The organism is Fimbriimonadaceae bacterium (genome assembly GCA_019454125.1).
Taxonomy (GTDB): Bacteria; Armatimonadota; Fimbriimonadia; order Fimbriimonadales; family Fimbriimonadaceae; genus JALHNM01.
Genome location: CP075365.1, coordinates 1599882 through 1657552 on the forward strand (window position 1 = coordinate 1599882; position 57671 = coordinate 1657552).

At 62.4% G+C, this 57671-nt stretch carries 52 protein-coding genes, 2 tRNA genes and 1 pseudogene (1 of these 55 only partly in view); 32 read left to right on the forward strand and 23 right to left on the reverse strand.

The window, feature by feature from the left end; genetic code table 11:
• Positions 1-13: 13 nt before the first annotated feature.
• Positions 14-1102, reverse strand: a complete 1089-nt coding sequence (hppD, locus tag KF733_07935; protein ID QYK54935.1) for a 4-hydroxyphenylpyruvate dioxygenase — start codon at positions 1100-1102, stop codon at positions 14-16.
• Positions 1103-1269: 167 nt separating this feature from the next.
• Here hppD and KF733_07940 point away from each other — a divergent pair, with 167 nt between their 5' ends.
• From KF733_07940 to KF733_07955, 4 genes are all read left to right on the forward strand, one after another.
• Positions 1270-1788: an FABP family protein gene (locus KF733_07940; protein QYK54936.1), complete on the forward strand. Its 519-nt coding sequence runs from the start codon at positions 1270-1272 to the stop codon at positions 1786-1788.
• Positions 1789-1902: 114 nt separating this feature from the next.
• On the forward strand, positions 1903-2877 hold the full coding sequence (locus KF733_07945) for a calcium/sodium antiporter (protein QYK54937.1): 975 nt from the start codon (positions 1903-1905) through the stop codon (positions 2875-2877).
• 53 nt (positions 2878-2930) lie between these two features.
• Positions 2931-4568 (forward strand): MmgE/PrpD family protein, encoded by a 1638-nt coding sequence (locus tag KF733_07950; protein ID QYK54938.1) that lies wholly within the window; start codon positions 2931-2933, stop codon positions 4566-4568.
• A gap of 210 nt (positions 4569-4778) precedes the next feature.
• Entirely contained in the window at positions 4779-6062 is a 1284-nt protein-coding gene (locus tag KF733_07955) for a hypothetical protein (protein QYK54939.1), read from the forward strand.
• A 7-nt stretch (positions 6063-6069) separates the two neighbouring features.
• Here the strand turns inward: KF733_07955 and KF733_07960 are convergent, their stop codons facing one another.
• The 6 genes from KF733_07960 to KF733_07985 are packed head-to-tail and all read right to left on the reverse strand — an operon-like array spanning position 6070 to position 13881.
• On the reverse strand, positions 6070-7440 hold the full coding sequence (locus KF733_07960; GenBank protein QYK54940.1) for a family 1 glycosylhydrolase: 1371 nt from the start codon (positions 7438-7440) through the stop codon (positions 6070-6072).
• Positions 7437-8261: a carbohydrate ABC transporter permease gene (locus KF733_07965; GenBank protein QYK54941.1), complete on the reverse strand. Its 825-nt coding sequence runs from the start codon at positions 8259-8261 to the stop codon at positions 7437-7439. The genes KF733_07960 and KF733_07965 overlap by 4 nt, the downstream gene beginning before the upstream one ends.
• On the reverse strand, positions 8258-10702 hold the full coding sequence (locus tag KF733_07970; GenBank protein ID QYK54942.1) for an extracellular solute-binding protein: 2445 nt from the start codon (positions 10700-10702) through the stop codon (positions 8258-8260). The genes KF733_07965 and KF733_07970 overlap by 4 nt, the downstream gene beginning before the upstream one ends.
• Entirely contained in the window at positions 10677-11972 is a 1296-nt protein-coding gene (locus KF733_07975) for a hypothetical protein (protein ID QYK54943.1), read from the reverse strand. The genes KF733_07970 and KF733_07975 overlap by 26 nt, the downstream gene beginning before the upstream one ends.
• A gap of 52 nt (positions 11973-12024) precedes the next feature.
• Complete coding sequence (locus KF733_07980) at positions 12025-12822, reverse strand: prepilin-type N-terminal cleavage/methylation domain-containing protein (protein ID QYK54944.1); 798 nt, start codon at positions 12820-12822, stop codon at positions 12025-12027.
• Positions 12823-12834: 12 nt separating this feature from the next.
• Positions 12835-13881: a LacI family DNA-binding transcriptional regulator gene (locus tag KF733_07985; protein ID QYK54945.1), complete on the reverse strand. Its 1047-nt coding sequence runs from the start codon at positions 13879-13881 to the stop codon at positions 12835-12837.
• 123 nt (positions 13882-14004) lie between these two features.
• Here KF733_07985 and KF733_07990 point away from each other — a divergent pair, with 123 nt between their 5' ends.
• Entirely contained in the window at positions 14005-14292 is a 288-nt protein-coding gene (locus KF733_07990) for a hypothetical protein (protein ID QYK54946.1), read from the forward strand.
• Here KF733_07990 and KF733_07995 read toward each other — a convergent pair.
• Positions 14289-16703 (reverse strand): hypothetical protein, encoded by a 2415-nt coding sequence (locus tag KF733_07995; GenBank protein ID QYK54947.1) that lies wholly within the window; start codon positions 16701-16703, stop codon positions 14289-14291. The genes KF733_07990 and KF733_07995 overlap by 4 nt on opposite strands.
• Positions 16704-16930: 227 nt before the next feature.
• Here KF733_07995 and KF733_08000 point away from each other — a divergent pair.
• Positions 16931-17005: transfer RNA gene (locus KF733_08000), tRNA-Thr, on the forward strand.
• Positions 17006-17089: 84 nt separating this feature from the next.
• A complete protein-coding gene (locus tag KF733_08005) occupies positions 17090-18997 on the forward strand; it encodes a response regulator (protein QYK54948.1) in 1908 nt (635 codons plus the stop codon).
• Positions 18998-19044: 47 nt separating this feature from the next.
• Here the strand turns inward: KF733_08005 and KF733_08010 are convergent, their stop codons facing one another.
• From KF733_08010 to KF733_08055, 10 genes are all read right to left on the reverse strand, one after another.
• Entirely contained in the window at positions 19045-19473 is a 429-nt protein-coding gene (locus KF733_08010) for a hypothetical protein (protein QYK54949.1), read from the reverse strand.
• 62 nt (positions 19474-19535) lie between these two features.
• Complete coding sequence (locus tag KF733_08015) at positions 19536-19703, reverse strand: DUF1328 domain-containing protein (protein ID QYK54950.1); 168 nt, start codon at positions 19701-19703, stop codon at positions 19536-19538.
• Between the two features lie 3 nt (positions 19704-19706).
• On the reverse strand, positions 19707-20228 hold the full coding sequence (locus KF733_08020; GenBank protein ID QYK54951.1) for a ferritin-like domain-containing protein: 522 nt from the start codon (positions 20226-20228) through the stop codon (positions 19707-19709).
• Between the two features lie 45 nt (positions 20229-20273).
• Positions 20274-20507: a hypothetical protein gene (locus tag KF733_08025; GenBank protein ID QYK54952.1), complete on the reverse strand. Its 234-nt coding sequence runs from the start codon at positions 20505-20507 to the stop codon at positions 20274-20276.
• Positions 20508-20530: 23 nt separating this feature from the next.
• Positions 20531-21115 carry an RNA polymerase sigma factor gene (locus tag KF733_08030; GenBank protein ID QYK54953.1) on the reverse strand — a complete coding sequence of 195 codons (585 nt, stop codon included), beginning with the start codon at positions 21113-21115 and terminating at the stop codon, positions 20531-20533.
• A 112-nt stretch (positions 21116-21227) separates the two neighbouring features.
• Positions 21228-21965 carry a winged helix-turn-helix domain-containing protein gene (locus tag KF733_08035; protein ID QYK54954.1) on the reverse strand — a complete coding sequence of 246 codons (738 nt, stop codon included), beginning with the start codon at positions 21963-21965 and terminating at the stop codon, positions 21228-21230.
• A gap of 111 nt (positions 21966-22076) precedes the next feature.
• On the reverse strand, positions 22077-22280 hold the full coding sequence (locus KF733_08040) for a CsbD family protein (protein QYK54955.1): 204 nt from the start codon (positions 22278-22280) through the stop codon (positions 22077-22079).
• 85 nt (positions 22281-22365) lie between these two features.
• Positions 22366-25092, reverse strand: coding sequence for a PAS domain S-box protein (locus tag KF733_08045; protein QYK54956.1), 2727 nt, complete (start codon positions 25090-25092; stop codon positions 22366-22368).
• 70 nt (positions 25093-25162) lie between these two features.
• Positions 25163-25663, reverse strand: a complete 501-nt coding sequence (locus KF733_08050; protein ID QYK54957.1) for a methylated-DNA--[protein]-cysteine S-methyltransferase — start codon at positions 25661-25663, stop codon at positions 25163-25165.
• Complete coding sequence (locus KF733_08055) at positions 25660-27114, reverse strand: helix-turn-helix domain-containing protein (protein QYK54958.1); 1455 nt, start codon at positions 27112-27114, stop codon at positions 25660-25662. The genes KF733_08050 and KF733_08055 overlap by 4 nt, the downstream gene beginning before the upstream one ends.
• A 114-nt stretch (positions 27115-27228) precedes the next feature.
• Here KF733_08055 and KF733_08060 point away from each other — a divergent pair, with 114 nt between their 5' ends.
• The 3 genes from KF733_08060 to KF733_08070 all read left to right on the forward strand — a co-directional run bounded on the left by KF733_08060 (position 27229) and on the right by KF733_08070 (position 31762).
• Positions 27229-28248, forward strand: a complete 1020-nt coding sequence (locus KF733_08060; protein QYK54959.1) for a hypothetical protein — start codon at positions 27229-27231, stop codon at positions 28246-28248.
• Positions 28249-28606: 358 nt separating this feature from the next.
• Positions 28607-31564 carry a hypothetical protein gene (locus KF733_08065; protein QYK54960.1) on the forward strand — a complete coding sequence of 986 codons (2958 nt, stop codon included), beginning with the start codon at positions 28607-28609 and terminating at the stop codon, positions 31562-31564.
• 121 nt (positions 31565-31685) lie between these two features.
• Positions 31686-31762 (forward strand) — tRNA-Glu (locus KF733_08070).
• A 102-nt stretch (positions 31763-31864) separates the two neighbouring features.
• Here the strand turns inward: KF733_08070 and KF733_08075 are convergent.
• Positions 31865-32806, reverse strand: coding sequence for an AraC family transcriptional regulator (locus tag KF733_08075; protein ID QYK54961.1), 942 nt, complete (start codon positions 32804-32806; stop codon positions 31865-31867).
• 134 nt (positions 32807-32940) lie between these two features.
• Between KF733_08075 and KF733_08080 the strand changes: the two genes are divergently transcribed.
• From KF733_08080 to KF733_08145, 14 genes and pseudogenes are all read left to right on the forward strand, one after another.
• Positions 32941-33360, forward strand: coding sequence for a DoxX family protein (locus KF733_08080; protein ID QYK54962.1), 420 nt, complete (start codon positions 32941-32943; stop codon positions 33358-33360).
• A 66-nt stretch (positions 33361-33426) separates the two neighbouring features.
• The gene (locus KF733_08085; GenBank protein ID QYK54963.1) at positions 33427-34227 is read left to right on the forward strand and encodes a DUF1269 domain-containing protein; all 801 of its coding nucleotides are present in this window, start codon (positions 33427-33429) and stop codon (positions 34225-34227) included.
• A gap of 69 nt (positions 34228-34296) precedes the next feature.
• Entirely contained in the window at positions 34297-34860 is a 564-nt protein-coding gene (locus KF733_08090; GenBank protein QYK54964.1) for an HdeD family acid-resistance protein, read from the forward strand.
• An 813-nt stretch (positions 34861-35673) separates the two neighbouring features.
• Complete coding sequence (locus KF733_08095; protein ID QYK54965.1) at positions 35674-36333, forward strand: PEP-CTERM sorting domain-containing protein; 660 nt, start codon at positions 35674-35676, stop codon at positions 36331-36333.
• A 109-nt stretch (positions 36334-36442) separates the two neighbouring features.
• The gene (locus KF733_08100; protein ID QYK54966.1) at positions 36443-36796 is read left to right on the forward strand and encodes a helix-turn-helix transcriptional regulator; all 354 of its coding nucleotides are present in this window, start codon (positions 36443-36445) and stop codon (positions 36794-36796) included.
• The gene (locus KF733_08105) at positions 36786-37277 is read left to right on the forward strand and encodes an SRPBCC domain-containing protein (GenBank protein ID QYK54967.1); all 492 of its coding nucleotides are present in this window, start codon (positions 36786-36788) and stop codon (positions 37275-37277) included. The genes KF733_08100 and KF733_08105 overlap by 11 nt, the downstream gene beginning before the upstream one ends.
• Entirely contained in the window at positions 37274-37771 is a 498-nt protein-coding gene (locus KF733_08110) for a DUF1801 domain-containing protein (protein ID QYK54968.1), read from the forward strand. The genes KF733_08105 and KF733_08110 overlap by 4 nt, the downstream gene beginning before the upstream one ends.
• A 32-nt stretch (positions 37772-37803) precedes the next feature.
• Positions 37804-38619: an alpha/beta fold hydrolase gene (locus tag KF733_08115; GenBank protein ID QYK54969.1), complete on the forward strand. Its 816-nt coding sequence runs from the start codon at positions 37804-37806 to the stop codon at positions 38617-38619.
• Between the two features lie 106 nt (positions 38620-38725).
• Positions 38726-39127 (forward strand): helix-turn-helix transcriptional regulator, encoded by a 402-nt coding sequence (locus KF733_08120; protein ID QYK54970.1) that lies wholly within the window; start codon positions 38726-38728, stop codon positions 39125-39127.
• A pseudogene (arsD, locus tag KF733_08125) lies at positions 39124-39510 on the forward strand (arsenite efflux transporter metallochaperone ArsD). The gene KF733_08120 and the pseudogene arsD overlap by 4 nt, the downstream one beginning before the upstream one ends.
• Positions 39511-39594: 84 nt before the next feature.
• The gene (locus tag KF733_08130; GenBank protein QYK57161.1) at positions 39595-40032 is read left to right on the forward strand and encodes a hypothetical protein; all 438 of its coding nucleotides are present in this window, start codon (positions 39595-39597) and stop codon (positions 40030-40032) included.
• Between the two features lie 240 nt (positions 40033-40272).
• Complete coding sequence (locus KF733_08135; protein ID QYK54971.1) at positions 40273-41172, forward strand: hypothetical protein; 900 nt, start codon at positions 40273-40275, stop codon at positions 41170-41172.
• Positions 41173-41206: 34 nt separating this feature from the next.
• The gene (locus KF733_08140) at positions 41207-41908 is read left to right on the forward strand and encodes a prepilin-type N-terminal cleavage/methylation domain-containing protein (protein QYK54972.1); all 702 of its coding nucleotides are present in this window, start codon (positions 41207-41209) and stop codon (positions 41906-41908) included.
• Positions 41909-41979: 71 nt separating this feature from the next.
• Entirely contained in the window at positions 41980-42696 is a 717-nt protein-coding gene (locus KF733_08145; GenBank protein ID QYK54973.1) for a DUF3298 and DUF4163 domain-containing protein, read from the forward strand.
• Here the strand turns inward: KF733_08145 and KF733_08150 are convergent.
• Positions 42693-44366 (reverse strand): B12-binding domain-containing protein, encoded by a 1674-nt coding sequence (locus tag KF733_08150; GenBank protein ID QYK54974.1) that lies wholly within the window; start codon positions 44364-44366, stop codon positions 42693-42695. The genes KF733_08145 and KF733_08150 overlap by 4 nt on opposite strands.
• A 45-nt stretch (positions 44367-44411) precedes the next feature.
• Positions 44412-45269, reverse strand: a complete 858-nt coding sequence (metF, locus tag KF733_08155; GenBank protein ID QYK54975.1) for a methylenetetrahydrofolate reductase [NAD(P)H] — start codon at positions 45267-45269, stop codon at positions 44412-44414.
• A 113-nt stretch (positions 45270-45382) separates the two neighbouring features.
• Here metF and KF733_08160 point away from each other — a divergent pair, with 113 nt between their 5' ends.
• The gene (locus tag KF733_08160; protein QYK54976.1) at positions 45383-47314 is read left to right on the forward strand and encodes a homocysteine S-methyltransferase family protein; all 1932 of its coding nucleotides are present in this window, start codon (positions 45383-45385) and stop codon (positions 47312-47314) included.
• A 15-nt stretch (positions 47315-47329) separates the two neighbouring features.
• Here KF733_08160 and clpB read toward each other — a convergent pair whose 3' ends face one another.
• The gene (clpB, locus tag KF733_08165) at positions 47330-49945 is read right to left on the reverse strand and encodes an ATP-dependent chaperone ClpB (GenBank protein QYK54977.1); all 2616 of its coding nucleotides are present in this window, start codon (positions 49943-49945) and stop codon (positions 47330-47332) included.
• Positions 49946-50148: 203 nt separating this feature from the next.
• On the opposite strand from clpB, the gene KF733_08170 reads away from it, so the two are divergent.
• The gene (locus tag KF733_08170; protein QYK54978.1) at positions 50149-50781 is read left to right on the forward strand and encodes a PEP-CTERM sorting domain-containing protein; all 633 of its coding nucleotides are present in this window, start codon (positions 50149-50151) and stop codon (positions 50779-50781) included.
• Between the two features lie 53 nt (positions 50782-50834).
• Here the strand turns inward: KF733_08170 and mnmE are convergent, their stop codons facing one another.
• Positions 50835-52112, reverse strand: coding sequence for a tRNA uridine-5-carboxymethylaminomethyl(34) synthesis GTPase MnmE (gene mnmE / locus KF733_08175; GenBank protein ID QYK54979.1), 1278 nt, complete (start codon positions 52110-52112; stop codon positions 50835-50837).
• Positions 52113-52208: 96 nt separating this feature from the next.
• Between mnmE and fsa the strand changes: the two genes are divergently transcribed.
• The 6 genes from fsa to KF733_08205 form a co-directional block, all read left to right on the forward strand.
• On the forward strand, positions 52209-52886 hold the full coding sequence (gene fsa / locus KF733_08180; GenBank protein QYK54980.1) for a fructose-6-phosphate aldolase: 678 nt from the start codon (positions 52209-52211) through the stop codon (positions 52884-52886).
• The gene (locus tag KF733_08185; GenBank protein QYK54981.1) at positions 52883-53497 is read left to right on the forward strand and encodes a hypothetical protein; all 615 of its coding nucleotides are present in this window, start codon (positions 52883-52885) and stop codon (positions 53495-53497) included. Before fsa ends, KF733_08185 begins: the two co-directional genes overlap by 4 nt.
• Before the next feature lie 200 nt (positions 53498-53697).
• Entirely contained in the window at positions 53698-55827 is a 2130-nt protein-coding gene (gene fusA, locus KF733_08190; GenBank protein QYK54982.1) for an elongation factor G, read from the forward strand.
• 158 nt (positions 55828-55985) lie between these two features.
• Positions 55986-56684 carry a hypothetical protein gene (locus KF733_08195; protein QYK54983.1) on the forward strand — a complete coding sequence of 233 codons (699 nt, stop codon included), beginning with the start codon at positions 55986-55988 and terminating at the stop codon, positions 56682-56684.
• A 58-nt stretch (positions 56685-56742) separates the two neighbouring features.
• Positions 56743-57030 (forward strand): VCBS repeat-containing protein, encoded by a 288-nt coding sequence (locus KF733_08200; GenBank protein ID QYK54984.1) that lies wholly within the window; start codon positions 56743-56745, stop codon positions 57028-57030.
• A 24-nt stretch (positions 57031-57054) separates the two neighbouring features.
• Positions 57055-57671, forward strand: partial view of a VCBS repeat-containing protein gene (locus KF733_08205; GenBank protein ID QYK54985.1) — the 5' portion only. 13 nt of this gene lie beyond the right edge of the window; only the first 617 of its 630 coding nucleotides appear in the window; it begins with the start codon at positions 57055-57057; its stop codon lies beyond the right edge, outside the window.

A 57671-nucleotide genomic window follows, 5' to 3' on the forward strand; every position in this document is an offset into this window, starting at 1 on the left:
GGGGGCTTGGGACTCAGAGCGTGCCGCGGAGGGCTTGCTCGCGTTCGATCGACTCGAACAGCGCTTTGAAATTGCCCTTGCCGAAGCTCTTCGCACCCTTGCGGTGGATGATCTCGTAAAAGAGGGTCGGGCGATCCGTGATCGGTTTTGTGAAGATCTGGAGGAGATAGCCTTCGTCGTCACGGTCGACCAGGATGCCGAGGTCGGCGAGGACATCGATATCCTCATCGATCTGCCCTACGCGGTCCGTCAGCATGTCGTAATAAGTGCGCGGCACGGCAAGGAAGTCCACGCCGCGAGCCTTGAGCCGGCTGACGGTGTAGACGATGTCGTCCGTCCGCATGGCGACGTGCTGGACGCCGGGGCCGCCGAAGAATTCCAGGTACTCGTCGATCTGGCTCTTCTTCTTGCCTTCCGCCGGCTCATTGATCGGGAACTTCACGCGGCCGTTGCCGCTCGCCATGACCTTCGACATCAGCGCGGTGTAGTCCGTCGAGATGTCTTTATCGTCGAAGCTGATGAGGTTTGCGAAGCCGAGCACGTTCTCGTACCACCTCACCCATTCGTTCATCTTGCCGAGCTCGACGTTGCCCACGCAGTGGTCGACCTCGATGATGCCGATGCCGTCACCGGGCTGGTTCTCGGCCCGGAAGCCGGGCAAGAACGGGCCGCTGTACTTGTCGCGGTTAAGCAGCGAGTGCACTGTGTTGCCATAGATCTTTATGGCCGCATGGCGGACTTGGCCATGGTCGTCCTGGAGGGTGCGCGGCTCGACTGCGCCCTCTGCGCCTCTTTCCAGCGCAGTCTTGTAAGCCCAGTCCACGTCGTCCACTTCGAACGCGATATCCTGGACAAAGTCGCCGTGGTTGGCGATCAGCGGGGCCATCGGGTGTCCGGGGCGGATCGGAGCGGTGAAGCAGAGCGTCAGCTCGTTCTGGTTGAGGACGTAGCTCGCCTCGTCGCGCAACCCGGTCTCGAGACCGGCATAACCGGTGATCGAAAAGCCGAACGTGTGCTGGTAGAAGAAGGACGCCTGGCGGGCGTTGTTGACGTAGTGACGGATGTGGTCGATCCTGCGGATCGGAAAGGAATCGGCGCTCATCGTTGGTTCCTCTAGGTTCTTACGTCGCTCGCCCCAATTTCCGCCGAGCGGAATACGGTCGATCGGGCAACGAAGAGCGAACGCAAGTATGGCACGACAAACCGAGCCGAAAAAAGCCGGTGAGACCGTTGATGTCTGTTGACATCTGTCTGGTAAAGTCGCCTGGAATGAAATCAACCCTTCGACTCCTGACGGTCGCTGCACTGGCGACCGCCTCGTTCGTCGCCCGAGCCCAAGACTTCGAGCCGCCAGCCGAGCTGAAGAAGCTCGACTGGATGATCGGCAGCTGGTCCGGCAGCGGCAAGATGGCCATGCAGGGCATGGAGATGGACTTCACTGCCAAGGTCGCCTGTAGCTGGGAGGGCCAATTCATGAAGCTGGTCTCGGAGACGGATTTCGGCATGCTGAAGATGACGGAGACGATGTTCCTTGGCTGGAGCCCAACGGACTCGCAGTACATCGCCTATTCCTTCACGAACATCTCCCCGGAGGCGCGGATCGAGACCGGCTCACTGGAGGGCGACACCATGACAATGGTGAGCCAGCCCTGGAACGTGATGGGCGATTCCTCGGTCGCTCGGACGAAGGTGGGCAAGAAGTCTGCCACCAAGCTGCTGTTTAAGCTGGAGTTTAAGGAGGGGGACGACTGGGTGCCTGCCTCTGAATATGAAATGACCAAGGGTTGATGCCCTGTAGCCGAGCGGGCTGCCTCTGGCGAGAAGGCCCGCTCGCAAGCCTTGCGCCTTCGTCCCAGCTGGTCTCTTAAGCTTTAGGGTTGTGGGTGCCAAGATCGTGGGACCGTGAGCCCGCCGATCGCCGTCGTCCTTGTCCTCGCCGGCTTGGGGCTGCTCGGCGTGGGCGGGGAACTGCTGGTCCGGGGCGCGACGACTCTGGCGAAGCTGGCCGGGCTGACGCCGGCCGTCATCGGCCTGACCGTGGTCGCGATGGGGACTTCGCTACCGGAGCTTGTGGTCTCGCTCACGGCGTCCTTCCAAAACTCGCCGGACATCGCGGTCGGGAACGTAGTCGGGTCGAACATTTTCAACGTCCTGCTCATCCTCGGGCCGACAGCTCTCCTTTGCACGCTTCCGGTCCGCGGGCAGGTCGTCCAGATCGAATGGCCCTTCATGTTCTTCGCGACCATCCTGGCGATGATTGCCATGCACGACGGTGTCGTGGACCGGTTCGAAGGGACGGCATTGGTCGTCCTGCTGGTCGGTTTCACCTGGGTCATGTTGCAGCGCGCACGAAACGAGGTGAAGCGTGACGAGGAGCAGACACTGGCCGAAGAGCAGGCGGCGCACGAGGCCCCGGCAAAAGGGCCTCCCTGGCTCGCGGCCGGGCTCCTTCTGGGCGGATTCCTCCTACTGGTCGGCGGGGGGCGGGCGTTGGTGGTGGGCTCGGTCGAACTCGCCCGGCTCTTCGGGATGTCGGAACGGGTGATCGGCTTGACGGTGGTGGCTTTTGGGACAAGCGCCCCAGAGCTCGCCGCATCGCTGATCGCAGCCCGCAAAGGCCACGCCGACGTCGCCGTCGGCAACCTCATCGGCTCGAACATCTTCAACCTGCTCGGCATTCTCGGCCTCTCCGCCGCGATCCTGCCGCTAAAGGTCGCGCGGGAGATCGTGGACTCCGACATGTGGTGGATGGCGGGGTCGTCGCTCTTGCTTTTGCCGCTGATGGTGCGCGGACGCGTCATCAACCGCCTTGAAGGCGGATTGCTCTTCGTTTGCGGCGTGGTCTATATCACGTTGCTGGTCCTGAAACCGACCTGATTCGGACAGCCGGGGACGCGACGTGTGCGGTCCGGTGAGTATCCTTGCTCCCGATGCCGACCGCCGCATCCACCTCCGTTTCCCTCGGTCGCGATACCAACCAAGCCCTGGGGATCGGGCGGTTCGCGATCGATTTCGTCAATGGGCGCCTTGGCGAAGGGCCGAGCCAGGCTGTCCTTGCGCGGACGAAGCTGTTCCATACGGACGCCGTCCTCTGCGGGCTTTCCGCGCTCGCCTTAGGCACCAACGCGCCGACCGTTCTGCGCGAAGAGGCCCTGCAATACCGTTGCGACGACCCTTCGCTGGCCGCTTTCGTCTTCGGCAGCAACCAGGGCGTCTTCGCCGAAAAGGCCATCTTGGCCAACTGCTCTGCGGTTCGCGAGTGGGACAGTAACGGCACCAACTTTGGCTACCGCCCGGAGCTGGGGAACACCGCCGGTGAGTTCGGCCATAACGACTTTTATCCCGTGGTGGTCGCGGCCTGCCAACAGCGGGAGTTGGACGGGGCCACCGCCTTGCGCGCAATGGTCGCGCTGGACGAGATCCGCGGCCGGCTTGCTGAAGTCTTTAGTCTGAAGACGCACAAGATCGACCACGTCGTGCACGGCGCCATCGCTTCGGCAGCGGTCTACGGCGCCCTGCTCGGGGCGACGGCGGAGCAGATCGAAAGCGCTATCGGTATGTTTGTCGCGCATTTCATTCCATGGCGGGCCATCCGCGCGGGCAAGCAGCTGAGCGACAGCAAAGGAGCGAGCGCGGCGATCAGCACCGAGGCCGCCGTCACCTGTCTGAAACGGTCGATGGCGGGCTTCCGCGGCCCGCGCGACATCTTTCGGAACCCGGAGGCGGTCTGGCGGTTCTTCGAACCCACCACGGAGGGCGCCGAGCGCTGGAAAGAAACGGGCGACAGCCCCTTCGACCTCGAACTCAGCCATAGCGGGGACGACTTCGCCGTTATGGGAATGCACTTCAAGCTCGGGCTCTACGAGCACCAAAGCGCGGGCGCACTGCAGGCGGTGATCGACATGGTCGCCGCAAACCCGGCGATAGTCGCGGACCAGTGCGCGGGCATCGAAAAGATCACCATCCTTGCCTATGAGCCCGCGTTCGGGATCATAGGCAACCCCGCCAAGAAGGATCCGCGAACGCGCCAGAGCGCGGACCATTCGATGGCCTACATCGTCGCCACGCTCCTCAGGAAGGCTTCTGAAGCCTCGCCCGCGGCCTTGGGTGCCAAGGGTTCGGCGGGTAATGCCCACCTTTGGAAGAGCCTTATGCTGCTCCCTCAGGATTACGAGCTCTCCGAAAAGGCCATCTTCAACCCGGTGACGCGGGCCCTGATGCAGAAGATCGAGTTCCGCCACGGCGGCGCGGACTACGATGCGAAGTACCCGGACGGCATCCCCACCTCGCTTTCGGTCACGATGGCCGGCGGCGCGCAGCACGAGAGTGGACTGGTCATGTATCCGGGCGGCCACGCCAGAAACGAGACGGTCTCGCTTACGGACGTCCTTGGACGAAAGTTTGGGGCCTTGGCCGAACTGGCCTTCGCCGACCAAAGCGAGGGAAGGGCGATGGTCGAGCGGCTGGAAGCTATCGACCAAGCTGCGGCCCACGACTTGGCCGCCCTCTTCGACGTCGAAATCGCGAACCGCGACTATGCTGATGATCCGGCTGCCTTAACAAATTAGGAACAGTGGCTGAACAAAACTGTTTCAATTTAGCCGCGGGCGCGGTTATAATAGGGCAGTATGCCGCTGAAACCTTTCAGCAGGGGCTCTGGCAGGGCTCGGGACGGTCTGCAAACCGTTCATCAAGCAACGCGGTGTACAGCAACTTCTCCTGAAAAGCCTGCACTCTCGACGCCCCGGTCACGAGCCGGGGCCGTCTCTCTTCACCCTATGACCGCCCGGCTCGTTCCAATCTTGGCCTTGGCGGCCGTGGCCGCAAACGCGGCTGCGTTCCAGGATCCGCTCTTGGACTCTCTGTCCATGCGGGCCTTCCAGTTCTTTTGGAACGAGTCGAATTCCTCTACTGGCTTCACGAAGGACCGCGCCGCTAACCAGGCGCCCTATGACAACTACACAGTTTCCAGCGTAGCTTCGACCGGTTTTGCGCTCGCGGCCTATGGTGTCGGCGCCCAGCGCGGCTGGGTCGATCGCGAAGCTGCCGTCCAGCGGGCCACGAGCGTGGTCTATACCTTGCGCACTCGGAGCGCGCGGAAGAACGGTTGGTTCTACCACTTCGTCGATTGGAGGAACGGTTCGCGAGTCTGGCAAAGCGAGGTCTCCTCGATCGATACCTGCTGGCTCCTTATGGGAGCTTTACTCGCAGAACGTGCACTGGACGACGCCGCACTTACCGCACAACTCAATGCCCTCTTTTCAGAGATCGATTGGCACTGGATGTTAACGAATGGCGGACTCTTACCGCAATCGCTGACCTTTAGCCACGGGTGGAAGCCGGAGGGTGGCTTCTTGCCCTATCGCTGGGACAGCTACTCAGAAATGATGGCGCTCTACGTACTCGGCGCCGGTGCCTGGCCAGGCATGCCGGTGCGGTCGTGGACTGCTTGGTCCAGGCCGGTCGTAAACTACAATGGATATCGTTTTCTGGTGGGAGGCCCACTGTTCCTTCACCAGATGTCCCACGCCTTTATTGACTTTTCAAACAGCAGAGACACGCTGAATTGGGACTATTTCGACGAAGCAAGACAGGCAACTCTTGCCAACCGACTTTACTGCTTAAGTAACCCGGGGCGTTTTACCGGATACGGCCCCTCGTTCTGGGGGCTTTCTGCGGGTGACACGCCCGACGGCTATCGCGCGAACGGCGCCCCTGGATGGATATCGGACAACGGCACTGTGAACCCCGCGGCAACCGTCGCCAGCGTTATGTTCACTCCTCTGGAATCGACGGAAGTTGCAAACTACGTCCGAGTCGCGTTTCCATCTGCGTATGGCCGATATGGGTTTGCCAATGGCATAAACCCAACACGGAACTGGATCGGTCCAGACGTCATCGGCATCGACCTCGGCATGATGATGCTGGCGATCGAGAACGCAAGGGACGGCCTCCCGCAGCGACTGACGATGTCTCATCCGATCATCCAGGAAGGAATGCGCCGGACTGGATTCCGGCGCATTCCAATCCGGAGTGGGATCTCGAACACCACAAGGGAATAGTCCGCCGTTAAGCGAACAATGATCCGCCATTGGAGCGAATCACTTCTCGGTACCAATAGCCGCTGTCTTTAACAGTTCTCTTGTGGGTCTCGTAATCAATGTGGATGAGGCCAAAACGGTGCTTATAGCCTTGTGTCCACTCGAAGTTATCCATGAGCGACCAGTGCATGTACCCATCAACTCTGTACCCGTCGCCAATCGCACGGTTCAGTTGCTGAAGATATCGCGTAAGGAAGTCGATCCTCTGTGGATCATGGCACTTGCCGTCCACCGAGATCCAATCCATGTTGCTGAGCCCGTTCTCCGTAATGATAATCGGCAGGTTATACCGTTCCGCATGCAACCTCACGGTCCAGTAAAGACCCTCTGGCCGGATCGCCCAGTCGAATAAGGTTCGCGGCATACCAACTGCGTCCGAAACAATGACAGGCTTGCCGTCTTCATCCGCGGTCACGACTTCTGCACTGTAAAAGTTGAGGCCGAGGAAGTCGACCTTTGGCGACATGGTCTTGAGCTCGTCTTGGGTGACGCTGATGACACGGCCGCTATAAGCCTTCTCACCGTCCTCTGGCCACTGTCCGAGCAAGACGGGGTCGCAGAAAAAGCGCTGCTGCCACGGTCCACGCATGTTGCACCAAGAACCAAACGTCGCCTCGTGCGCCGCTGCGACATCGGCCTCAGAATCTTCCGACTTTGGAATCGAAATGACGCAATGCGGGGCGAAGGAGACTTTCACGGGCCTAGGTGCCGCGCTCCTAATCGCATCCACCGCCAATCCGTGCCCCAGGCAAACGTTCTTCAGGACCTGAAAGAAGTCGCTCTTTCCGAGTTTCCAGCCCGGTGCATGATGACCGTCCAGGTATCCAAGGATGATGAAGATCCCTGGCTCGTTAAGCGTTATCCAGTGCTCGACCCGGTCACCGTATCGCTTCGCCGCTTGGTACGCGTAGTCAGCGAACCACTTGGGGCTGTCCGGGTGCAGCCATCCCCCGAGCTCTTGCAACGCTTGCGGATAGTCCCAATGGAAAAGTGTAACGAGCGGCGCGATCCCGGAATCTTGAAGCTTGCCGAAAAGCTTGTCGTATAAGCGCGCACCACGCTCTGAGACCTCACCGACTCCCTGAGGCATGAAGCGCGCCCAACTCATGCTCAGGCGGTATGCCATAAGGTTCAAGTCTCGCATGATATCGACGTCGCTCGCCCAATGAGTGTAGTGGTCCGGACCGGACTTGCCCGTATGACCCTGGAAGATCGTCCCAGGTTGTTCGGTGAAGACATCCCAGTTACTTAGTCCTTTGTCGTCCGCGTCCCAGCCACCTTCGATCTGATAGGCCGCAGTCGCAGCTCCCCACATGAATCCGTTCGGAAAGTTGTTCATTTGATACCTGTCATTGTAATGCCTTTAACGAAGAAACGTTGTCCGACAAAGAAGAGGACGATAAGCGGAATCGTGACGAGGACGCTTCCGGCCATAAGGAGGTGCCATTGAACGTTCACTAAAGAGTTGTACGTTTGGAGGCCCAGCTCCAGCGTTTGCTTGTCGACGTCGTTAAGGTAAAGCAAGGGACCAAGGAAGTCCCGCCAAGAACCGATGAACGTCAGGATCGCGACCGTTGCAAGTGCTGGCTTTGCAAGGGGCAATAGGATACGCGAGAATATGGTGAAGTGACTTGCGCCGTCGAGGATCGCGGCTTCGTCAAGTTCCTTTGGTATGCCAAGAAAGAACTGGCGAAGAAGGAAGATGTTAAACGCGCCTCCACCAAGGAAGGCGGGTACGACCAAAGGGAGAAACGTATCGATCCAATGGAGATACTTGTAGAGCACATAAGTTGGGATCATCGTCACGACGCCCGGGAGCATCATTGTCGCCAACATGAGGGCAAAGAGCCGGTTTCTAGCGGGGAAGGTGAGGCGCGCAAAAGGATAAGCAACGGCGGCGGCAGAAAGCGTCACTCCAAGCGTCGTGAGCGTCGAAATAATGGCGCTATTGATAAAGAACCGGAAGAAACTCACATTCGGGTTGGTTAAGACTTCGCGGAAGTTGTCGAACGTCGGGGCCACCGGAAATGCCCATGCCGAAGTCGTTGCGATTTCGCTAGGTGTCTTCAGGGCAATGCATAGGGCCGTCCAGAAGGGTGCAGCAAAGACGATCGAGCCCAGCAGGAGAACGACGACGGCGGGGAGCTTCCTGATGCTCACTTATCGCCTCCTTCGTAATAGACGTATTTGTTGAGCTGGAACTGAAGGATCGTGAACGCCACGATGATTGCAAATAAGATCCAGGCAAGGGCGGACGCGTAACCCATCCGCAAGGATCCGAAAGCTTGCCTAAAGAGGTGTAGGATATAGAAGAGAGTCGCGTCGTTCGGGCCGCCAGTTGTCATCACAAAGGCTTGAGTGAAAACCTGAAAGCTTGCGATGACGCCGGTTATCAGAGTAAAGAAGAGGGCGGGTGATAGGAGGGGTACGGTTATAGACTTCAGCTGCTGCCAAGGGCTTGCCCCGTCCAAACGAGAAGCTTCATAGTAGTAACCGGGAATACCTTGAAGGCCGGCAAGGAGAATGATCATGCCGGCACCGGCACCCCAGACGGACATTATAATGAGAGCCGGTAGCGCGAGTTTCTCGTCCCCGAGCCAGTTGGCCGGTGCGGTTGAACCTGTAACGTTCGACAGGATATTCGCCACTCCGAAGCCAGAAAACTCACCTCTCGGGCCGTAAATAATTGTGTTAAGCAGGCCACCTTCTGGCTGGAAGACTTTGCGGAAAATGAGGGCTGTCGCGACTGGGCTCGCCAAGGCGGGAAGATAGAAAATGGTGCGGAACGCCGGCATCGCCCTGATGCCTGTGTTGAGCAGCAGGGCCATTGCTAACGAAACGATCAAGCCGAGAGGGACGGCTACGGCGGTATAGATCCCAGTAACGCGTAATGCGGTCCAAAACCGTTGATCCTGAAAGAACGCTTCTTGATAGTTTCCTAATCCCGTCCAACGAGCAGGCGTAATGATATCCCAGTCAGCAGTACTCATTAGGAGCGACAAGAGCATCGGTCCAAGCGTGAGCGCGACAAGGCCGATAATCCACGGGGTGAGAAAGAGATAGGCGACTCGGGTCTCCCGCTTCGACCGCGCCGTCTTCGAAACTTCGATAGGATCGCACGAGAGCCAGAAGACGATGGCGCAGACGATTATGAGACCGGAGACGATCGCTATCGGCCAATTGAAAGGTTCTCGGCTCCTTTCGGCGAGGACCGATACCAGCCTCTTGGTGGCTTGGGCCTGGCCGTCGGCAAGTCCGTCTTCGGTCTTCATCTGGCCACTCAGAATCGGATCGAACTTTGTCTCGACAAAACTGTTAACTTCGCTCCAATAGTCCGCCGAGGGCTTAAAGACAACGTTCTTGACGGCTGCGTCGGTCACTATCCGGTTATGCGGACGAAGGTTGGGGTCTTTGGATCCAGCCGGTGGCAGCCAGTATTCGCTAAGGGCCAGCTCTTGGATGGCGGGCTGGGCTATGCCGGCCTGGGCCATAAGTTTCATGGCAGGAGGGCCGGAGAGCCACTGGACAAGTTTCCAAGCCGCTTCGCGGTGCTTGGTGGAGGAGACGATCGCATATCCTGAACCGCCAGTTGGCGCAGAACGATTGACCGTTCCTGTTTTCGGATCGATGTAGCCCGGTGCAAGCGTTATGTCCCAGTCGAAGTCAGTAGGCGTACCTGGCACTATGGCTTTGCGCAGAGAAGGAACTTCCCAAATGCCGCTCTGGAACATCGCGACTTTCTGGGCAATAAAAAGTTGGGTGGAACTGGATTGTAGAACCGTGCTAATGTCTAATGGACGGGGGATCCAACCCTCTTTATTCGTTGACCGCTGGTAGAAGTTGAAGGACGCCACGACGCGCGGGTCGTCGTAGAGGAGGCGTGTCGGCTGTTCCGCATCGTCGGCATATTGCGCCCCTTGGGAATACACCATTGTATCGATGAAGGCCGCGGGCCACCCGGGGGTAAACGCCCATTGGACGACCTTGCCGTTGGCGTCCCTCTTCGTCAGTTGCCGTAGGCACCAAGTGAAGCATTTTTCGCGAAGCTCTTCTCTTGGTTCAAAGTCCCACGTCCAACTCCCGTCCGGATCGGGAAGGCCGGCTTGGCGAAAGAGCCGCTTGTTGTAATAGATAAGTCCGATAGGAGCGACGTCGCGGGGCAGGACGTAGAGCTTGTGCTGATAGCGGTGTGCTTCGACAATAGGCGTGTAATAGGCTTGCAGTTGAAAACCAGGAGTGTTCGCGATGAGATCGTCAAGCGGCAGTAGGGCGCCGCGGCGGGCAAAACTCTGGAAGATGGGGGGTTCCATCATCGCCACATCCGGCGCGGCGTCGGCCGCGTATTGGGCCAAGAGTTTGTGGGCGTACTCGCCGTAAACGACGTTCTCCAGCTTAACTTTTATGGCCGGATTGGCTTTCTCAAAATCGGCGATTGTTTGCCGCATCACGCGCAACGCTTGGTCCCCGTCCCAACAGGAGATGCGGATCGTCGTCTTCGCCGAGGCGAACGAAAAGGCCAGCCCGAAAACCAGGCACAGAAAAGTTTTGGCTTTGAAGCCAGAAAAGGCGGGGTAGTTAGCGCTTGACCAACGGCCTTTCAAGGCGGTTTCCTTCTTCCGTGATTTTTAGTCCAATCCTTTCGTAGCCCAAAGTCGAAACGGGGTGTGACATGACGAGGCGGTTCGGAAGCCCATCGCGCAGGTTCTCGATGGACAAGAGCATCTGGCCCAGGTCGATGCCGATCACATCCGGGGATTTCCAAGTCTCGGTCGGGTTAAAGGAGATGGTAAAGCCATAGCGGCCGAGGGTCCAAGGGTAGCGCTTGGCAATGGTCTCGGCAGCTTCAACCGCCTCTGCCGGAGCGAACATGGCGGCTGCAACAGCGCTCGAGGGGGCAATTGTCCCGTTGTCCTCGGTCCAGCCGGGAGCCCCAAAAGCCACGTACCCGTCTCGATAGTCCGCGGCGGAAAGACCCCAAACCTTCGGCCCGTAGCCGTCGAACGCTTTGGGATTGTCTATGCAATATTGGCGGTTCGCCAGGATGGCATTTCGGCTGGCCACCCAATAGTCGATGCCTTTCGGGTCGCGACGGTCGCGAAAGTCGAAGAAGACGTGCGACATTTGGTGCAGAAAGAGGGGGCCGCCCGCATAGAACTCATAGTTCTTATACTTTACGAGAGGCTTCTCGATCGACGACCAAGAGGCGGCGGGCATGTCCGGATAGCTGCCATATGCCAGCACGTAAAGGAGCAAGAGCTCGCAGTATCCCGCCCAGCGCCATTGTAAGAAGCCTTCTTCAGGGCGCCATCCGTGCGAGATGAAGAGTTCTTTCGGTTTTGCGCCGTCGTCCGTCAAGGCCCAATGCCAATCGACTTCGGACAGGATTTTGTCGGCGAGCTTGTTGACGCCTTCATCGCGCAGGCCTTGACGGTTAAGGATCATTCCGCTCAAGAAGATGCCCGTGTCGATCGTCGAAATCTCGCTGTTCCAGGCGCGTTCGCCGGTCTCCCAGTCGAACCAGTGGTAGAACCATCCGTGCACCCTCAGATTTTCGTGCGCGATCAAGCTTTGGAGGGTCTTGGTCGTGCGCTCGACCGCTTCCTCCTTCTCGATCCAACCGCGTTCCGCGCCGATGGCGTAGGCGGCGAGGGCGAAACCCGTCGTCGCGATGCTGGCGACGCGGTTCTTGTCAGGGGTCGGCCCCCAGTTCCGGGCCCGGTCAAGCGTGAACCCCGTCTTGGGGTGGGAGCGCTCCCAGAAGAAGTCGAACGCCCGTTGGGAGAGGTCGTAAAGGAAGGCTTGCCCGGTGCGGTCTTCTGCTGGGGCCATAAGTCCGGGGGCTAGTGCGAGCGTTGCGAGCAAGGATGTCATGGGTCCGGAAAGCTAGTCCCGGGGACGGGTTGCCGCCCCCGGAAACGTCGGGTCAGAACGGAAGCGACTTGCAGAACGTGTCGATCCACGTGATGTCTGTCGGGGTGCCGTCGATCGGCCACCGGCGGTAGTCGCCGCCCCGGTCGTACATCCACATGTTCAACTGGCCGGGCTGGCCGCATGTCTTGCCGAGCGGGACATAGGCCGCGTGCGAGTCCACGAAGACCGCGCACATCGACCTGTCGCCCTTCTTCGCGCCGCCCCAGTTGGAAACGGCCCAGCCGTTCTGGCCCTTCCAGTAGTAGCGGATCCACGGGCCGTAGTCCGGGAACACGTCTTTGTTCTCGCCGATGAGGAGTCCGTTGGACGGTTCCTCGACCTGGCTCACTTTGTAGTCGGCCGCGTCCTGCCAGTTGTTGGTCAGGTGGAACGGGCGGTAGTAGAAGTAGCCTCGGTTGAAGATGGGCTTGTCAGGGGTGGGAAGGTAAGAGGTGCTTCCTTGCTCGTCCGGGAAGGCCGCCGCTGGGTTCACCGTGTCACGAAAGATGTCGGTGTTCTTCGTGTACCCATAGATGGCGTGCTTCCAGTTCCTTCGCGCCTTGCCGCCGACGATCAGCTCGTGGCGGATTTTGAAGAACACGTCGTCGTTGTCACCCAGGTAAAGCTGGACGCCGACCCCGATCTGCTTTGTGTGGGCAAGGGTCGTCGTGGCTTTAGCTGCTTCCTTCGCCGCCGCAAAGACGGGGAAGAGAATGGCGGCCAGAATGGCGATGATTGCGATGACGACGAGCAGCTCGATCAGCGTGAACGCCGCCATCTTGTTGGCTGTTCGGAATCGTCGTTGATTCATAATTGTATCTTGTCAGTTTTTGGGCGGGGCGGTCGAGCCGCGAACGTCGAGGGTGGGGACAAAGAGTCGTTGGCGCCGGGCGACGGGGATGCCTTTCACGATGTGGGCCAGCATCTCGGTCGCTTCATAGGCCATATCGTGGACGGGCTGTCGCACGCTTGTGAGGGCCGGGTGTACGCGCTCGCACGCGTCCGAGCTGTCGAAGCCGACGACCGAGACGTCGTTCGGGACGTCATAGCCGTGGTCGCGGAGGATCCTCATGACGGCAAAGGCAACGTCGTCCGACCAGACGAAGAGGGCGGTCGGGCCCTCAGGCCCCTCCAGGCAGCGGAGCAACTGGTCGCCGTCCGAGGTCGGATTTTCCATCGTGACGACGCAGGCCTGCTCGGGATCGAGGCCGGCGCCGGTGAACGCGTCGCGGAAGCCGTTGAAGCGGTCGTTCGCGCTGACGGAGTCGGCGGGGCCGCGCACGATGCCGATGCGCTTGTGGCCGAGCTCCAACAGGTGCCGCGTGCCCATGCGGCCGCCGCTATAGTTGTCGGCGTCCACGAAGGGCAGGTCGACGCCTTCTAGCCGGGAGAAGAAGAGGACGGCGGGGAAGCGGCGGCTCACAATCTCCGCCAAGGTGGCGTCGTGCGCGTCGCGCAACACAAGGAGCCCGTCGACCCGGCCGTCTGTCAGCGTGTCCGCTTCCGCCGGGCCGGTCTCGACCCGTTTCGTGTGCAGGAGGAGGTCTAAGTCGTTGTCGACGCACGCCGCACAGACGCCCCGCATGACTTCGCCCGTGAACGTACTGGCCGAGGAGAAGTAATCGGCGTACTGAAAGGCGACCGCGATAGAGTCCGTGCGGCGGGACAGAAGCATTCTGGCAAGGGCGTTCGGACGGTAGTGGAGGTCTCGCGCCGCCTCAAGGACGCGCTTCGTGGTTTCCTCGCTGATGCGGGCCGCGTCCTGGCGTCCGTTCAGTACGTAACTGACCGTCACCTTGCTGACGCCTGCGCGCCGTGCCACGTCCTCGATCGTCGTCCGCTTGGGCATTTGACTGCTGAACCCTTTCACTCTATTCTGGCACGAACTCTGGCCAGAAACAAGTGAGAAGATGAAATCCGTGAAAAATTCATGCGACGATTCATACCTCAAGGTATACTAGGTGAACCCTTTCAGCACGCAAGGGAGCGGAAAATGAAAGAAAAGGTTCCTAATGGAGTCGTCATCGGGACGATCGTGGCCGTGGTGCTGCTCGTCGCGTTCCTTGTCGTCAGGATGCTGTTCCCGCCGACCCCGGCGACGGTCGAGCAAGCGGGTCTCGGCGAACCGGCCGTACCAGGGGGCAAGCCTGGTGAAGGCGCGAACGACAAGTCTTACATGCCCACCGGCGAAGGCGAGTCGACTCCGGCCCCGGTCGAAGGAAACCCTTACGGCCCGGGTGGAGGGCCGCAAGGTACCGCGAGCCCGGGTTCGGGCAACTAGCGGCCCTTCACGCAGACGGTCCGCGTCAAGTTCTGGCCCGATTCACGGATCGGGCCTCCTTCGTGGATCTTCCCGTCCACCTCGGTCTGGTACGGGGCGGTGCCCGAAACCGCGATCTCGAAGACGTCTCCCCGGAAGGGACGTCGCATTGTGAACCCGTCCCACGCGCTCGGCAGGTTCGGGTCGATGACCAGCCCGTCGAGCGTCGCGCGGACGCCGCAGAGCCATCGGATGGCCACGCGCCGCAGCCAGGCGGCGGAACCCGTGTACCACGTCCAGCCCGCACGGCCCTCGAACGGTGAGTCCGGCCCGTCCGAGTTTCCAGGCATCACGTAAGGCTCGGCCGCATAAAGGTCGGCGTCCTTGGCTGAACGGAGCGGCGGGCAAAGCCCGAGGAACAACTGCAGGGCCTCGTCGGCGTCGCCCATCATCGCCGCCGCTTGCACCGCCCAGGTCGCCGCGTGCGAGTAGACGCCGCCGTTCTCGCGGAGGCCGGGCGCATAGCGCGTGATATAGCCGATGTAGGGGTCGACGTTCTTGTAGGCCGGGGCGAGGAGCAACGCCCCGTACTCCTTGAAAAGCCGGTCGCGGGCGCTTTGCATGGCAGTCTGGAGCCTTTCGCCTTCGGCGATGCCGCTGATGACCGCCCATGTTTGGGGGTTGAGGAAGATCTGTCCCTCCGAGTTCTGGCTGCTGCCGAAAGGCGCGCCGGTATCGTTGGTGCCGGCGATGAACCAGGCGCCGTCCCAGCCGTGCTGCTCGACCGCTTCGCGGATGTTCTCCGCCTCTGTGCGGTAGCGGGCGGCCCGTTCCGTGTCGCCCAGACGCTTGAGGACGGGGACGAACCGGGTGAGGTGCGAGTAGAGGAACATCGCGTCCCAGACCGACTCTCCTTTGCCGTCAAGGCCGGCGTGGCTCAAGCCGTCGTTCCAGTCGCCCGCACCGATTAGCGGGATGCCTCGCTCGCTGCGAAGCGAGAGCGCCCGTTCCAGGCCGCGCAGGCAGTGGTCGAGCAAAGTCCCGTTGGTGGAGGGCAGCTCGGTCTCGCGCGAAAGGTAGGTCAGCGTGTGGTCGAGGGCGCCGAAGTCTGCGGTCTCGTCAAGGTAGTCAAGCGTGGCTTGTGCGAGCCACATGCAGGTGTCGCTGTGGCGGCTGGCGTGGCCCGTCATAGTGCCGGGGTGCCACCAGTGGCGGACGCCTCCGTCCTCGTACATCGCTTCGGCGTTGGTCTCGATTTGTCGCAGCGTGATGTGCGGCTCGTGGTCCAGGAAACAAAGGCTGTCTTGGAGCTGGTCGCGGAAACCATAGGCGCCCCCTTGCTGATAATAAGCGGAGCGGGCCTGCATGCGACCCACGTAGGCTTGGTGGGGAAGCCATGCGTTCACCAACGCATTGACCACCGGGTCCGGCGTGGAGACTTCGAGCGCGTTCCAGCGGTCGTGGAAAGACGCCTTGACCCGGGCAAGCTCTTCGCGGGCGGTCTGCTCGGTCCAATACTGGGCTCGGGCGGGCACGTCGTCCACCGTCGGCGCGACGCCGAGGACCATGACGATAGTCTGCCTCTCGCCCGGGGCCAGTGCCACCCGAAAGCGGGCTGCGGCCACGGGATCGTCCCATCGCTCGGTGGTCTGAGGAGCCTTGTCGTACCAGAGGCCGGCCGGCATGCGCACATCGCCCGGGGCGCCGACCCAGTTCGCCTTGTCGGTGAACCAGTCGATCCCGGTGGCACCGGGGATCGCCAAGAACGCGGCGGGTGACGCCACGGATTCTTCGCGCGTGTTCTCGATGAGGGAGGCGCGCTTCCAGGCGCAGGTGTAGGCGTCGCCCGTCTTCACGCTCACGAAGAGCCGGTGGAACTCACGGTGCGATTCGCCTGGGGAGCCGACTTGCCACTCAAGGTACGGGCCGACGACCAGCTCTCGGTCACGGTCCTCCTTGTTCTCCAGCTCAAGGATCCAGATCTCCTCGTCGCGCTCGTGGGCGACAAAGACGGTCTGCCGGGACTCGATCCCATGGACTTGGCGGCAAAAAACGGAATAGCCCAGACCATGGGTGATCTCGTCGACCTCCGCCACGTCCTGAGTGGGGTGGAGCGTCGTCGCCCAGACGTCGTCGCCCTCGCGGAGATAGATCCAGCGGCCGTAATCGTCGCGGACCATGTCCTGCTCCCAGCGGGTCAGCCGGAAGATCTGGCTGTTCCCGAGCCAAGAGAAGCCGCCCCCGGCCTGGCTCACGACAAGGGAATAGGAGCCGTTGGACATCACGTTCACCCAGGGCCGCGGCGTCACGGCCGTGCACAGGACGAACTCTCGACCGTCCTCTGAGAATCTGCCGTATCGGTTGGAAGGGAGGGTGGAATATGCGGAGACTAAGGCGGAGCCGGTTGTCGAGGGAGGTGGGACGATGCTCATTTCATGCCCTGGGAACCAATTCTTCGGGGATGCCACGGCCCGCTCTGGAAGCTCCCTTGAAGACGGGCGGCGCGATAGCGAGGATAGCATACCGATGTCGCTTGCTGAAAGGGTTCAGCCCAATTGCGACGAAAGTCCGCGTGCAATTCGGAACTATCACCAGGTAGCCCGGCTGCCCGGGCCCGCCTCCGCAATCTCCCACAGGGTGCCATAATCGAAAGTCGTCAGCCGATGTAGCTCAGTGGTAGAGCAGCTGTTTCGTAAACAGCAGGTCACCGGTTCGAATCCGGTCATCGGCTCCAGTAATCCTCTGGGTTCGTTTGATGGGGCATAGGTCGGAGTCTGATTCATCATTGGACGATTAATCCAAATAGAGTGAACGACTTATGATCCGGTGGAGGCAGCAGCCCTGGCTGGACAGTTGGGGTCCCTACCTTGTCGCCGTGCTCGGCGTTGCCCTCGTGACGGCGATACGCCTCCCACTTAGGGAGTACACCGGCCTCCAGGGTGGCTTGTCCCTTTATGGGGTGCCGGTCGCTGTGGCCGCGCTGGTCGGTGGAATCCGGCCAGGAATATTCGCAGTCATCCTTGGCCTCTTCATCGGAACCTATCTCTTTGTGCCCCCGGGGGGATTCGAGCCGAGGGCGCCCAACGAGATCTTCTCGATATCCGGCGCAACTTTGACGTGGATCCTTATCGCAATGATCTGCGACTTCGCCGTTTCTCGGGCGCGCGCGGAGCGGCAAGCGCTGCACCGCCAGAGGGACGTGGAGAATCAGCTCGGCGAGCTCTTGGATCGCATCACGGACGCATTTTTTACGGTCGGGCCTGATTACAAAATCATCATGGCGAACCGTGCCGTCGTCGATCTCTTCGGAGTCCCCGCCGAGGAAACGACCGGCCAGGAACTTTGGACGGTCTGGAAGAGGGGAGGCGACGCCGCCGTTCGGCTCCGCATGGAGCAGGCCATGCAGACTGGCTCGCCCGTCACCGTCGAGTTCGACGACTTCAGCAACCACCGCGCGTTCGAGCTGCGCCTCTTCCCGGCGCCCGACCAGTCCACCCTGGCCGTCTTCGCCCAAAACATAACAGCGAAGAAGCGTTTAGAAGAAGCGCGCGAGCGCCTCTTGGCCGACGAGAGGGCGGCCCGCAGCGACGCCGAACAGGAGAGCCGCTCCAAGGACGAGTTCGTCGCGACTCTCTCGCACGAGCTCCGGACCCCCATGACCGCCATCGTGGGCTGGAGCGAGATCCTGCGCCCGAAGGCCGCGGACGACCGTGAACTTGCCGAAGGGCTCGCCGCCATTGAAAGCTCCGCGCGGCTCCAATCCCAACTTATCGACGACTTGCTCGATATAAGCCGCATCGTCACTGGCCAACTGCGCCTCCACTGGCAGATCGTCGACCTGCGCGAGATCGTGGACGACGTGATCCGCGATCGGACTCCGTTCGCCGCCGAAAGGCGCCGGACGCTCTCGTGCCGCCCTTGTGACAACGACCTCTATATGCGTGGCGACGAATTGCGCTTGACCCAAATCGTCACAAACCTGGTCGCCAACGCGCTCAAATTCACGGACGACGGCGGAAACATTGTCGTCGAGCTCTATCGTGAAGGATCCTCGGCCGTTCTCTCGGTGACCGATGACGGCCAGGGAATCGACAGCGACGCCCTGCCCTTCATCTTCGACCGATTCCGCCAGGCAAACGTCGGCATAAACCGGAAGCACGGTGGCCTCGGACTTGGGCTTGCGATCGTGAAGCAACTGGTCGAGGCGCACGAAGGATCGGTCTCCGCGGAGAGTTCGGGCCCGGGAATGGGCTCCAAGTTCACGGTGCGGTTGCCCCTTTTGGCGTCTGGCCTCCCGACCACGCACGCCGTCGAAGAGGAGCCAAAACCGACTGACCTAACCGGAATCAAAGTCTTGCTCGTGGAGGACGACCCGGCGACCCGGCGAGTGATCCAGAAGATGCTGACGATGGCCGGGGCGAGCGTCGAAGCTTGCGCTTCTGGCCGCGAAGGGCTCAATTCCCTTTCCCGCCAGGTGCCAGACGTTCTGGTCAGCGACATCGGGATGCCGGAGATGGACGGCTATCGCTTCATCGCCAACGTGCGCGCCTTCGCAAAGGAGGATGTCGCGCGACTCCCCAGCCTGGCCTTGACCGCTTTCGCGCGCGCCGAGGACCGCAACCGTGCGATCGAGGCCGGGTTCGACGTCCACCTCTCGAAGCCGGTCCAAGCCGACAGCCTCGTTGCCACGGTCAGCCGCCTTGCGAGGACGGCCCGGGCAAAATAAATCCGGCCCCGAGTGGGGCCGGTCGTGGGGAAGGGGAGAAACGTTTCTTAGGCCTTGCGACGGATCTCGCGAATGTTTTGACCATAGGCCTGGGTGAGCTCTTGCATGCCCTTGGCGAAGTGGTCGCGGTTCTCGCCCCAAGCGTCGGGCGCGGTGTGCCGCATCTCGTCCAGCTCCCTGCGGAGGTCTTCGAGCCTTCGCTCCACTTCGACCTTGCCGGGATCCCACCAACTTGCGGGCTTGTCGTTGTGCAGCTCGCGGAACGACCGGAAGTCGTCTTCGTAAAGGCTCAAGCCACTGGCCGCCGCGTCGTAGGATTCTGCGTCGAAGCGGTAGTCGTGCTCGTCGGACATGTCGTGCGTATGGGGGCTGTGGCTACCCGGGTTCATCGTAGGGTTTGTGGTTTCGCCGAGAGTGCCGGCCGGAGAGATCAGTCGATCCGGCAGGGGGCCTGTTTGTTCGAGTTCTTTTTCCATGGGAATGCCTATGGGAAAGGCCGGAGCAACACTGTGCCCCGGCCGGAGAGAGCCCTGATTGGCTAGAGTGCCCGTTTCGCCCCTCGGAAGAGGAACGACAGGACGAAAAGCACCAGGAAGACGAAGAAGAGGATCTGCGCGAGGCCTGCAGAGGCGCCGGCGATGCCGCCGAAACCGAGGATGCCGGCCACGATCGCGATCACAAGGAAGACAGCTGCCCAATAAAGCATGGCTTACCTCCGATCCCCCGCCGAGGCAAATTCGCCATCGGCCTTGGCATTGAGACCGCCTTCAGCAATCTCCGTCATCAGCATGTCTGCATTAGTCTCTTCCTCGAAGATCGAGTTAAGGGCCTTTACGTCGTCCTTAAAGCCTAGTTGCTTCGCGAAGACGCGCATTGAGCCATAAGCAGAGATCTCATAGTGCTCGACCTTTTGACACGCCGTGATAAGGGCGGCGTCCCGGGTCGGGCCCGCTTCAAACTCGCTGGCGATGTCCATGCCTTCCTTAAGAAGGCCCTCCATGCCTTTGCAATGCTCGCCTTCCGGCTTTTCATCGTGGGCGGCAATGATGTCCGCTACGGTTTCAGCCTGTTGCTTGGTCTCCTGAAGGTGCCGGTTTAGGGCGTCCTTCAATTCTTTGCTCGTTACTGCATCGATCACCTTGGGCAATGCCTTGATGATTTGAGTCTCCGCACTGTAAATGTCGCGAAGCCCGTGCAGGTAGATGTCCTTAAGATCCTGCTTTTGTCTCATGTCGTTGTCTTGCTCCTTCCTTTCGGAAAACCGTCGGAACGTGATTCAAACTACGTTCTTGCTTTCAAGAGGAACGTTAAGGGGATTTTCCTTGCCGTAAGAATCGCGCAAGAGTGTCTTGGCGATCGGCTTTACAGTCGCGTAGGCTTGGCTCGCCGCGGCGGTGCCGCCAAGCAAGGACTTCCAAAGCTTCTTGCCTTGGCCCTTGCGCATGAATACGACCATTCCGAGCCCCGCCAAGAGAGAAGCCCCCACCGCGATCGCGGTGGAAGGCTTCACGGAGAAATTCTTTTGGCGCGTCGTCACGCGGCAGCCCCCTGTTGCTTTTGCGCCTGGGCCTGCACGAGCGTCATGAGGCGGGCCGAGCGGGCGGCCTGCGTCAGATATCGCTTGGCACGGGCCAGTCGCTGCCGGACGCTCCGCTCGCCGCAGTCGAGCTGGCGGGCGATGTCGCTCTCGTCGAGGTCTTCGCGAAGGCTCAAGCGGACCGCCTTGGCATCGTTCTCCGGCAACGTGCTGAGTAGGGCTTCAAACTCGGGGTTGGGGCACTCGGCCATGAGCTTCTGCTCCGGATTGAGGCGAGGGTCGGTCGGGATCTGGTGCGGGTTGTCCTCTAGAGTCTCTTCCAACGAGAGGGCGTTGATCCGGCGCTGGCGGGCACGCACTCGGTCGATTTGCGTTCGGCGAATGATTTGTTGCAGCCATGCGCGGCCCTCAGGGAGCTCGCCGTTCTTTTCGTAGGAGCGGAAAGCCTTTACCATGGCCTCTTGAACGAGGTCGAAGGCTTCGTCGCGATCCCGTGTAATAAAGGTTGCAAACCGTAAAGCGTCTTGATAGCCGCGCTTACAGTAGTCGTCGAAGTGGACCCGTCGTTGTGTGCTCGTCATTTCCGTTCTCCGTGCTCCACGAGGAGCGCTTACGGAATGACTCTACGCGATGAACCCTAAAGGCCCTGTTAAATCCGGTTGTGCGGGTGTAAAAGATCGGTAGGAAAACGGTTTATGCACGGATCCGGTAACCGACTCGGGGCTCTGTGAGGATGAGATTCGGGTTCGAAGGATCGTCTTCGAGCTTCTTACGGAGGTAACCGACATACACCCGCAGATACTGCGACTCCTCTGAATATTCGTCGCCCCAAACTTCGGCCAAGATTTGGCGCTGGGTGACGACCCGGCCGGCATGTTTCGCCAGCAACACGAGCAGCTTGTACTCGATGGGCGTCAAGTGGATCTGGTCGCCCCCCTTCATGACCCGGCGGGCGGCGATGTCTATCTGGACGTCGCCCATCTCGATCACGGGGAGGGAGGTGTCCTGTCCCCCGGACTGGTACCGACGCCAGGCCGCGCGCATGCGCGCCAAGAGCTCGGAAACGCCGAAGGGCTTCGTCACATAATCGTCCGCGCCAGCCTCCAGCGCCGCGACCTTCTTGTCCTCGTCGTCCTGGGCGGAGACGATGATAATCGGCGCCTGCGACCAACCGCGGAACTGCTCGACGAACTCGACGCCGTTCAAGTCTGGCAAGCCGAGATCGAGGAGGACGAGTTCCGGCCGAAGCTTTGAGGCAGTCGTAAGCCCCTGGACGGCGCTCCCGCACTCCGTCATTTTGAACTCAGTCTCAAGGAGGGCGGCGTTAAGCAAGCGCCTGATCGCCTCATCGTCCTCCACGACTAAGACGGGCACCTTGAGCCCGTCACCCGTTTTGACCGCGAACTCCGAGCCAGTCATAGTTTGCTGCATGAGCAAGTTACCCTAACGCAAAAAACGTCCCTCCGGGACGGACAGGCACGAAGAGGCGGGCGCCCGGCTGCTCACGTCCAGTCGCCCGCACTGCAAGTTAAGGATAAACGCCTATCGTTCGAGCCGGTCGCCCCAATCAGAGACCCGGCGCTCGGCTTCGTCACGAGCCCAGCCGTACCGTTCTTGAAGCTTTCCAACCAGCTGCTCTTTACGCCCTTCGATCTCCATAAGATCGTCGTCCGTAAGGTCGCCCCACTCTTCTTTCACCTTGCCCGTCAACTGTTTCCAGTTCCCTTTAACCGTATCCCAATTCATTTTGTTTTTTGCTCCGGGGGATTAGTTGGCCCTTCCCCACATCACGATCCTCGCCATAAGAAGGAGGTAAACAGAGCGGCCTGGACTATAGGAAATCCGACGGTTCCGCGTGCTGTTTAAGAATGCGGGCCACAGTATTGACGAGGTCCGCAGATGTCACCGGCTTGGCGATGTGAAAGGAGAAGCCCTCCCGAAGGGCCTGCTCCGCGTCGCTCGCGCTGGCATAGGCGGTCAGCGCGACGCTGGGAATATCGGGCGCGAGGCGTTTGGCCGACTTAATGAGGTCGAAGCCGTCCTTGCCGGGCATCCCGATGTCGGAGATCAAGATGTCGAAGCGCCTTTCTTCGAGCGACCTTAGGGCGTCGTCCACCGTGCCCGCCCTCGTAATAACGGCGCCTGCCCTTTCGAGCGTCCTCCCGATGATGTCGCCGGTCGCGGCATCGTCTTCCACAAGCAGGATCTCGCGGCCGCTGAGATCGACGTCCACGTTCTCGGCGACATCGACCATCGGATCGTCACAAGCCCTCTTACCAGCCAGAGGAAGGCGCACCGTGAAGGTGGCCCCTTTGCCCTCGCCTTCGCTTGCGACTTCGACGGTCCCGCCGTGCAACTCTGTCAGGCTCTTGACGAGCGAGAGGCCGATGCCGAGACCGCCGTGCGAGCGGTTTGCAGACGCCGTCTCTTGTCGGAACCGGTCGAAGACATAAGGGATGAATTCAGGCCGGATGCCGATGCCGCAGTCGGCGACGATGATCTCAGCCCAGTTCCCGTTCCTGCGGACTTCCAGCACGACCTCACTCCCGGGCGGGGAAAACTTGATCGAATTGGTAAGCAGGTTCCAGAGGACCTGGCGCAGCCGGTCAAAGTCGCCGGTCACGGGCGGGAGGCTCTCGCTACGGAACGTGAGGCGGATGTTTTGTTGCGACGCGGCGACGCGAACCATATCCATGGCGGCGACAGCGAGTTTCTCAAGATCAACGGGCCGGTTCTGCAGGACGATCTTCTCCGAGACCACGCGGCTCATGTCCAAGAGGTCCTCTATCAACTGCATCTGGGCGCGAGCCGCCTTGAGGATCGCGGAAAGGCCCTCGGAGAGGGTCTCGGAGTCCACCGCTCCAATGCTCTGGCTGAGGATGTCGCTCCAACCCAGGATCGGGCTCATGGGGGTGCGGAGTTCGTGGCTCAGGGTCGCCAAGAACTCGTCCTTTAGCCTGCTTGCGCGCTCCGCTTCGGTGCGAGCGCACCGCTCGCTCTCGTAGAGGCGCTCCAACTCCCCTTCGGCGGTCTTCCTCTCATGAATGTCGATGATCGAACCGATGAAGCCAAGGAACTCGCCGGCTGGCCCGAAACGCGGCCGCCCGGAGAAAGCCGCCCACCGCTCAGCCCCGTCGTAGCGAATTACACGAAAGTCTTGGTCAAAGGGAAGGTTGCTTTTGCCGAAGTCTTCCACAGTTTTGACGAAGAGTTCTCGGTCGTCGGATTGGATCGCCTCCTTCCAAAGCCGGTCCAGCTCGCCGTTATCGACCTGGCCGGTGAACTGGAACCAGCCACGGCTCAGAAATGTACAATGGTTTGCCGCGTCCGTGATCCAGAGCATGGCCGGTGCGGTGTCCGCCATGGTCTTGAACTTTTGCTCGCTCTCCTGGAGCGCGCTCTGCAGTTCCAGGTGCTGCGTTATGTCCGTGTGCGTGCCGAACCATTGGATGACGCTCCCGTCGTTGCCCCGGATAGGAAGCGCTCGGGAAAGGAACCACCGATAGTCTCCGTCTTTACCCTTAATCGGGAATGTGTCTTCCCAGGGTTCACCCGACTTCCAATGTTCGCTAATCTTCGCGACGACCCGCTCGACGTGGTCGGGATGCTGGACCGCGCGCCAACCCCAACCTTGCACGTCCTTGAGCGTGGTGCCGGTATATTCGTACCAGCGTTTGTTGTACCAAAAGATCCATCCATTGGCGTCTGCAATCCAAGCGAACTGCGATATATTGTCCGCCATGAGGTGGAAGCGTTGGTCGCTAAGCGCCCTTGCCGCCTCTGCCTGTTTTCGGTCGGTGATATCCTGGGTGATCCCGAGAACATAATCCGAAGTCCCGTCACCTTTACAGACCAAGGAACCGGTTAGTGAAACCCAAATAAGACGCCCGTCTTTTCGGTAGTAGCGCTTCTCGATCGAATACGTCGAAATTGAGCCGTCGAGAAGCTTTCGCGTCTGTTCCAGATCCGAGTCAAGATCATCGGGATGTGTGATGTCCGCGAAGGACATCTGCAAAAGCTCTTCACGTGAATAACCAAGGATCTCGCAAAGCCTGTCGTTGACGAGCTGCCACCGACCGTCCAGCGAGACGTGGGCCATGCCGACCGCAGCGTTATAAAACTTTGCTCGAAACTTCTGCTCGCTGTCGCGCAGCCGGATCTCTAGAAGCTTACGATCGTGGATGTCTGTGGCGGTGCCGAACCATACGCTTTCGCCATCTGGACTTTGGTGACGCTCAGCCCGGCTGATGTGCCAGCGGAAAGTGCCGTCCGCCATGAGCATGCGGTGCTCGCACTCATAGGGAACGTCCTGCTCGACGCTTCGCTGCCAAGCCTCCCCCGTGTAGTCCACGTCGTCGGGATGTACGACGGCCTCCCACCGCCTCGAACCGGCTTCGTTCTCAACGGTGCCGCCGTACCCGCGTACCCTTTGGTTGTAGTACAGGACGGCTCCGTCTGCTCGCGCGAGCCACACGAGGTGCGGCAACGCGTCGGCCAACTGGCGATAACTCCATTCCAGCTGACTGGATGTGGGGGAGGAGCCCCCGTCCGAATCCATTTGTTCTATTCTAACTACGTTCTGCGGAAAGGGGCAAGCGACTTATTGCCCCCCGAAGATATCACGTTTATCATCCAGGCACCGGAGGGAACAAGATTGGGTTGCCCGCTCCCTCGAGCGCGAGCAGGCGCGATTTGATCTCCAATCCACCGGCATAACCCACCAGCTTGCCGTTCTTGCCGATCACGCGGTGGCACGGGACGACGATCGCGATCGGGTTTTGCGAGTTCGCCAGCCCGACCGCGCGCGACGCGCTCGGCCGACCGATCCGGCCCGCGAGTTCGGAGTAAGAAACGGTCTGCCCGTATGGGATGCGACACAGTTCCGCCCAGACGAGCCGCTGGAACTCCGACCCGCGCAGGTCCAACTCAAGGTCGAACGCCTTCCGTGCGCCCTGGAAATACTCCTCCAACTGCTTGGATGCGCGATCAAGGTGCTGCTTGGCAAGCGCGCAGCCCTGCGAGGGCTCGGTAGGAGTGGGCCGGGTCGTCACGGCGGACAGTCCCCTTTCCGTGGCTTCGAGAAGGATGGAGCCGATCGGGGTCGATAGGATCAGGGTGCCCGTGTTCATTTCATGTTCCAGAGGTGCATGAGCGCGTAAGATCGCCAGGGGCGCCAACTTTCTGCCAGGCGCTCACACTCGGCGGCGCTTTTGAGCCCGAGCGCGCGGAGCACGCCGAGGTCGGACGCTGGGAAGGCATCGGGCCAACCCAGGCAACGCATCGCGATAAGCTGGACGGTCCAAGGCCCGATCCCCGGGAGCGCGGAGAGAGCGGCAAGGCTCGCTTCCGGGTCACGGTGGGGGCGCAAGTCTAAGTCGCCGGATTCGACCGCCGCGGCGAGCGCCTGGATGGTCTTCGCCCGTGCGTGCGGCATGCCCAAGGTCTGGATCTCGGCTGGATCAAGTTCGGCGATCGTGGCCGGCGAGGGGAAGAGCTGGTCGAGCCCAGGCTCGCCCGTCTCGACCGGCTCGCCATAGCGCGCGGCCATCCGGTTCGCGATGGTCCGGGCCCCCGCGACAGAGACTTGCTGCCCGACCACGATCCGCACCGCGGTCTCGAAGGGGTCGAAGGAACCTGGCACCCGCAATCCGGGAAAGTCCGCGGCGAGCCCGCCCAGGGCCTTCGAAATGGTCTCGACGTCCGCCTCAAGATCGAATAGGTAACGGATCCGGCCCAGAACGCGCTGCAGGACGGACGCGAGCGTGGCAGAGACCGCCACCTGCACCTCGCCCGGCTCGGTCCGCTCGAGCCGCACCCATCCCGTCGCCCCCGCGATCGAGACTGTACGCGAATAGGCTTGGCCGACCACTTCGATCCCGGACAGGGCTCGGGCAGAGAAGAAGGCGAGCATCCGCTCCCACTCGAAGGGTTCGCGGCACCGCAGGCGACAGGTGAGCGTCTCGGCCCGGGGGCGCTTCCCACGGCGGATCTCGGTGGGCTTCAGCCGGTACCGGGTGGCAAAGAGGTCGTTGAACCGGCGCAGGCTCTTGAAGCCGCTCGCGAGGGCGACTTCACCGACCGGAAGGTCGGTGTCCGTCAGCAGCCTCTTGGCGGTGAGGAGGCGCCGGGTTTGGGCGAGGTCAATGGGTCGCACCCCGTATTCCCGCCTGACCGCTCGCAAGAGGTGACGGGGAGTGACTCCGAGGGCGTCTGCCAGGTCCGCGAGCGAGCCTTCGTCCAAGAAGCCGTTTTCGATAAGGAGCCGGGCGGAGGCGGCCAGGCGCCCGACCGCCTCCACGTCCGATCGACCCGGGGCAAGCTCAGGGCGGCACCGGAGACAGGGCCGGAAGCCGTGGGCCTCCGCCTCTGCCGCAGTGCGATAGAACGTGCAGTTTTCCGGCTTGGGTGGGCGGACGGGACAGACCGGGCGACAGTAGATGCCGGTGGTGACCACCCCCGTGAAGAACACGCCGTCGAAACGGCGGTCGTGCGCGAGAATCGCGGCATAGCAGGCCCCCGGATCGAGCACAAACGAAGGATAGCGCCGCAGGACGAACTCGTTCTCGCCGTTTTCGGACATCGTCACGGCAGACTTCGCCGTAACCGCTCGGAAGCCACAGCGTCCAACGTGAGTGAGACGCGCATGAGGCCCTTACCCCTAACCGTTCTACTTTCATCGATCTTGGCGGTGGGAATGAAGTGCTCGCCAGAGGCGGCGGCGACCGCGCAGGTCTCCACCGTGCAGGAGGACGCTGCAATAGCGGGAGAGCGCGGACTTCCAATTTCCGCCCATGCTCCCTCGTTCATGCCCGCCCACCTCACCGGACCGCAGGCGGGCAAAGAAGCGTGTCCGCTCTGCGTTTATGGACTCGTCCCCCAACTCCAGGTCTGGGTGCAGGAAGCCAGCCTTGACCAGGGACTGGAGATTGCCGACTTGGCGGATAAAGCTGCGGTTTCGAACGACACCCTTAAGCTCACCCCCTACCTAGTTATTGTTCCTAGCTCTGGGACGGAACTTGCCGCGAAGACGAAGGGCAAAATCTTGGCCAAGAAGTTCGACAAGGTGTTTGTCACCTCGGTGCCCAGCTGGACAGATGCGGAGACGTCCGGTCTCTATGGGCACGCCGACGCCGACCGCCCCGGAATCCGCGTGTACTCGGTCGTCAACCGGCGGGTCTTCAAGAGGTGGGACGACCCTGCCATCGGTAAATGGCCAGAGATCGAAGCCGCCTGGAAGGAGTCGCAGAAGTTCGTTTCGAACCACGAGGAGACCGATTCCCAAATCGCGCCTGCCTGGGAGCCTGGCCAACGGATGGAAGTCCGGTTCCGGGTGGAAGACGGCCGGGGACGTCCGAGGACCCGCTTCAAGGTGGGTGCCATGCAGACCGACAAGGACGGCCATTACAACCCGCCCGGTTGGAACCGGCGTGACCCGCGCTTGAAGGCGACCGCCTGGACGGATGAAGACGGGTGGATCACCTTCCGCACGATCATGCCGGGCCCGTATCCGAATGGCGCAGAGCCCAGTCACATCCACTTCAGCGCGGAACTTGGGGGTAGGCCCCGGTTTCGAACCCTGTGGTTCGAGGGCGACCCCCTGCTCACCGCCGAGCGCCGGGCTTGGGAGGCAAACGATGAGGAGACCCTGGTCGTCCCGCTCGACAAAAGCGGGAAGGTATGGCGGGCTGAACACGCCTTCGTCGTCAAGGACTGATTCCCGAGATCTGTCACGGCCCGGTGATAACGCCTGAATTGTGCAATAAGGGTGCCGAAGCATAAGTCGCCGTCGAAGGCCAGAATCGGAGTGTCGCTTTCGGGAGCAGGTTCAGCCTCGCCGCATTTCGGGCTTGGGACGGGATGCCCCGCCAGCCTAACTGGTGCAAATCTATCAGGTATCTGATCGAACTCCCAGTGGGTTAAACTGAGGTTGCCGAGTGCTATAGGCGCCCGGCGGTGAACCCATGACTTTAATCACTTGCGCGCTTGCCGGAGTCCTCTCCGCGCCTGGGGGCGTTGGGTCCGATTTCCGGCGGACCGACTCGCTCCTCATAGGCGGAGCAAAGTACACAAGGGTGGAAACGCGGCTCAACGAAGCCACCGTCAGCACCCAGAACGAACCCACTTTGACCCTGATGGGCGACGGGAGCTTCGTCGCCGCTTGGGCGAGCCGGAGGCAGAACGTTGGCGCCTCGGCCGTCATGACGCGCTCGTTCGACCGGCTCGGGCGACCGCTGGGCCCCGAGGCCTTCTCATCCGAAGTCCGCAACCGGGCGCACATCGAGCCGAGCCTGGCGAAGATCGCCGGGAAGGCCGTACCGCTTTATGTGTCGCTCTTCCGCGAGGGCGAGCAGACATCCATCTTTGCCGGCGATTCCCGCGTCAACTCTGTCGCGAAAGGCGCGAAGAGCGACGCCGTTTCCGCGACATCTGCAGACGGTCGGACGGTCGTGGCCTGGCTGCAGGAAGTCGGCCATGCCAAGCCGCGTGTCATGGTGCGGGTGTTCGACGCGCTTGGCACGCCCGTCGGCGATGCCGTGCCGCTCGCCTCACCAGAAGCGGGAAGCGATTCGAACCCCACCGTCGCGGTCGACGCGCGCGGCCCGGTCGTGGTCTTTAACCGCACCGAAGGCAACGAGGCGAAAGGCGTCTTCGCCCAGCGTCTGAATTGGGCGGGCGCCCCGGTCGGCGCCGCCGTCCAGATCGCGGACAGCCGGGCTCTGGAAGCCTCGGTGGTCGCGACGCGCGACGGCCTGGTCGCGGTCTGGTCGCGGTCGAAGAACGACGGCGAGTTCGACGTCCTCTTCCAGCGCTTCGATTCGGACTTCGCCCCGGTGGGCGAGCCGAAGACGGTCGAGGCCCAAAGCGGTTCGCAGAACGCCGCTTCTGTCGCCGCCCTTGAAAGCGGCCGTTTCGCCGTCGCTTGGAACTTGCGGTCCGGCGCCGAGCGCGACGTTTATGCGCGCTTATTCGCCCAGGACGGCACGCCCGAAAGCAAGACCTTCCGCGTGAACGGCAGGGCCGAGGGCGACCAAGCGATGACGGAAGTCCGCTCGGTCCAGCGCATCGCCTATACGGAGGACGGCCTCACCGTCGTCTGGGCCGGCGACGGCGGGCTCGGGGACGGTTCCGGTGTCCATGCCACGCGGGTCATCCGAGCCGACGCCCTCAGCGACGTCGAGATCGCGAAGATCGAAGGCGCCCAAAACTCGACCCTTCTTGCGATGCGCAAGGACGAAGGCGGCCACGAGCAGAACCAACTGAAGTTCGTGCGCGTCGTCCAGGAAGACACCACGGGGCCCCACGAGCCGCCGATCGACCGGCCTGACCTGGCCGTGAACGAGTGGGGAAGCGTGAACGTCTCGGCGACCGGTGGCTTCACCGCCATCGGCCAAACCTCCTTCACCCCGCCCGACCCCGACGTCGCCATCGGCCCGGACCACATCGTGGCCGTGGTGAACGACGGCATCGCGTTCTTCAACAAGGACGGCACGAAGACGTACGAGGCGAACATGCGCTTCACGAACGGCTTCTGGGGCCAGCTCTCCGCGATCGATAACTTCATCTATGACCCCGAGGCGTTCTACGACTACAGCACGGGCCGCTTCTGGGTGATGGCGACGCAGGGAACGGGCAGCCGGGCTTGGGTGCTGGTCGCGGTGAGCGACGACAGTGACCCGAACGGAACTTGGTACAAGTACCAGTTCGAGACCAGTAGCCAGTCGGGCGGGTTCTACGACTCCCCCAACTTCGGCGTGGACGAGAACGTGCTTTACATCTCGGGCTATGGCGTGAACCGGGGGAACTTCCCGGTCTACACGTTCGACAAGGCGCCGTTCCTCGCCGGGCAAAACCCGACCGTGCAGCGCTCAGTCCTGATGCCGACCAACGACCTTTCGGCCGGCCAGCCCAAGGTCATCGACGGCAACGAGCCGGCCTACTACTTCGTGGACGCCTTCTCGAACGGGAGCACGATCACGGTCCGGGCCTTGCGCGACCCGCTTGGCACCCCGAACTTCACGTCGTTCAACGTAACCGTCCCGAACTACACGTCGCCCGAGAGCCCGCCCCAGCAGGGAACGACCTCACGGCCGAACACGTTCAACGCCCGCCTCTGGAACACGAAGTATCGGAACGGAAGCATCTGGACGAGCCACCACCAAGGCAGCAGCCGAGTCCTGGCGCGCTGGTACCAGATCCGGCTGAACGGCTGGCCGACCAGCGGCCAGAACCCGAACCTCGTCCAATCCGGAAACATCGACCTCGGCTCGACGATCCGGACGTTCTTCTGCAGCATCGGCATCGACCCGGCCGGCAACGCCGCCATGGCGTATGCCAGGTCTTCGCCGACCGAGTTCATCAGCTCCGCGTTCTCCACGCGGAAGCCCGGCGACCCGCTCGGCACCATGCCGACGAGCGACATTGCGAAGACCTCGACCGGTCCCTACAACGGCGGTCGATGGGGCGACTACAGCGGACTGGAATCGGACCCGGCCTATCCGGGGCTGTTCTGGTCGCACGCCGAATACGCGGAGGGTGCGAACTGGTTCACCTGGCTCCAGCCGTTCCGCGCCACGACCGTTGTTGTTCCGACCGGCTTCCGCCTCTTCCGTGGGTCGCTGACCAGCGGCAACCTGGCCGGCCTCTACACGAACGATGGCAACGCGCTGGCCGTTCGCAACGGGCCGCGCTTGAACAACAGCGAGCCCGCGATCAGCGTGGTCTTCAGCTCGCGGTCTTGGGTCGCGAGCCCCAGCTCGTTCACCCTTAACCTGCGCACGAAGGTTTCGACGGCTGGGCTCACCCAGGTCGTCGAGCTCTTCGACTGGCAGGCGAACGCGTGGGTCGAGGTCGACCGCCGCGCCGCAAGCGTCGCCTATGGCGACTTGAGCGTCAACCCGGCGAACCCGTCTCGCTTCGTCAAGCCCGGCAAGGGAGAGGTCGAAGCACGCGTGAGCTACCTGACGCTTGGCCCCGTGGCCACTTCAAACTACACGGCGGACTTCGACGTCGCCGCCTGGGACATCAACTAAGTCCCGCCCCGCCCCCTCCCGGCAAGTTCGGGAGGGGGCTCCCCTTTGGGGCCGAAGGCCGCCCCGATCCCAGGCTCCTTCAGCCCCCCGCGAACGACGGGGATATAATGAAGGGTCACAGGCTCCGGTCGTCTAGCGGTTCAGGACGTCGCCCTCTCACGGCGAAGGTCGCGGGTTCGAATCCCGTCCGGAGTACCAACCACCCTTTCAACCTGGAACAGGGTTGCACCCATGGCTCTCAAGCCTCCTTAGCGCCAGTCGTTTCATTCTGGGGGCGCCCTTGAGGGCGTCAAGCGCAGCTCAGAGCGACCGGCGAAACGCCCCTGGAGAGACACCCATCTCCCGCTTGAACGCCCGGCTAAACGCCGCCCCTGACTCATAGCCCACGCGCCAAGCTATCTCGTCCAGGCCCTTTTTGGTCTCGCGAAGCAGCTCGCACGCCTTTTGCACCCGCCATTGGGTCAGGTGCTCGAGCGGCCCCACCCCCGCCTTGGCCTTGAACCGGATCGCAAAGGCCGTGCGCGACATTCCGACTCGCTCGGCCAGCTCCGCCACCGTCCAGGGGTGCTCCGGCTTCTTGTGCATCAGCGTCAGCGCCTTCGAGAGGTCCGGGTCCATGAGCGCCTGGAGCAGCCCCCCGCGGCTCTCAAGGGAACGGCCCTCTTGCTCCTCGTGGGCGACGAACGTCCGCAGGAGTTCCACGAAGAGGACGTCGGCGAGCCTGTCCATCAAGATGTCCTTGCCAGGAAGGCTCGAACGGGCCTCCGCCGACAAGAGGCGAAGCGTTGCCGCGAGGCCGGGGACGGGATGGGCGATGTCGTCCCGCATCCGGATGAGCCGCGGCAGGGACGAGAGGAGGGGGATCGCCGTGTGGTTCAGAAAGCGAAACCGCCCGACGATCATGGACGTCTTCTCGCCGCCGCCGCCCTGGCGAAAGACGCCCTGGTCGTCGTAGGTCCCCAGCGTCAACACCCTCTCCACCGGGGTCGTCGGCGTAAAGGGCCGGTCTCTCATGGTGTGGGCCGATCCGCCGGGGAGCATGACCACGTCTCCGGCGGCCAAAGGCGTCGGTCCGCCCTCGCCTTCAACCTCGATGTAACAGCTTCCGCGCGAGAGCACGTAAAAGAGGGCTCGGTCCGGCTGGTCGGGAAAGGAGGTTCCCCAAGGAGCGCTCATCTCGACCGAGAGGTAGATCTCGCTCGCGAGGTGCACCGAAGATAAGAAGCTTGATAGTACGTCCATAACGGCTCCCCCATTATGAACGATCTAACAAGGAAAATGAACTTTTGGAGTCCATTCGTTCCACATGAGTGTGGTTTCATAGTGAGGACAGCAACGGAGAGATAAAAATGGTAGCGGACTCCACAACAGTTAGATTGGCGAGCACGAAGGACGAAGCGGTTAACGCGGCAGTCGTCTTGGCCGGTCGATTCCTCTTCTCAGCGATCTTCGTCGCTTCGGCGCCGATGCACTTCTCGCAGAGGATGATCGACATGGCGGCCTCCCACGGCGTGCCTCTGGCAGCGATCGCGGTTCCCGCATCCGGTCTGCTCTCGCTGGCCGGGGGGCTGAGCATCCTGCTCGGCTACCGCGCAAGGCTCGGCGCATGGGCCCTCGTGCTCTTCCTGTTGCCGGTGACCCTGATGATGCACCAGTTCTGGGCAGTCGCGGACACCGAGGCGGCCACGCTACAGCTGACGATGTTCATGAAGAACCTAGCCCTCATCGGCGGTGCCTTGCTGATTACTCAGTTCGGCAGCGGCCCGATGAGCCTCGACCAATGCCGACAGGCATGACCGGGTCCACGGAACGTGGCCCAAAGCAAAGCACGGCGGCCTAGCGCCGCCAACAAGGAGAAGAATATGAACAAGACACTCGTAGCTATTTTCGACAACGAAGACGCGGCGTTCAACGGACTCAACGCGCTGAAGCAGCTGCACCTCAACGGCGACATCACCCTTTACGACTCGGCGGTCGTCACGAAGAACTCCTTCGGAGAGACCAGCCTGGTGAAGGCTCCCGACGACGCCCCCACCGGAACCTTCCTCGGGATGTTCGTGGGCGCCTTGGTCGGCGTCCTGGGTGGACCGATCGGTCTTGCGGTCGGCGCCAGCGCCGGCATCTTGGTCGGGGCGACGTCCGATGCCTTCCGTGACAGTGTGGACTATGGCTTTGTCGACCAAGTTCGCGAAGTCATGATTCCCGGAAAGGTGGCCGTCATTGCCGACGTCGAGGAGACCTGGGTCACGCCGGTCGACCTGACCATCTCGGAGCGGGGCGGCATCGTGTTCCGTCGGCTTCGCCACGAAGTCGTGGAAGACCAGCTGGCCCGGGAGCACGCCGAGTTCGAAGAAGAACTGAAGGAGCTTAAAAAGGAGTGGGCGACGGCCACCGGCGAGACCAAAGCCAAGATCCAGGCGCGGATCACATCGGTCGAGCGGTCGCTCGACGCGGCTCGCGCTCAAGCGGACGCTCGGGCGAAGAAGCTCGCCGCGGAATGGGCCGCCAAACGCGAGGCGATGGAGAGCCAGCTCAAGGATGCGAACATCCGGGAGCGCGCTCGGATCAAGGATCAGATGGACAAGGCGAAGAGAGAGTACGAGGCGCGCGCCGCCAAGCTCCGCCAAGCCCAGCAACTGGTCGCCGAGGCCCTTCGGCCATAAGGCTCCCTTGACTGCACGGTGGGGGCGGGCCACGGCCCGCCCCCAGGATTCAGAACCAATTGGAGGAAGATGGTGTTTCAACTACTCATAGACAAATGGTGGCTCTTCGTCCTACGCGGCGTGGTCGCCATTCTGTTTGGAATCCTAGCGATCGTGAGGCCCGACGTCGCGCTCAGCGCCGTCGTCGCGCTTTACGGCTTCTTCGCCCTGACGGACGGGCTAGTCAGCCTCGCGGGGTGCTTCGTCTTCTCAAAGACCAAGCTCGTGTGGTGGCTGCTCCTCGAAGGTCTCTTCGGGATCGCCGCCGGAGTCGTCACCCTCGTCATGCCTGGGTTGACGACGCTCGTCTTGCTTGGGTTCTTAGGCGCGTGGCTGATTGCCAGCGGGGCCGTTCGGATCGCCCTTGCGATTCAGATGCGCAAGGTCATCGAAGGAGAGTGGCTCGCGGTGCTGGCTGGCGTCTGTTCCATCGTCGCAGGAGTCCTGACCTTCGTCAGCCCGCTTCAAACGGCCGTCGCTTGGATGTGGGTCATGGCTGCGTACGCCTTCGTGGTAGGCGCCGTCATGCTGAGCCTGGGGTTCAGCCTTCGAAGGCTCGGCGGCACGAGGCCGCAGGGCACGAAGGCCGCTTAGACGCGCTGGATTCATCGGTCGCAGCGGGTCTGGATTGAGAGGGGCTTGCCCCCCTTCGAGAAAGACCTTCTGCGACCGATCGGCACAGGCGCCAGGGGAACTGCCGGCCAAAAAGCCTCGACCCAAACGGGATTGAGGCGCCCAAGCTGGCTCATTGAATCGGGCCAGGCAAGGGCGCTACCCCCGGGCTCCGGCGCGCTCAGAGCCCCTCGCGGGGACGGCGGGCTGGGCAAGCCAGCGGAGCAGGTATCGTGGCCCGCAGTCCCACCGGCCCAACCCCAACTCTGGCAGGGCCTGGCCCGTGCCGTAGCCGTGCCACAGCCGTGCCACAGCCGTGCCAACGCGGTGGTTGTCCAGTCACTTTGCCCCCACTGTCCGCCAAGGCGGGGGCGGGTAGCATGGTCTGGCCCGAAGGGCAGGCCGGAGGCAGGTCGCTTGACCACCAGGCGTGCGGCCGAGAGCCTGCGTATCCTGGCCCGTCGTCGGAGCGACCAGACCAGGCCGCCCCTACCATGGCGACGCCTTACGGTGGCTTCCGCCCTCGAATCGACGGGTCACTGAGGGCCGACCAGCGCGGGCCAAAGGAGGGGCGGCCCGGGACACGCTTCAGGACGTGCCTTCCGTGCCGCGCGAATGCTCAAGGTTGCCCCAGACTTGAAGCCTCGATGGTTCGAAGGTTCGCCGGCCCGATTGGGCGAGCATCGCGTCAGCCACCAGAACGGGGTGTTTAATCGAAAAGCGGCGCCCGGGCACTCTTTTGATTTGGAGTTTTAGCGAATGTCACATATAATGGGGTTGCCTTTAAGGATCATTATGAAATTGCGCAGTCTCCTCGTCGTTCTCGCCGTCGCCCCGCCCGCATTCGGCGTCACCCAGACGTTGAGCATCTTCGACGCTGCATACCGCCTGGAGGCCGACGCCCGTTCCGGGGCGTCAACCGACAGCAAGGTCGCGTTCTCAAACAGCCTGGGGCCCCTGCAGAACTTCTTCGACCGGGTGGACGCCTTCGCGAGCCAGCCGCCGAGCACCGTGCACTCCTGGGCGACCGTCGGATGGACCTGCACGCCGACCGTCCTGGACGTGGAGCTCACCGCGTGCTGGGACTCCCTGGAGCTCGGGGCGGGCAATGCCGGGCACATGCTCAGCCGCCTGTTCCTCGGCATCAATCTCGACACTCCGAACTTTGTCGGGATCAGTGCGTTCTACGACCTGCCGAACTCATGGGCCGAAGTAGACGTCTGGAACGGCGCCAACTGGGTTCTCTTCCTGAACCGGACCCAAGTGCCGGGGTATTTCGGAGTCTGGAACCCGGGCGACTACCGCCTGCGGGCCGAGCGCCTCTACAACCCGGTCGGCAACTCGACGGGTTGTGTGCCGTGGCAGTTTCAGCTCACCGCCCAGGCGGTGCCGGAGCCGGCAAGCCTGGTCGCGCTTGGCGCAGGTCTAGCGCTCTTCCGTCGGCCAAGGCGCTGAGGCCCGGATCGGGATGAGCGGACAGGCGCAAGAGACTGACAGTCCAGGACTTTGACGGGGCGAAAAAGAACCCTTGCTATCGCGGGAAACCTGTGCTATACTGAACCTAATGGTACAGTATAGCCAAGCCCGTTTCGACGCCTCGTTCGGCGCGCTCTCGGACGCCACCCGGCGCGGCGTCCTGGAGCAACTCGGACGCAAGGACGCTTCAATCACCGAGCTTGCCGAGGAGTTCCGCATGACCCTGACGGGAATGAAGAAGCACATCGGCGTCCTTGAGAAAGCGGGGCTCGTCAGCACCGAAAAGGTCGGGCGGGTGCGGACGTGCACGCTCGGGACGCTCGGCCTTGAGGCAGAGGCGGCATGGATCGAGGGGCACCGGCAACTCTGGGCCGCACGCTTTGCCGACTTGGACAGGGTCCTCGAGGGACTGAAGCGGAAGGAAGGAGCCAATGGACGTTAACACAAGCACCGAGACCAAGGTCGAACGAAAGTCCGAGGTCGAACTCGCCGTCACGCGCACCCTCAATGCGCCCGCCCACCTCGTCTGGGAGGCGTTGACCGATGCAGAGCTCTTCAGGCGGTGGTGGGTGCCGAAGTCCTTTGGGCTGAACCTGGTCTCGTGCGAGATGGACGTTCGCGTCGGGGGGACTTATCGCTTGACGTTCCTCCACGAAGGGGCGACCATGGAGTTCTTCGGCACTTACCTCGAAGTGTCGCCGCCCTCCCGGCTCGTCTGGACGAACGACGAAGGCGACGCGGGCCAGACCGTCACGACGGTGACACTTGAGGAGACGGGGGGTAAGACCCAAATGTCCTTGCACAACCACTACCCCTCAAAGGAAGCGCTTGAATCCGACGGATCGACCGGGGCGATGCCGGAAGCGTTCGACCAACTCGACACCCTCCTCGCCGGCATGGAACCGACGCGGGAGGCGCGATGAAGCTTCAAGCAGACCAGCCGAACAACGATGGGTCTGCCGGCGTTAGGGGGAGGGTAGCCGGGCTCGACGGCCAAGAGAGCCTTCCCGTATCGATGTCCGGCAAGGCAAGCTCAGCGAAGGCCGCGACCGGCGACGGGCCCGTCTTCAAACACATCGCCGGCATGCCGCAGCCCCATCGAGGCATCGCTGAGCGGATCGACGCCCTCGCGGCCAAGAGTCTGCCCGGTCTCAAGCGGGCGGTGAAGTGGGGTATGGCGTACTATGGGGTCGACGATGGCTGGTGCTTCTCTTCGGGCGCCTTCGTCGGCCATGTGAAGCTCATGTTCATACGGGGCACGTCCCTGGTTCCGGAGCCGCCCGTGACGCCGACCGGGATGGGTCGAGCCACGCGGGGGGTCGAGCTCGCCACACTCGAAGACATTGACGAGGGCCAATTGGAGCTCTGGATGAGACAAGCGGCCACGATGCCCTTCGCAGGGGGGAGGAAGTCGTGACGCGGAAAGCGGTATTACTCTTGGTGTCTCTCATGGTCACCGCCGCATCCGCGCAAGAACAGCCCTTGACGGGCTACGCACCTGTCAACGGTCTCAACATGTACTATGAGGTCCACGGGGACGGGGAGCCTCTCGTGTTGCTCCACGGTGCGTTCATGGCCATCACGAACAACTGGGAGGGATGGATCAGCGAGCTTTCCAAGACCCGGAAAGTCATCGCGGTCGAGATGCAGGGTCACGGACGCACGGCGGATATCGCGCGGGACATGACCCCCGAGAACTTCGCCGACGACGTCGCGGCCCTTCTCGACCACCTCGAGATTCCCAAGGCGGACCTCATGGGCTACAGCATGGGTGGCAGTGTGGCGATGCACTGTGCGGTTCGTCATCCAGACCGGGTGAGGAGGGTCGTCGTCTTGTCGGCCCCGTTCCGTCGCGACGGAGTGGTGGAGGAAGGGGCGGACGCGTTGAAGAACCTCACGCCAGAACTCTTTATGGGTTCGCCGCTCGAAGAGGACTATCGGAAGCTCAGCCCGACGCCGGACGACTTTGCAAAGTTTGTCGAGCACATGGTGGCGGCGATGTCACAGGGGCGGGACCTGGACGCGTCTCAACTGGAGGGCACGGCCTCGCCGATGTTGTTCATCTTCGGCGACGCTGACGGCATCCGCCTCGACCACGTCGCGGAGATGTTTCGGCTTAAGGGTGGCGAGACTCACGGTGACCTTCGACCGCGGACTCCCTCGCGACTGGCCGTCTTGCCGGACACCACGCATGTGAGCTTGATGCAGCGGATGCCCGTGATCGTCCCCCTGGTGAACGACTTTCTCGACGCCAGGCAGGAATGACTCCTGATTAGCCAGAGAAGGACGGGTTTCGAACCGGTTGGTCTGGATGCACCGTAGCTTGCCCTTGGACTAGGCCTTTCCCTGGAACGTTTCTAGATATCTCGATATGTCATGGTATAACCCAGCCGTGGACTCGCCCCTCCTCATGTTCAAAGCGCTCGGTGACCCGACCCGGGCCCGCATCTTCGAGTTCCTTTGCTCGAAGTGCAGTCCGGTCGCCCTCGACGAGAGCGACGACGTCAGGCCAGTCCAGGGCGTCACGGTCGGTGAAGTGTGCTGTCACATCACAGGCAGCGAGCAGTTCAGTTCTACGGTCTCCTTTCACATCAAGGAGCTGCGCCTGGCGGGGCTCATCAACGCCGAAAAGAACGGCAAGTTCATGGTGTGCTCCCTGCGAAGGGAGGCGATCGACGTGATGCGAGACTATCTCGACCGCCAGTTAGAGACATTAAGGAGAGCCTGCACCAAGGCGAGTCCACAAGCATCCACCAAAGGCGAAGACCAATGAAAACACTCAAGATCTATGACCCTGCCATGTGCTGCTCAACGGGAGTATGCGGTCCCAGCGTCGACCAGAAGCTGGTCAAGCTGGGCGCCGACGTCGCGTTCTTGAATAGCAAGGGCGTCGCGGTGGAACGGTACAACCTCGGCCATTAGCAAGACGCCTTCACCGCAAACCAGACCGTCCTCGCAGAAATGGGTACGGAAGCGGAGAACCTTCCGCTTTTCATCGTCGACGGCGAGGTTAAGGCTAAGGCGAGCTATCCAAGCCGCTCCGAGCTCGCATCCTGGTTAGGAGTCGGGTTGGAAGGCGACTCGGCCCAAGCAAGGGTCGAACTGCCGATGGCATCCGCGAAGTGCTGCGAGTCCGAAGGTGAAGGGTGCTGCTGAGGTGTGGGCCGACGGTCTAACGTCTCGTAACCTCTTCTTCACGGGCAAGGGAGGGGTCGGCAAGACCTCGTCGGCAAGACCTCGCTGGCCTGTGCGACGGCCCTGCGCCTGGCCCAGTCCGGAAAGAAGACCCTCATCGTCAGTACCGATCCGGCGAGCAACCTCGACGAGGTCTTTGGCGTCCAGCTGGGCTCGACGCCAACCGCTATTCCTGGGATTGAAGGTCTTTTCGGGGCCAACTTGGATCCAGAAGCCGCAGCCGCCGCATACCGTGAGAAGGTGGTCGGCCCCTATCGCGGCAAGTTGCCCGATGCGGTCATACGGAACATGGAAGAGCAGTTCTCTGGCGCTTGCACGACAGAGATCGCAGCCTTCGACGAGTTCGTTCGGCTCATGGCGGACCCCATCGCCACGCAGGCCTTTGACCACCTCGTGTCACACGCTCCGGCTCCTCAGTCTGCCAAGCGCTTGGAGCGTCGGGGCCCTCAAAGCCCTGCTTACGCTTGCGAACCCCGGCACTAACGCCGTTTGGCTGGATCGTCAATCGTTCGCTGCTCTTCGCAGGAGTGTCAGGACCCTTGCTCGCAGGAAAGGCGGCCCAAGAGGTCGGGCCGATCCAAGAAGTTTTGGACTCCTCTGCCCGCGTGACCCTCGTTCCCTGGACGCCGTCCTCGGTACCGGCCCTTAGCCCATGAACGCAAGCCTGCCGCATGCTCGCGGGCTCGGGTTTTCGTTCCGCGGAAGTGGCTTCATAATTGGGCGGTGCCGGAGCTCCCGGATGTCACGCTCTATGTCGAAAAGCTGAAGGGTTTGCTCACCGGCCAGGTCGTGCGCGACCTGAAGATCGTGGCGATCAACGTGCTGAAGTCGGTCGAGCCCCCCGTGTCCGCGGTCTTGGGGTGCAAGGTGCTCGACGTCGAGCGGTTGGGCAAGCAGGTGGTCGTCCGCACCGAGGGGCCGATCGTCTTGATCCACTTGATGATCGCCGGACGGCTCCGGTGGCTGGAGCCCGGCACAAAGCTCCCAGCCAAGATCACCAGCGCGGCGCTGGATTTTGACATTGGCCGCCTGGCACTTACCGAGGCGTCGTCGCGAAAGCGCGCTTCGCTTAGGTTGCTGGGTGCAGAGGCGGATCTCGCGCCCTACCGACCGCAGGGGGTCGAGCCGCTCGAAGCGTCGTACGACGAGTTTGCCGCGGCCATTTCGCTCGAGAACCGCACGGTCAAGCGGGCGATGACTTCACCTGGGACGGTTTCCGGAGTCGGGAACGCGTATTCGGACGAGATCTTGTTCGCGGCGCAAATCTCGCCGCTCCGGCTCACATCGAGCCTCACGGACGACGAGATGGCGCGGCTCTATAGGGCCACCCAAAGCACGCTCCAGGCTTGGATCGAGCGCCTGCGGCTGGAGTTCAAGGACAAGTTTCCCGGGGCGGGAGACGTGACCGCCTTTCGACCGGATTTCAACGTCCACGGCCGCTACCGCGAACCTTGCCGAGTTTGCGGCAAGCCGATCCAGCGCATCCGTTATGCCGACAAGGAGACGAACTACTGCGCGCAGTGCCAGAACGAAGGCCGGCTCCTGGCGGACCGGTCGCTCTCGCTCTTGCTGAAAAAAGACTGGCCGAAGACGCTGGAACAGCTCGAAGGAGAGCGTCCTTAACACAAATCTGCACGTCGCCAGGTAGGGTAACGCAGTGACCCGACGCAAAGCGTTCACGCTCATTGAACTGTTGGTGGTGATCGCGATCATCGCCATACTTGCGGCGATCCTGTTCCCCGTCTTCGCCCAGGCCAAAGTCGCCGCGAAGCGGACGTCATGCCTTTCGAACTTGAAACAGATCGGAATCGCCAACGAGCTTTACGTGATGGACTCCGACGACCTCATGCCCTGGGTTCCGGACGAGTGGCTCGACCTGACTCCGCCTGTCAATTCCGGAGGTAAGCGCTATGCCACGCTCGGGGCCTTCCTACCCCTCTGGGCGCCTTACATGCGCAACGGCGACGTCTACCAATCGCCAGCCATCGGTTCCGGCGAGCTGACCGGATGGAAGTCGCACTTCAAGGGGATTTGGCGACAAGACGGGGTTCAGGACGCGAAGAAAGGCCAGAGCGCGTACATCAGCGACCTGCTTGGCGAGACCAACCCCTCCTCGACCCGCTTCACGCGCGGTCGCACCGCAGTCGCCGTTTGCGACGCTAAGGGCGTCTCCGTGTCGGAGCAAGAGTGGCTGATGTCGCCCTTCTTTGAGGCCGGTTGGTGGGACTATGCCCACACGCTCTGGGCCAAGGACGGGAGCGAGCCACCGGTCAAGGGCTGGAGCGCCCACGTCGGGGGCCGCAACCAACTGCTCTTCGACAACCACGTGAAGTGGGTCAGGAAGGACATCAAGCTTTGAAAAGGCTTGTGCCCTCGACCCCCTGCCCTCGGCTTCCATTCTTGGGTGCCAGAAGGCATATACTTGCGGGGATGAAACGTGCGCTTCTCGTCTCCGCCTTTTCCGGTTTGCTGTCCCTGGTCGCACTCGCGCAGCCCTATCACACTGAGAAGCTGTCGTCCGTAAGGGAAGGCGCCTGGAGCGTAAAAGGGGAGTATCCGCAATTCTTGGTGCGGACGGTCGTGGCAGGATATGCGAACGCCGGGCTTAAGAAAGCGGCGGTCGCCTCGTTCGACGCGTTCTTGGCCCAAGCGAAGAAGGACGTCCCGGAACTTCGCAAGGATGGCATCACCGCTGCTTACGATTACGAGCAGGGTTTCACCGTCCATACCGTCAATGCGGCGCTGGTCAGCGTCTCGTTCTCGACTTACCGCTACACGGGCGGCGCGCACGGAATGGGGCAGACGACGACTTACAACTACGCGGTCGGGCTTAAGCCCGAAGGCAGACGCTTACGCGCGAGCGACTTGGTCCCCAAGGGAGTGGACCCGATGAAGACCCTTGGCCCTGAAATCATCGGGAAACTGCTCCAAAGTGGGAAGGCAGAGTGGCTCGAGGACGGAATGCTCACAGAGCTTACGACCGAACAGCTCAACCGCTTTGCGATCGATAAGAAAGGCATCACTTGGTTCTTTGACCCGTACGAGATGGCGAGCTACGCGGCTGGGCCACAGGAGGCCTTCCTGACCTGGGAAGAACTTCAGCCTTATCTAAATCCGAACGGCGTCGTCCGGCCGCCCAGCCACTAGCGGACGTTAAAGTACTTAGCATCCGGGTGGTGGACGACGATTGCGCTTGTGGACTGCTCTGGCACGAGCATAAACTCTTCGCTAAGCTCAATGCCGATGTCTTGGGGTCGGAGCAGTTCCATGAGCTTTGCCTGGTCTTCCAGGTTCGGGCACGCCGGGTAACCGAAAGAGTAGCGCGCACCGTGGTACTTTGCGCTGAAGAGTAGGCGCATCTCGTCCGGTTCTTGATCGGCGATCCCGAGTTCGAAGCGCATCTGTCGGTGCCAGTATTCGGCTAAAGCCTCCGCACTTTCGACACCCATGCCGTGGGTGTAGAGGTATTCGCGATAGTCGCCTGACTCAAAGAGCGATCTTTCGAGCTCTGAGACCTCCGCGCCGACTGTGACGATCGAGAAGCCGACCACGTCCACGCGGCCAGAATCTTTCGCGGCGAAGAAGTCCGCGATGCATTGCCGTCTCCCATCGCGTTGCCGGGGGAACGTAAAACGGCATCGTTCGCTCGCTCCGTCCTCATTCAGGATTATGAGGTCGTTGCCCTCGCTCTGGCACCAAAAGTAGCCCCATTTCACCATAGGTTTCAAAACCCGGGCAAGCTCCTTTTGCTTGCGCTCGAAGACCGGGTCGACCTCGATCTCAAGCTGTGCGGCGAAGTCCGGGTTGCTCATTCCGTCCGGCTTTTTGAACTGCCACTGACCGCGGAAAAGCGCGATCTTGTTGATGTACTTATAGACCTCGAAGATGTCAAACTTCGTCGCTTTGCGAGCCCCGTAGAAGGGAAGGTCCGGTAAGCGCTCGACGTGAGCGACGTCGCTCTTGGTTCCGTCGAAGTGGTAAAGGCTTTGATCGATGACGCCGACTCGATGGCTGGCGACGCGCTCATATCCGGTTTCCTCGTCCCGCTCTAAAGCGACCGGCGCGGATACTCCCGTGCCGATCTCCTCCATAAGACGTAGGCCCTCAAACGCGTCTTGTGCGTAATAGACGGAACCCCTGTACAGCGACCGAAGGTCTTCTTCAACGTAACCCCTTGTCAAAGCAGCGCCGCCTAAGATGACAGGAAAGCTTTCAAGTCCGCGCTCGTTCATTTCGAGCAGGTTGTCCCGCATGATGAGGGTGCTCTTGACGAGCAGACCACTCAACCCGATCACCTGGACTTGGTGCTCGCGCGCCTTATCGAGAATGTTGTTTATCGGCTGCTTGATTCCAATGTTGACGACGCGGTAGCCGTTGTTCGAAAGGATGATGTCCACAAGGTTCTTACCGATATCGTGGACGTCGCCGGCGACGGTCGCAAGGAGAATAGACCCCTTTTCGCTGCCCTCGACTTTTTCCATCTTCGGCTCCAGGTATCGGACAGCCGCCTTCATCACTTCGGCGCTTTGCAGGACGAAGGGGAGCTGCATCTTGCCTGCGCCAAAGAGTTCGCCGACCGTCTTCATTCCAGAAAGGAGAATCTCATTTATCACTTGCAGAGGTTCGTATTTCTCGAGCGCTGCCTCCAGGTGCGAGTCCAGGTTCTTCTTGATTCCCTCGACGATATGTTTCTGTAGCGTCTCCTCAACGGAAAGGCCCGCAAAAGGATCAGTGCCTGTATCGACCGCCCGCACGTTTTCGAACCGTGCCATAAGCTCGATCAGCGGATCGTAGGAACAAACCTTTTCCTCGGCCATTTTTATCAGGCTACCTCCCTAAGCATCTCCCGGTTCAGACCGGACTTAGCCCATAAGGCTCATGCAAACCACACGGGTCGCTAGCGACCGGTTGAGCGTGTAGAAGTGGATTCCCGGTGCGCCTCCCGCGAGCAGCTCCCGCGACTGGCGGAGCGCCCACTCGATGCCGATCGCCATGGTCGCCTGCTCGTCGTCGCGATAGCCCTCCAGCCGGTCGGAAAGGGCGGCGGGGATCGACGCGCCGCACATCTTGGTGAACCGCTCGATCTGCGCGACGTGCGTCATCGGCATCAGGCCGGGCACGATCGGCACCGAGATCCCGGACGCGCGCGCCCGTGCGACAAAGTCGAAATAGACCGCATTGTCGAAGAAGACCTGGGTTATCAAGAAATCGGCCCCAGCCTCGACTTTCTCGGCCGTCCAGGCCAGGTCGTCCTCCCGCGATGGGCTCTCGATATGGCCCTCCGGATAGCAGGCGGCCCCGATGCAGAAGCCGCCGCGCCGGGCGATGAAGCTGATGAGGTCGCTCGCATAGCGGAAGTCCCCCTTTGTTGGGCCGACCTCGCCAATCGGGGCATCGCCCCGCAGGGCAAGCACGTTCTGCACCCCGCTGGCGGCCAGTTCGTCCAGGATCGCCGCCACCTCCGCCGCGTCTTGGCCACGGCATGTGAGGTGGGCCATCGTGTCGATCCCGATCGCGTTCTGGATGTGCCGCGCGGTCTCGACCGTCTTCCCCCGGGTCGATCCTCCCGCCCCATAAGTCACGCTCACGAAGGCCGGGTTAAGCTCGCCGAGGTGCGCGATCCGCGAATAGAGCCGCTCTAAGCCGGCTTCAGTCTTCGGAGGGAAGAATTCGAAGGAGAACGCTGGGACGGGCCGACGGTAGACCTCGCACACGCGCATGGGCCCGAATCGTACCGCAACCTGGGCGCGACCTCCTAAATTTGCGGGCACCCCAATGGCCAAGCCCTAGGCAAGGCGAGGGGCTCGCCGCTGGTCCTGGCATAAATCTCCCTGTGGCGTCCCCGTTCTTAGAAGCCTTGGCCGAGCGCCCCCTGATTTTCGACGGGGCGATTGGAACCCAAATCCAAGCTCGCGAGCTTGAGGACGCGGCCTTCATCTTGGGGCCGAATTCGGCCGCTTCGCCTGAGGCCCGGGCCGCGGCCGACCGCCTTGAGGGCAGGCTCCTCGACGGCTGTAACGAGATCCTGAACCTGACGCGGCCCGACGTCCTAGAGGAAATCCACTCGGCGTATTTCGAGGCGGGCAGCGACATCGTCGAGACGAACACGTTCGGCGCCACCAGCATCGTCCTGGCCGAGTACGAGATCCCGGAACTGGTCTACGACGTCGCCCGGGCCGGGGCGGAGATCGCGCGACGCGCGGCAGACCGCTATAGCGGCAAGTTCGTCGCAGGCGGGGTGGGCCCTGGCACAAAGCTCGTCAGCCTCGGCCAGACCACCTGGGAAGAGCTTGAAGAGACCTATACCACCGCCTGCACCGCGCTGCTCGATGGCGGAGTGGACGTGCTGCTTCTCGAGACCCTGCAAGACTTGCTCATGGTGAAGGCGGGGGTGGTCGCGGCGGAAAACGCCATGGCCGCAGCCGGTCGGCGGGTGCCGCTCATCGTCCAGGTGACGATGGAGCAGACGGGGACCATGCTCCTCGGCAGCGACATGGGCGCGGCCGTGACGATGCTCGAGTGCTTCCCAAGCGTCACGGCCATCGGCATGAACTGCGCGACGGGCCCCGTCGAGATGATGCCGCACGTCCGCTTCCTCTCACAAAACTCGACCCGCCCGATCAGCGTCCAGCCGAACGCGGGGCTCCCCGTTATGGAAGGCGGGCGCGCGGTCTATAAGCTCACGCCGGAGCAATTGGCCGAGTACCACGTCCAGTTTGTGGAGGAGTTCGGTGTCGCCCTGGCGGGAGGATGCTGCGGGACGACCCCGAAACACATCGAGGCGGTCGCGGGCGCGCTGAAGGGGAAGCGGCACACGGCCGATGCCCACTGGCGGAAGGCGTCTGCCGTCTTTCCCGGCTTCGACTTCACCATGCGCGGGGTGGGCCAGGACGCGGCCGTCAAGCTGGTGGGTTGCGCGAGCCTCTACCAGTTCCAGCCGTACGAGCAAGACCAGAGCTTCCTCATCGTGGGAGAGCGCACGAACGCGAACGGCTCCAAGGCTTTTCGCGACATGCTTGCCGCGGAGAACTGGGACGGCCTCACGGAACTCGCTCGCGAGCTCGAAGGCGAGGGGTCGCACGTCTTGGACGTCTGCACCGCCTACGTCGGCCGGAACGAGGAAGGCGACATGCGCCGGTTGCTGAAAGCGTATAACCAGCACATCACGGTGCCGATCATGGTGGACTCGACCGAGGCGAACGTGGTCGAAGCGGCGCTCCAGACGCTCGCGGGCAAGCCGATCGTCAACTCGATCAACTTCGAGGACGGGGAGAAACGCACCGAGCAGGTTCTGGAGCTTTGCCGCCGGTATGGGGCGGCGGTGGTCGGCCTCACCATCGACGAGGACGGGATGGCGAAGACGGCGGAGAAGAAGCTCGAGATCGCCGAGCGGATCCTTGAAAGGACGCGCAGCCACGGCCTGCCGGACCACGACGTCTTTATCGATGCCCTCACGTTCACGCTGGGCTCCGGAGACGAGGAGTTCCGCAAGTCTGCGGTCGCCACGATTGAGGCGATCCGGCGGATCCGCGAGGCCCACCCGCGCGTGAACACGATTCTCGGGGTGAGCAACGTCTCATTCGGGCTGAAACCCGCGGCGCGGCTTGTCCTGAACTCCGCCTTCCTCCACTTTGCGCGCGAGGCGGGGCTGACCAGCGCGATCGTCCACGCGAGCAAGATCTTGCCCGAGAACCGCATCGAGGGCGACATTTGGAAGGTCGCGGCGGACCTCGTGTTCGACCGCCGTGAGTTCGCGGTGGCGTAGGGCCACCGCGATTTGTCAGGCCTGGGCTGGGGCCGGCGCCCCGCCCACGAAGACGAACTGCCCGCCACGGTAGTCCACGGTCAGCCGTTCGCCGTCCGCGATCTTGCCGCTCAGCAGCTCGTTTGCGAGCGGGTTCATGATCTGCCGCTGGATCTCGCGCTTCAAGGGGCGGGCGCCATAGACCGGGTCGAAGCCGGCCGTGGCCAGCTGCATGAGCGCTTCGTCTGTCACCGAGAGCTCGATGCGCCGGTCAGCCAGCCGCTCGGCGAGCCGAGCGATCTGGATGTTCACGATCTTGCGGATCTCCGTCGCCGAAAGCGGGCGGAACACCACAATGTCGTCCAAGCGGTTGATGAACTCGGGACGGAAGAAGTTCCGCAGCTCGCCCACGACCCGCTGCTTCACGGTCTCGAAGTCGACGCCCTCTAGGATGCCCTCGCCATAGTGGTGGGAGCCAATGTTGCTCGTCATTATGAGGATCGTGTTGCGGAAGTCCACGGTCCGCCCTTGAGAATCGGTCAGGCGACCGTCGTCCAGCACCTGCAGCAGTACGTTGAACACCTCGGGGTGCGCCTTCTCGACCTCGTCGAGCAAAACGACCGAGTAGGGGCGCCGCCGCACGGCTTCTGTGAGTTGCCCGCCCTCGTCATAGCCGACGTAGCCAGGGGGAGCGCCGATCAAACGGGCGACCGAGTGCCGCTCGCCGTACTCGCTCATGTCGATACGGATCATCGCGCGTTCGTCGTCGAAGAGGAACTCGGCGAGCGCCTTGGCCGTCTCCGTCTTGCCGACGCCCGTCGGCCCAAGGAAGAGGAATGACCCCACGGGCCGGTTCGGGTCGGCTAGGCCGGAACGGGAGCGGCGGATAGCGTCCGCAAGAAGCCGCAACGGCTCGTCCTGGCCGACAACGCGCTCGCGCAGGTGGTCTTCCAGGTTGAGGAGCTTCTGCATTTCGCCGCTCACCAGCTTGCTGACCGGGATGCCGGTCCAGCGGCTGACCACCTCGGCGATATCCTCGTCCTCCACCTCTTCGCGAAGCAGTTTCGACCCTTTCTGGGTCTCCTCGACCTTTGCCGTCTCTTCGGCGAGCTGCTTTTCGAGCGCGGGGATGCGCCCGTGCTGGATCTCGGCGGCTCGGCCGTAATCGAAGTCGCGCTCGGCTTGCTGCAACTGGGTGCGCAAATCCTCGATCTCTTGCTTGATTGACCGGATCCGTTCGATCTCAGCCTTCTCGTTCTGCCACTTGGCACGGAGACCGGCTGCTTCCTCGCTCGCTTCCGCGATTTTCTTCTCGGTCTGGGCGAGGCGCTCTTGGCTCGCGCGGTCGTCCTCCTTCATCAGGGCCGCGCGGTCGATCTCGAGCTGGCGAACTTGGCGCTCGACCGAGTCGAGTTCGCTGGGCATGGAATCGATCTCCATCTTGAGGCGGCTGGCCGCCTCGTCCACCAAGTCGATCGCCTTGTCGGGGAGGAAGCGGTCGCTGATATAGCGGTCGCTGAGGGTGGCGGCGGCCACGATCGCGCCGTCCGTGATGCGGACGCCGTGGTGGATCTCGTAGCGCTCCTTCAGGCCGCGGAGGATCGAGATCGTCTCCGCGACGCTCGGTTCGCCCACGTAGACGGTCTGGAAGCGCCGCTCAAGGGCCTTGTCCTTCTCAACGTGCTGGCGGTACTCGTTCAGGGTGGTGGCGCCGATGCACCGCAGCTCCCCGCGGGCAAGCATGGGTTTCAGCATGTTCGCCGCGTCTAGCGAGCCTTCTGCTTTCCCGGCCCCGACCAAAGTGTGCAACTCGTCGATGAACAGGATGGTCTGGCCGTTCGACTTTTTGATCTCTTCGAGGACGGCTTTCAGGCGCTCCTCAAACTCTCCGCGGTACTTGGCTCCCGCGACCATGGCCCCGAGGTCCAGGGCGACCACCGCCTTGTTACGCAGGCTCTCGGGAACGTCTCCCGCGACGATCCGCTGGGCCAAGCCCTCGACGACCGCCGTCTTGCCGACCCCTGGTTCGCCGATCAGCACGGGGTTGTTCTTCGTGCGCCGGCTGAGCACCTGGATGCAACGCCGCACCTCTTCGTCGCGCCCGATGACGGGGTCGAGCTTGCCCTTACGGGCCCGCTCGGTGAGGTCGTTGCCGTACTTCTCCAGAGCCTGGTAAGTGTTCTCCGCGTTCGGGTCCGTGACCTTCCGGCCGCCGCGCACGTCCCCGATGGCCGCTTCGAGCGCCTTCTCAGTGACCCCGTTCGACTTGAGGATGCGCCCCGCCGGGCCGGAGTCGTCCACGATCGCGAGTAAGAGGTGCTCCGTCGAGACGTATTCGTCGCCCAAACGGTCCGCCTCACGAAAGGCGTTGTTCATCACCGTCTGCAAGCGGGAGCCGACGCTAGCCCCGTGGGTCGCGCCCGCACCACTGACCTTCGGCTGCTTGGCGACTTCCTCGTGCGCCTGCCCCAAAACGGCGGCTGGCGCGACCCCGGCCTTCCCGAGCAGCGCCGCTGGCACCCCTTCAGGGTCTGCAAGCAGTGCCGCTAACAAGTGTTCAGGCTCGATCGCCTGAACTTCGGCGTCGGCGGCGACACGCTGGGCGTCCTGGAAGGCTTCCTGCGCCTTGATCGTGAGCTTATCAAACCTCATCTTGACTCTACTATTATCAAATAACTCCACCGAGGCTCGCTCAAGTTTCCTTGGCCTAGGCCCGCGGCCGGTACGGCACTGTGCCGGTGCTTTTGCCTGTTATCAAAGAGTCTCGCAAAAATGTAGCGCAGTGCGATATGACAGGATATAATAGCGTGGTGAACTGCCCGTGTAGGGTTGTTTCTTAGTAGAGGTTAAACAAAATGGCAAAATTCGGGCGAACCGCCCTCTTCTCGCTTCTCGCGGGCTTGACCACTGCCGCTAGCGCCCAAATCGTCAACGGGGACTTTGAGACCGGAAGTCTGGGCCCGTGGGTCGTCGGCTTTACGAGCAACGGTGCCACCCAGGTCCAGGACGTCGTCCGGTACGACATCGACGGGCCGGGGCCGAAGGGCACGAACTTCGCATCTCGGTTCCAGGTCGGCAACGCCAACACACCAAACCAACAGAACCAGGGCGTCATCGTGACCCAGAACATCACCCTTATCGGTGGCACGAACTACACCCTGTCCTTCGACTACTCCTCGTTTAACTTTGGAGCTTCGAACAATGCGGACGGAGGCTACTACGCGGTCTTCGTGAACGGGTCGCAGCTTGGCGGCGTCGAGACGGGCGCCATCAATGTGGGCGCTTCTAGCTACGGGAGCGTCAACGCAAACTTCCTTGCGAACACCACTGGGGTTTATCAGGTCGGCTTCGTCATCGGACGCGACTTTTTGTCGACCGCCTCGATCTACCAGTACGTGGACAACTTCGAGGTCGTGCCGGAGCCCGCGACGATGCTCGTCCTCGGCTCGGGACTCGCGGCTCTCGCCGCCCGCCGCAGGAAAGTCTGAACCTAGGCTCACAAAGGCGTCAGATCCCCGTTCGGTCGCCGAGCGGGGATCGACTATTTGCCGATACAAAAGTCCGCGAAGACGCGCTCCAGGATGTCCGGCGTCGCCGTCTCCCCCGTGACCTCGCCCAGGTGGCGGAGGGCGGCGCGGAGGTCCACTGAAGCAGGGTCGGTGGGCAAGCCGGACGCAAAAGTCTCCTGCGCCCGCGCCAGCGCTTCACGGGCTTGCTGGAGCGGGGCCGCGTGCCGAGCGGCGATCGGCGCCAGGCCGCCCGCCCCGAGTCCCTTCGGAACGTGGGTGAGGAGAGCGTCCACCCCTTCGCCCGTGAGAGCGGAAACGTTCTCCCCGAAGTCCGACCGGGCGAGGTCGCACTTGTTGGCCACATAGAGGTCGGCCCGGGGAAGCTGCTCCTCGCCGGGCCAGGGAAGGGTCGCGTCCCAAACGTACCAAACCTGGTCGGCCTCCTCCATCGCCTGGATCGAGCGGCGCACCCCTTCCGTTTCCACCTCGTCCGCGGTTTCGCGCAGACCGGCTGTGTCCACGAAGCGGCATAAGAGCCCGTCGATCTCGACGAGTTCCTCAAGCGTGTCGCGGGTGGTGCCCGCATGGGGGGAGACGATCGCCCGCGACCGCCGCAAGACCGCGTTGAAGAGGGAAGACTTGCCCGCGTTCGGGGGGCCGACCAAGGCAATCGTGAAGCCCTCGCGGACGTGCCGCCCCCTCTTCTGGGTCTCCAGCATGGCCCGGATCTGCTCCTCCGCGTCTCCGCAAAGGGCGGCGGCCAGTCCCCGGTCCACCTCGCCGACCTCCTCGCTGAAGTCGGTGCTCGCCTCAACCATCGCCAGGACTCGGACGATGGGCGACCTTGCCGCTTCGACCTGCTCGAGCAGCCCGCCCTCCCGCTGACGGTTCGCCAACTTCAGCTGCGCTTCTGTGAGCGCTGCCACCGTGTCGCGCACGGCCTCCGCCTGGGTGAGGTCGATGCGGCCGTTCATAAAGGCGCGGTACGTAAACTCGCCCGGCTCCGCCGTCCTTGCCCCCGCCTGAAGGCAGGCTTCGAGAAGGGCCCGGACTGAGGCCGGCGAGCCGTGGGTGCTGAGCTCGACCGACTGCTCGCCCGTATAGGACGCGCCTTCGGCGAAGGGAAGGGCAAGCCCGTCGTCCCCGTGGCGGAAACGACCAAAGAGGGCTGATCTCGCGACGACCGTTTCGGGCCAGGGAGCGAAGACCTGGCTTGCGACGGACCACGAGCGCGGCCCGCTCAGTCGAACGGCCGCGACCGCGCCGCCGGGAGCCGTGATCGGAGCGACGATGGTGTCGGTGAGGTCCACTCCGCCATTGTGCCGCGGGCCCGCCCGCCCCTTGTGCGAGCGGGCTGCGTGCATTTCGCCAGATCGCATGGCTTCCAAGTGCCACAATGCTCGGCAATGAGACTTTTCCTCGACACCGGCATGGTCGACGAGGTTCGCCGGGCCGCTGAGTGGGGCGTCCTCGACGGCGTCACCACAAACCCGACCCTCATCGCCAAGGCCGGCCGGGGCTTTCGCGAGACCGTGCTCGAGATCTGCGACGCCTGCCCCGGCGGCGCGATCAGCGCCGAAGTCGTCGCCACCGACTATGAGACCATGCTCAAGGAAGCCGAGGAAATCGCCTCCTGGCACCCGCAGATCGTCGTCAAGGTGCCGATGATCGAGAGCGGGGTCCGCCTCGTCTCGGAACTCTCCGAGCGCGGGATTAGGACGAACGTGACCCTGGTCTTCAGCGTGAGCCAGGCCCTCCTTGCCGCGAAAGCGGGCGCGACCTTCATCAGCAACTTCGTAGGGCGCGTGGACGACGTTTCTGGCGACGGCATGGAGGCGGTCGAGGCGACTGTCGAAATGGTCGAGGACTACGGCTTTGAGAGCGAGGTGCTGGTCGCGAGCGTCCGGCACCCCATGCATGTGGCGCAGGCCCTGGCGTGCCGCGCCCACATCGCCACAATGCCCTTTAACGTTATGGCCCAGCTCTTTAAGCACCCCCTGACCGACAACGGCCTCACCCGGTTCCTGGACGATTGGCGCGAAGCGGGACTCAGCATCTTCGACCGCGCGGCGGTGTCGAATTGACGCGCACGCTTTGGCTGACGCTCCTGGCGGCGGCGATATTGCTGCTGGCCGGATGCCAGCAGCCGCCCGCGAGCGAAGACCCGGCCACCCCCGGTAGCCCGGCACCCGCCACCACGACAGGCACCGTCTCCGAAGTCCAGGCGGAGAAGCCCGCTGGGGAACCGGTCACGCCCGTCGAGAAGAAGGCAGAGAAGCCCAAGGGCGACGTCTCCAAAGCCGACCCTAAGCTCTTCGGCACCTACAAACTGATGCTCACGGCGGCGCAGATGAAGCAGATCGACGACGAGCTTGCCAAGGTGAAAGCCGCGGCGGCCGCGGGCGAAAAGGACGCGGCTGCGGCCCTGCCGATGATCGAGCAGGCGGCCCAGGCGGCCAAGAACATGACCCTCACCTTCACGAAGGACGCGCGGTACAAGGCCAACTTGCCGGGACAGGCGGCGATCGGCGCCATTCGGGTCAACGGCAAGTCCGTCACGCTCGTGCCGGACGATCCGCCCGAAGCGGGCAGCGGCCTCCCTCCGGAGACCGTGGTCACTTTCGACGCGGCCAAAGGCACACTTACCATGACATCGCCTGGCGACGACGAGGTCATGACCTTTAAGAAACAGTAACGTCGGGCAAGTCCATCCCTGGCGAGCCGTCGCCGGGGATCCACCCCTACTTTAGGCGTTTTGGCACGGTTGCAAGCCCAGAAGTGCCCTCCGATGTGGGCCAGTCCTGAGCGAACGGGCATCGACCGGTGCACAATCGTCGGGTAACGGTTGCCTCAGGGGGCCGCCGTCGCCCCCAAATCCCCCAGGACGAGACTCATATGCCCCGTTCCCACCCACTGGAACTCATCCGCAATATCGGTATCGCCGCCCACATCGACGCGGGCAAGACAACGACGACCGAGCGCATCCTCTATTACACCGGTAAGACGCACAAGATCGGTGAAGTGCACGAGGGCGCGGCCACCATGGACTGGATGGAGCAAGAGCAGGAGCGAGGCATCACGATCACGTCAGCCGCCACCTCGTGCTTCTGGCGCGGCAGCAATGAAGACAAGCCCGAGCACAAGATCAACATCATCGACACGCCGGGCCACGTCGACTTCACGGTCGAGGTCGAGCGCTCGTTGCGCGTGCTCGACGGCCTTGTCGCCGTCTATTGCGCGGTCGGCGGCGTCCAGCCGCAGTCCGAAACGGTCTGGCGCCAGGCGAACAAGTACAAAGTTCCGCGGATCGCCTACATCAACAAGATGGACCGCCTTGGCGCGGACTTCTTCTCGGTCGTGACCCGCATGCGGGAGCGCCTGGGCGCGAACGCGGCCCCGATCGTCATCCCGATCGGCGCTGAGAGCGACTTCCAAGGCTATATCGACCTGCTCACGATGAAGGCCACGGTCTACACCAGCGACGACGGCAAGACTTTCGACATCCGGGACATTCCCGAGAACCTGCAGGCGACCGCCGACGAATACCGCGAAAAACTGATCGAGTCGATCTCCGACTTCGACGACACGATCATGGAGCGGTTCTTGAACGGCGAGGACATCCCCCTCGACGACCTGAAGAAGGCGCTCCGCGCGGGCACCATCGCAGGCTCGGTCGTCCCCGTCCTCTGCGGCTCCAGCTTTAAGAACAAGGGCGTCCAGATGCTCTGCGACGCGGTCATCGACTACCTGCCGTCCCCGCTGGACGTTGTGGACGTGACCGCGCTCGACCCGCACTCCGAGAAGGAAGTCGTGCGGCACGCGACCGACGACGAGCCCTTCACGGCGCTCGCGTTTAAGATCATGTCCGACAAGTTCGTCGGCCGCCTGACCTATATCCGCGTCTATTCCGGCGTGCTCAAGAAGGGCACGCAGGTGAGCGTCTGCTATCGAGACCCGCAGACGAACGACCTGAGGGTTCGCACGGAGCGCATCGGGCGCATCATGGAGATGCACGCGAACAAGCGCGAGGACGTCGACGACGTGAGCGCAGGCGAGATCGTCGGCGTCATCGGCCTTAGCGACGTCCGAACGGGGTACTCGATCTGCGCGGGCGACCATCCGGTCGCGCTCGAATCGATCAAGTTCCCTGAGCCGGTCATCCAGATCGCGATCGAGCCTAAGAGCCGCGCCGACCAGGAGAAACTGGGCACCAGCCTTCAGCGCTTGGCCGAGGAGGATCCGACCTTCCGCGTCTTCACCGACCCCGAGTCTGGCCAGACGATCATCAGCGGCATGGGCGAGCTCCACCTGGAGATCATCGTCGACCGGCTGAACCGCGAGTTCGGCGTGCAGGCGAACCAGGGCAAGCCGCAGGTCGCCTATCGCGAGACGATCAGCGCGCCGGCCAAGGCCGACGGCAAGTTCGTCCGCCAGACGGGCGGTTCCGGCCAGTACGGCCACTGTGTGCTGGAAGTCGAGCCGCTCGAGGTGGGACAGGGCTTCGTCTTCGAGAACAAAGTCGTGGGCGGCGTCGTGCCGAAGGAGTACATCCCGGCGATCGAAAAGGGCGTAAAGGAGGCGATGCTCGCGGGCGTCGTTGCCGGCTATCCCGTGGTCGATGTGAAGGTCATGGTCGTGCACGGCAGCTACCACGAGGTGGACTCGAACGAGAACGCCTTTAAACAGGCCGGCATGATCGGGTTCCGCGAAGCCATGAAGAAGGCCAAGCCGATCCTGAAGGAGCCGATCATGCATGTCGAGGTCACGACCCCGGAGCAGAACACCGGCGACGTGGTCGGCGACCTGAACGGTCGGCGCGGGCGGATCGAGAAGATGGACAGCGCCGCGGGCGGCGTCTCGATCATCACGGCCCACGTGCCGCTGAGCGAGATGTTCGGCTACGTGACCACCCTCCGGTCTCTGACCCAGGGCCGCGCCAGCCCCAACGTCACCCCCTCGCACTACGAGGAGGTTCCGCGCAACATCGCCGAAGAGATCATGGCGAAAGCCCAGATGGGCAACTAAGGGCCAAGGGCCAGGAACACCGTTCCTGGCCCTTTTTGCTTGCCTTTGCCCTTTCCGCGTGGTTGGCCCTGGCTCGCACGGCCCGAACGCGGCAACAAGTCAGCCTTAGGTAAGGACGGCTTGTATTTTGATCAGCCTAAAGGTATGTTGTCAGTGTGATGAGAAAGCTTCTCTCGTTGGGAGCGTTCATGCTCCTGTGCACTCTAGCGGCCTTCGCCACGGCCGTTGAATCCTATTCCGGATCCTGGGAAATCTCCCGCGGGGCCCGTGGCACGATCAGGATGACCGTGTCGAACGACCGCGTGACCGGCAGCATGACCGACGAAGGCTGGTACGACATGACCGGCGAGAGGCGCACAGGCCGTATCGACGGCACATTGACCGGGCGAAACGCCAGGTTCACGGTTTACTGGAGCACGGGCGCCACCATGGAGTTCAACGGCCGCTTCAGCCGCGCCAACCATGAGTTCGAATTCAACGGGACGCGGAAGGTCAACGGAAAGAACGACCGCGACACGAGCCTCAAGATTCATAGCTACCACCAGGGTTACAACCCCAACGACCCGACCGGCATTTGGGAAGGCAGCTTCAACTATTCCGGCACGGGCGGACGCGCCAAGATCCGCGTCGACCATAACGACGAGTTCACCGGCACCATGTACGGCGACGACGGCCGCAAATGGAAGGTAAGCGGCCGGTTCAACTCAGATAGGAACGCCGTGCGCATCAAGATCGATTCCGGAGCCAGCAAGCGCGAGTACACCGGCAAGTACGAGAAGATCGGAGATGGACGCATCCGTCTCAGTCTCAATGACGACGGCATCAAGCTGAGCGTGACTTTACGCAAGAACTCCTAGAGATTCGTGCCGCCCTTTCCGCTTGACGGAAGGGGCGGCATGCTAGAATTAGTCGGAGATGTTCGCCTTCACGCTCGCAATAGCCGGCCTGCTGGCGGGCCCGCCGACCCTATCGGAGCCGGTTCGGCTCCAGGCCGCGGGCAAGGACATCGTCGCCGGGAACGGCCACGCCGCCCCTTGGCTCCACGATTGGGACGGCGATGGGAAGCTCGACCTCCTGGTCGGGCAGTACGCCCACGGTCGCCTCATGGTCTATCGCAACATCGGCACGAACAAAGAGCCGCAGTACGCGAAGGGCAAGGCGTTCAAGCCGGAGGGCACGGGCGCAGAGATCAACTATGGGTGATGCGTCGGCTTTACTCCACAGGTTGTGGACGTAGACGGGGACGGAAAGCTTGACCTCGCCACTGGCGAGTTTGCCCCCGGCAACATAGTCTGGTTCAAGGGCCTCGGCAAAGCAAAGTTCGCCGATTGGAAGACCGTCCCGGAGACCCCCGATGAAAAGCAGGACTGGGCGGCCAGCACCGTTTTCTTCACGGACTGGGACGGCGACGGAGACCTTGATATGGTCATCGGGGGCTATGGCGGCGACATCTATTACAACGAGAACGTCGGTTCACGACCGGAGCCGAAGTATGGCAAGCGCACCTGGCTCATGTCGGAAGGCAAGCCGATCCTGGTCGGCATGAAGAGCCAACCGGTCGTGGTCGACTGGGACGGAGACGGCCTGGCCGACCTCTTGACGGGGGACAACGACGGCCTCGTTTTCTTCTTCCCGCGCCTTGCCGACGGCTCGCTGGGGCCGCGACAGCCGGTCCGGGTGGGAGGGGCCCCGCTCAAGATCGACCACCGAGTCAAGATCCACGTGGCGGATTGGAACGGCGACGGCGTCATGGACCTGCTCGTAGGGACCTGCGTCGAGAAGGAGCCCGTCATGAAGGGCGACTCCTACGAGAACTACGACGGCTACGTCTACGTCTTGGTCGG

What these genes read in the sequence shown, in the direction of transcription:
- hppD (QYK54935.1), bottom strand. Translation starts at nt 1,102, where the DNA reads ATGAGCGCCGATTCCTTTCCGATCCGCAGGATCGACCACATCCGTCAC.
- KF733_07940 (QYK54936.1), top strand. Translation starts at nt 1,270, where the DNA reads ATGAAATCAACCCTTCGACTCCTGACGGTCGCTGCACTGGCGACCGCC.
- KF733_07950 (QYK54938.1), top strand. Translation starts at nt 2,931, where the DNA reads ATGCCGACCGCCGCATCCACCTCCGTTTCCCTCGGTCGCGATACCAAC.
- KF733_07955 (QYK54939.1), top strand. Translation starts at nt 4,779, where the DNA reads ATGACCGCCCGGCTCGTTCCAATCTTGGCCTTGGCGGCCGTGGCCGCA.
- KF733_07960 (QYK54940.1), bottom strand. Translation starts at nt 7,440, where the DNA reads ATGAACAACTTTCCGAACGGATTCATGTGGGGAGCTGCGACTGCGGCC.
- KF733_07975 (QYK54943.1), bottom strand. Translation starts at nt 11,972, where the DNA reads ATGACATCCTTGCTCGCAACGCTCGCACTAGCCCCCGGACTTATGGCC.
- KF733_07980 (QYK54944.1), bottom strand. Translation starts at nt 12,822, where the DNA reads ATGAATCAACGACGATTCCGAACAGCCAACAAGATGGCGGCGTTCACG.
- KF733_07990 (QYK54946.1), top strand. Translation starts at nt 14,005, where the DNA reads ATGAAAGAAAAGGTTCCTAATGGAGTCGTCATCGGGACGATCGTGGCC.
- KF733_07995 (QYK54947.1), bottom strand. Translation starts at nt 16,703, where the DNA reads ATGAGCATCGTCCCACCTCCCTCGACAACCGGCTCCGCCTTAGTCTCC.
- KF733_08005 (QYK54948.1), top strand. Translation starts at nt 17,090, where the DNA reads ATGATCCGGTGGAGGCAGCAGCCCTGGCTGGACAGTTGGGGTCCCTAC.
- KF733_08010 (QYK54949.1), bottom strand. Translation starts at nt 19,473, where the DNA reads ATGGAAAAAGAACTCGAACAAACAGGCCCCCTGCCGGATCGACTGATC.
- KF733_08015 (QYK54950.1), bottom strand. Translation starts at nt 19,703, where the DNA reads ATGCTTTATTGGGCAGCTGTCTTCCTTGTGATCGCGATCGTGGCCGGC.
- KF733_08020 (QYK54951.1), bottom strand. Translation starts at nt 20,228, where the DNA reads ATGAGACAAAAGCAGGATCTTAAGGACATCTACCTGCACGGGCTTCGC.
- KF733_08030 (QYK54953.1), bottom strand. Translation starts at nt 21,115, where the DNA reads ATGACGAGCACACAACGACGGGTCCACTTCGACGACTACTGTAAGCGC.
- KF733_08035 (QYK54954.1), bottom strand. Translation starts at nt 21,965, where the DNA reads ATGCAGCAAACTATGACTGGCTCGGAGTTCGCGGTCAAAACGGGTGAC.
- KF733_08040 (QYK54955.1), bottom strand. Translation starts at nt 22,280, where the DNA reads ATGAATTGGGATACGGTTAAAGGGAACTGGAAACAGTTGACGGGCAAG.
- KF733_08045 (QYK54956.1), bottom strand. Translation starts at nt 25,092, where the DNA reads ATGGATTCGGACGGGGGCTCCTCCCCCACATCCAGTCAGCTGGAATGG.
- KF733_08050 (QYK54957.1), bottom strand. Translation starts at nt 25,663, where the DNA reads ATGAACACGGGCACCCTGATCCTATCGACCCCGATCGGCTCCATCCTT.
- KF733_08055 (QYK54958.1), bottom strand. Translation starts at nt 27,114, where the DNA reads ATGTCCGAAAACGGCGAGAACGAGTTCGTCCTGCGGCGCTATCCTTCG.
- KF733_08060 (QYK54959.1), top strand. Translation starts at nt 27,229, where the DNA reads ATGAAGTGCTCGCCAGAGGCGGCGGCGACCGCGCAGGTCTCCACCGTG.
- KF733_08075 (QYK54961.1), bottom strand. Translation starts at nt 32,806, where the DNA reads ATGGACGTACTATCAAGCTTCTTATCTTCGGTGCACCTCGCGAGCGAG.
- KF733_08085 (QYK54963.1), top strand. Translation starts at nt 33,427, where the DNA reads ATGAACAAGACACTCGTAGCTATTTTCGACAACGAAGACGCGGCGTTC.
- KF733_08090 (QYK54964.1), top strand. Translation starts at nt 34,297, where the DNA reads ATGGTGTTTCAACTACTCATAGACAAATGGTGGCTCTTCGTCCTACGC.
- KF733_08095 (QYK54965.1), top strand. Translation starts at nt 35,674, where the DNA reads ATGAAATTGCGCAGTCTCCTCGTCGTTCTCGCCGTCGCCCCGCCCGCA.
- KF733_08100 (QYK54966.1), top strand. Translation starts at nt 36,443, where the DNA reads ATGGTACAGTATAGCCAAGCCCGTTTCGACGCCTCGTTCGGCGCGCTC.
- KF733_08105 (QYK54967.1), top strand. Translation starts at nt 36,786, where the DNA reads ATGGACGTTAACACAAGCACCGAGACCAAGGTCGAACGAAAGTCCGAG.
- KF733_08110 (QYK54968.1), top strand. Translation starts at nt 37,274, where the DNA reads ATGAAGCTTCAAGCAGACCAGCCGAACAACGATGGGTCTGCCGGCGTT.
- KF733_08115 (QYK54969.1), top strand. Translation starts at nt 37,804, where the DNA reads ATGGTCACCGCCGCATCCGCGCAAGAACAGCCCTTGACGGGCTACGCA.
- KF733_08120 (QYK54970.1), top strand. Translation starts at nt 38,726, where the DNA reads ATGTCATGGTATAACCCAGCCGTGGACTCGCCCCTCCTCATGTTCAAA.
- KF733_08145 (QYK54973.1), top strand. Translation starts at nt 41,980, where the DNA reads ATGAAACGTGCGCTTCTCGTCTCCGCCTTTTCCGGTTTGCTGTCCCTG.
- KF733_08150 (QYK54974.1), bottom strand. Translation starts at nt 44,366, where the DNA reads ATGGCCGAGGAAAAGGTTTGTTCCTACGATCCGCTGATCGAGCTTATG.
- metF (QYK54975.1), bottom strand. Translation starts at nt 45,269, where the DNA reads ATGCGCGTGTGCGAGGTCTACCGTCGGCCCGTCCCAGCGTTCTCCTTC.
- clpB (QYK54977.1), bottom strand. Translation starts at nt 49,945, where the DNA reads ATGAGGTTTGATAAGCTCACGATCAAGGCGCAGGAAGCCTTCCAGGAC.
- KF733_08170 (QYK54978.1), top strand. Translation starts at nt 50,149, where the DNA reads ATGGCAAAATTCGGGCGAACCGCCCTCTTCTCGCTTCTCGCGGGCTTG.
- fsa (QYK54980.1), top strand. Translation starts at nt 52,209, where the DNA reads ATGAGACTTTTCCTCGACACCGGCATGGTCGACGAGGTTCGCCGGGCC.
- fusA (QYK54982.1), top strand. Translation starts at nt 53,698, where the DNA reads ATGCCCCGTTCCCACCCACTGGAACTCATCCGCAATATCGGTATCGCC.
- KF733_08195 (QYK54983.1), top strand. Translation starts at nt 55,986, where the DNA reads ATGAGAAAGCTTCTCTCGTTGGGAGCGTTCATGCTCCTGTGCACTCTA.
- KF733_08200 (QYK54984.1), top strand. Translation starts at nt 56,743, where the DNA reads ATGTTCGCCTTCACGCTCGCAATAGCCGGCCTGCTGGCGGGCCCGCCG.